Annotated in this window: 50 protein-coding genes (1 of these 50 running past the window's edge); 19 read left to right on the top strand and 31 right to left on the bottom strand. The window is 71.4% G+C overall.

All coding sequences use genetic code 11. The annotated features are described in order from the left end of the window. Positions 1-79 carry the beginning of a hypothetical protein gene (locus TR46_RS21935; RefSeq protein WP_042403922.1) on the bottom strand. Its footprint begins 563 nt before the window's first position, so the window shows 79 of its 642 coding nt (coding positions 1-79); it begins with the start codon at positions 77-79; its stop codon lies off the left edge, out of view. 223 nt (positions 80-302) lie between these two features. On the opposite strand from TR46_RS21935, the gene TR46_RS21930 reads away from it, so the two are divergent. Beyond that, positions 303-2,315 (top strand): O-antigen ligase family protein, encoded by a 2,013-nt coding sequence (locus TR46_RS21930; RefSeq protein ID WP_042403921.1) that lies wholly within the window; start codon positions 303-305, stop codon positions 2,313-2,315. Beyond that, positions 2,315-3,292 (top strand): glycosyltransferase family 2 protein, encoded by a 978-nt coding sequence (locus tag TR46_RS21925; protein ID WP_042403918.1) that lies wholly within the window; start codon positions 2,315-2,317, stop codon positions 3,290-3,292. The genes TR46_RS21930 and TR46_RS21925 overlap by 1 nt, the downstream gene beginning before the upstream one ends. 272 nt (positions 3,293-3,564) lie before the next feature. Here TR46_RS21925 and TR46_RS21920 read toward each other — a convergent pair whose 3' ends face one another. The 18 genes from TR46_RS21920 to TR46_RS21840 form a co-directional block, all read right to left on the bottom strand. Continuing rightward, on the bottom strand, positions 3,565-4,104 hold the full coding sequence (locus TR46_RS21920; RefSeq protein ID WP_042403916.1) for a hypothetical protein: 540 nt from the start codon (positions 4,102-4,104) through the stop codon (positions 3,565-3,567). Between the two features lie 65 nt (positions 4,105-4,169). Then, positions 4,170-5,060, bottom strand: coding sequence for an MBL fold metallo-hydrolase (locus TR46_RS21915; protein WP_042404001.1), 891 nt, complete (start codon positions 5,058-5,060; stop codon positions 4,170-4,172). 145 nt (positions 5,061-5,205) lie between these two features. After that, complete coding sequence (locus TR46_RS21910; protein ID WP_084718817.1) at positions 5,206-6,186, bottom strand: phosphotransferase family protein; 981 nt, start codon at positions 6,184-6,186, stop codon at positions 5,206-5,208. Positions 6,187-6,265: 79 nt separating this feature from the next. Next, positions 6,266-6,802, bottom strand: coding sequence for a GNAT family N-acetyltransferase (locus TR46_RS21905; RefSeq protein WP_042403995.1), 537 nt, complete (start codon positions 6,800-6,802; stop codon positions 6,266-6,268). A gap of 4 nt (positions 6,803-6,806) precedes the next feature. Beyond that, complete coding sequence (locus TR46_RS21900) at positions 6,807-7,628, bottom strand: glycosyltransferase family 2 protein (protein ID WP_042403914.1); 822 nt, start codon at positions 7,626-7,628, stop codon at positions 6,807-6,809. 31 nt (positions 7,629-7,659) lie between these two features. After that, complete coding sequence (locus TR46_RS21895; protein WP_236655429.1) at positions 7,660-8,631, bottom strand: hypothetical protein; 972 nt, start codon at positions 8,629-8,631, stop codon at positions 7,660-7,662. A 218-nt stretch (positions 8,632-8,849) separates the two neighbouring features. Continuing rightward, complete coding sequence (locus tag TR46_RS21890) at positions 8,850-10,349, bottom strand: oligosaccharide flippase family protein (protein ID WP_042403910.1); 1,500 nt, start codon at positions 10,347-10,349, stop codon at positions 8,850-8,852. A 32-nt stretch (positions 10,350-10,381) separates the two neighbouring features. Then, on the bottom strand, positions 10,382-11,383 hold the full coding sequence (locus TR46_RS21885; RefSeq protein WP_063770650.1) for a YveK family protein: 1,002 nt from the start codon (positions 11,381-11,383) through the stop codon (positions 10,382-10,384). 168 nt (positions 11,384-11,551) lie between these two features. After that, the gene (gene wecB, locus TR46_RS21880; RefSeq protein ID WP_236655428.1) at positions 11,552-12,667 is read right to left on the bottom strand and encodes a non-hydrolyzing UDP-N-acetylglucosamine 2-epimerase; all 1,116 of its coding nucleotides are present in this window, start codon (positions 12,665-12,667) and stop codon (positions 11,552-11,554) included. Beyond that, positions 12,667-13,938: a nucleotide sugar dehydrogenase gene (locus TR46_RS21875; protein ID WP_042403908.1), complete on the bottom strand. Its 1,272-nt coding sequence runs from the start codon at positions 13,936-13,938 to the stop codon at positions 12,667-12,669. The genes wecB and TR46_RS21875 overlap by 1 nt, the downstream gene beginning before the upstream one ends. Further along, on the bottom strand, positions 13,938-14,747 hold the full coding sequence (locus TR46_RS21870) for a WecB/TagA/CpsF family glycosyltransferase (RefSeq protein WP_042403907.1): 810 nt from the start codon (positions 14,745-14,747) through the stop codon (positions 13,938-13,940). The genes TR46_RS21875 and TR46_RS21870 overlap by 1 nt, the downstream gene beginning before the upstream one ends. After that, on the bottom strand, positions 14,744-15,907 hold the full coding sequence (locus TR46_RS21865) for a hypothetical protein (RefSeq protein ID WP_042403906.1): 1,164 nt from the start codon (positions 15,905-15,907) through the stop codon (positions 14,744-14,746). The genes TR46_RS21870 and TR46_RS21865 overlap by 4 nt, the downstream gene beginning before the upstream one ends. Positions 15,908-16,233: 326 nt before the next feature. Further along, complete coding sequence (locus tag TR46_RS21860) at positions 16,234-16,833, bottom strand: acyltransferase (protein WP_042403905.1); 600 nt, start codon at positions 16,831-16,833, stop codon at positions 16,234-16,236. Continuing rightward, positions 16,830-17,801, bottom strand: coding sequence for a class I SAM-dependent methyltransferase (locus TR46_RS38160; RefSeq protein WP_152626605.1), 972 nt, complete (start codon positions 17,799-17,801; stop codon positions 16,830-16,832). Before TR46_RS38160 ends, TR46_RS21860 begins: the two co-directional genes overlap by 4 nt. A gap of 163 nt (positions 17,802-17,964) precedes the next feature. Continuing rightward, positions 17,965-19,023, bottom strand: coding sequence for an alpha/beta hydrolase (locus tag TR46_RS21850; protein WP_161790178.1), 1,059 nt, complete (start codon positions 19,021-19,023; stop codon positions 17,965-17,967). 283 nt (positions 19,024-19,306) lie between these two features. Beyond that, entirely contained in the window at positions 19,307-19,459 is a 153-nt protein-coding gene (locus TR46_RS42485) for a hypothetical protein (RefSeq protein WP_161790177.1), read from the bottom strand. 211 nt (positions 19,460-19,670) lie between these two features. Beyond that, positions 19,671-22,724 carry a galactose-binding domain-containing protein gene (locus TR46_RS45570; RefSeq protein ID WP_042403902.1) on the bottom strand — a complete coding sequence of 1,018 codons (3,054 nt, stop codon included), beginning with the start codon at positions 22,722-22,724 and terminating at the stop codon, positions 19,671-19,673. 305 nt (positions 22,725-23,029) lie between these two features. Beyond that, positions 23,030-24,082: a LacI family DNA-binding transcriptional regulator gene (locus tag TR46_RS21840; protein ID WP_042403901.1), complete on the bottom strand. Its 1,053-nt coding sequence runs from the start codon at positions 24,080-24,082 to the stop codon at positions 23,030-23,032. 157 nt (positions 24,083-24,239) lie between these two features. Here TR46_RS21840 and TR46_RS21835 point away from each other — a divergent pair, with 157 nt between their 5' ends. From TR46_RS21835 to TR46_RS21820, 4 genes are all read left to right on the top strand, one after another. Continuing rightward, complete coding sequence (locus TR46_RS21835; protein WP_042403899.1) at positions 24,240-26,075, top strand: ABC transporter ATP-binding protein; 1,836 nt, start codon at positions 24,240-24,242, stop codon at positions 26,073-26,075. A gap of 72 nt (positions 26,076-26,147) precedes the next feature. After that, positions 26,148-27,464, top strand: a complete 1,317-nt coding sequence (locus TR46_RS21830) for a Gfo/Idh/MocA family protein (RefSeq protein WP_042403898.1) — start codon at positions 26,148-26,150, stop codon at positions 27,462-27,464. Between the two features lie 55 nt (positions 27,465-27,519). Then, the gene (locus tag TR46_RS21825; protein WP_042403896.1) at positions 27,520-28,713 is read left to right on the top strand and encodes a permease; all 1,194 of its coding nucleotides are present in this window, start codon (positions 27,520-27,522) and stop codon (positions 28,711-28,713) included. Between the two features lie 79 nt (positions 28,714-28,792). Then, positions 28,793-29,755 (top strand): CehA/McbA family metallohydrolase, encoded by a 963-nt coding sequence (locus TR46_RS21820; RefSeq protein ID WP_042403895.1) that lies wholly within the window; start codon positions 28,793-28,795, stop codon positions 29,753-29,755. Between the two features lie 7 nt (positions 29,756-29,762). Here the strand turns inward: TR46_RS21820 and TR46_RS43190 are convergent, their stop codons facing one another. Both TR46_RS43190 and TR46_RS21815 read right to left on the bottom strand, forming a co-directional pair. Beyond that, positions 29,763-29,909, bottom strand: coding sequence for a DUF6126 family protein (locus TR46_RS43190; protein ID WP_169790661.1), 147 nt, complete (start codon positions 29,907-29,909; stop codon positions 29,763-29,765). 34 nt (positions 29,910-29,943) lie between these two features. Continuing rightward, entirely contained in the window at positions 29,944-30,531 is a 588-nt protein-coding gene (locus tag TR46_RS21815) for a helix-turn-helix domain-containing protein (RefSeq protein WP_042403984.1), read from the bottom strand. Between the two features lie 201 nt (positions 30,532-30,732). Here TR46_RS21815 and TR46_RS21810 point away from each other — a divergent pair, with 201 nt between their 5' ends. The 3 genes from TR46_RS21810 (at position 30,733) to TR46_RS21800 (ending at position 34,418) form a co-directional block, all read left to right on the top strand. Continuing rightward, positions 30,733-31,335 (top strand): histidine phosphatase family protein, encoded by a 603-nt coding sequence (locus tag TR46_RS21810; RefSeq protein WP_042403982.1) that lies wholly within the window; start codon positions 30,733-30,735, stop codon positions 31,333-31,335. 35 nt (positions 31,336-31,370) lie between these two features. Further along, positions 31,371-33,509: an FUSC family protein gene (locus TR46_RS21805; RefSeq protein WP_042403893.1), complete on the top strand. Its 2,139-nt coding sequence runs from the start codon at positions 31,371-31,373 to the stop codon at positions 33,507-33,509. Positions 33,510-33,590: 81 nt separating this feature from the next. Beyond that, on the top strand, positions 33,591-34,418 hold the full coding sequence (locus TR46_RS21800; RefSeq protein WP_152626604.1) for an aldo/keto reductase: 828 nt from the start codon (positions 33,591-33,593) through the stop codon (positions 34,416-34,418). 13 nt (positions 34,419-34,431) lie between these two features. On the opposite strand, the gene TR46_RS21795 is transcribed toward TR46_RS21800, so the two are convergent. The 3 genes from TR46_RS21795 to TR46_RS21785 form a co-directional block, all read right to left on the bottom strand. After that, complete coding sequence (locus TR46_RS21795; protein ID WP_042403888.1) at positions 34,432-35,340, bottom strand: SDR family oxidoreductase; 909 nt, start codon at positions 35,338-35,340, stop codon at positions 34,432-34,434. A 39-nt stretch (positions 35,341-35,379) separates the two neighbouring features. Continuing rightward, positions 35,380-36,888 (bottom strand): flavin-containing monooxygenase, encoded by a 1,509-nt coding sequence (locus tag TR46_RS21790; protein WP_042403887.1) that lies wholly within the window; start codon positions 36,886-36,888, stop codon positions 35,380-35,382. Between the two features lie 76 nt (positions 36,889-36,964). Then, complete coding sequence (locus TR46_RS21785; RefSeq protein ID WP_052432991.1) at positions 36,965-37,624, bottom strand: TetR/AcrR family transcriptional regulator; 660 nt, start codon at positions 37,622-37,624, stop codon at positions 36,965-36,967. A 79-nt stretch (positions 37,625-37,703) separates the two neighbouring features. Between TR46_RS21785 and hpnH the strand changes: the two genes are divergently transcribed. Together hpnH and TR46_RS21775 are read left to right on the top strand one after the other, a co-directional pair. After that, positions 37,704-38,708, top strand: coding sequence for an adenosyl-hopene transferase HpnH (hpnH, locus tag TR46_RS21780; protein ID WP_042403886.1), 1,005 nt, complete (start codon positions 37,704-37,706; stop codon positions 38,706-38,708). A 147-nt stretch (positions 38,709-38,855) separates the two neighbouring features. Then, the gene (locus tag TR46_RS21775) at positions 38,856-39,629 is read left to right on the top strand and encodes a hypothetical protein (RefSeq protein ID WP_042403884.1); all 774 of its coding nucleotides are present in this window, start codon (positions 38,856-38,858) and stop codon (positions 39,627-39,629) included. A 153-nt stretch (positions 39,630-39,782) separates the two neighbouring features. On the opposite strand, the gene TR46_RS21770 is transcribed toward TR46_RS21775, so the two are convergent. Then, on the bottom strand, positions 39,783-41,381 hold the full coding sequence (locus TR46_RS21770; RefSeq protein WP_042403883.1) for an MDR family MFS transporter: 1,599 nt from the start codon (positions 41,379-41,381) through the stop codon (positions 39,783-39,785). A gap of 175 nt (positions 41,382-41,556) precedes the next feature. Continuing rightward, on the bottom strand, positions 41,557-43,554 hold the full coding sequence (locus TR46_RS21765; protein WP_042403978.1) for a putative Ig domain-containing protein: 1,998 nt from the start codon (positions 43,552-43,554) through the stop codon (positions 41,557-41,559). A gap of 305 nt (positions 43,555-43,859) precedes the next feature. Here TR46_RS21765 and TR46_RS21760 point away from each other — a divergent pair, with 305 nt between their 5' ends. Next, entirely contained in the window at positions 43,860-44,804 is a 945-nt protein-coding gene (locus TR46_RS21760; RefSeq protein ID WP_063770649.1) for a TrmB family transcriptional regulator, read from the top strand. A gap of 25 nt (positions 44,805-44,829) precedes the next feature. Here the strand turns inward: TR46_RS21760 and TR46_RS21755 are convergent, their stop codons facing one another. From TR46_RS21755 to TR46_RS21745, 3 genes are all read right to left on the bottom strand, one after another. Continuing rightward, the gene (locus tag TR46_RS21755) at positions 44,830-45,588 is read right to left on the bottom strand and encodes an aggregation-promoting factor C-terminal-like domain-containing protein (protein WP_052432990.1); all 759 of its coding nucleotides are present in this window, start codon (positions 45,586-45,588) and stop codon (positions 44,830-44,832) included. Positions 45,589-46,149: 561 nt separating this feature from the next. Then, a complete protein-coding gene (locus tag TR46_RS21750) occupies positions 46,150-46,398 on the bottom strand; it encodes a LapA family protein (RefSeq protein WP_042403882.1) in 249 nt (82 codons plus the stop codon). Between the two features lie 80 nt (positions 46,399-46,478). Beyond that, complete coding sequence (locus tag TR46_RS21745; protein WP_042403878.1) at positions 46,479-47,948, bottom strand: APC family permease; 1,470 nt, start codon at positions 47,946-47,948, stop codon at positions 46,479-46,481. A 133-nt stretch (positions 47,949-48,081) separates the two neighbouring features. Between TR46_RS21745 and TR46_RS21740 the strand changes: the two genes are divergently transcribed. After that, positions 48,082-49,311, top strand: coding sequence for an ROK family transcriptional regulator (locus TR46_RS21740; RefSeq protein WP_042403973.1), 1,230 nt, complete (start codon positions 48,082-48,084; stop codon positions 49,309-49,311). An 82-nt stretch (positions 49,312-49,393) separates the two neighbouring features. On the opposite strand, the gene TR46_RS39720 is transcribed toward TR46_RS21740, so the two are convergent. Both TR46_RS39720 and TR46_RS21725 read right to left on the bottom strand, forming a co-directional pair. Further along, the gene (locus TR46_RS39720; RefSeq protein WP_161790176.1) at positions 49,394-50,212 is read right to left on the bottom strand and encodes a MarR family winged helix-turn-helix transcriptional regulator; all 819 of its coding nucleotides are present in this window, start codon (positions 50,210-50,212) and stop codon (positions 49,394-49,396) included. 318 nt (positions 50,213-50,530) lie between these two features. After that, entirely contained in the window at positions 50,531-51,130 is a 600-nt protein-coding gene (locus tag TR46_RS21725; RefSeq protein WP_042403876.1) for a TetR/AcrR family transcriptional regulator, read from the bottom strand. A gap of 157 nt (positions 51,131-51,287) precedes the next feature. Between TR46_RS21725 and TR46_RS21720 the strand changes: the two genes are divergently transcribed. The 6 genes from TR46_RS21720 to TR46_RS21695 all read left to right on the top strand — a co-directional run bounded on the left by TR46_RS21720 (position 51,288) and on the right by TR46_RS21695 (position 57,651). Further along, on the top strand, positions 51,288-52,325 hold the full coding sequence (locus TR46_RS21720) for a phosphotransferase family protein (RefSeq protein ID WP_439654381.1): 1,038 nt from the start codon (positions 51,288-51,290) through the stop codon (positions 52,323-52,325). After that, positions 52,325-53,557, top strand: a complete 1,233-nt coding sequence (locus TR46_RS21715; protein ID WP_042403872.1) for an acyl-CoA dehydrogenase family protein — start codon at positions 52,325-52,327, stop codon at positions 53,555-53,557. The genes TR46_RS21720 and TR46_RS21715 overlap by 1 nt, the downstream gene beginning before the upstream one ends. A 65-nt stretch (positions 53,558-53,622) precedes the next feature. Then, entirely contained in the window at positions 53,623-54,384 is a 762-nt protein-coding gene (gene fabG, locus TR46_RS21710) for a 3-oxoacyl-ACP reductase FabG (protein WP_042403870.1), read from the top strand. 175 nt (positions 54,385-54,559) lie between these two features. Beyond that, positions 54,560-55,753, top strand: a complete 1,194-nt coding sequence (locus TR46_RS21705) for an acyl-CoA dehydrogenase family protein (RefSeq protein WP_042403866.1) — start codon at positions 54,560-54,562, stop codon at positions 55,751-55,753. Beyond that, entirely contained in the window at positions 55,750-56,859 is a 1,110-nt protein-coding gene (locus TR46_RS21700) for an acyl-CoA dehydrogenase family protein (RefSeq protein ID WP_042403864.1), read from the top strand. The genes TR46_RS21705 and TR46_RS21700 overlap by 4 nt, the downstream gene beginning before the upstream one ends. Before the next feature lie 24 nt (positions 56,860-56,883). After that, positions 56,884-57,651, top strand: coding sequence for an SDR family oxidoreductase (locus TR46_RS21695; RefSeq protein ID WP_042403861.1), 768 nt, complete (start codon positions 56,884-56,886; stop codon positions 57,649-57,651). Positions 57,652-57,671: the final 20 nt, after the last annotated feature.

The raw sequence follows: 57,671 nt of genomic DNA, 5'->3' as shown, positions 1-57,671 counted from the left end.
CGGCCGCGGTGAGCAGCGCCGCGAGCAGCAGCACGTACCAGCGCCGGCGCAGTGCGCGGACCAGCTCTCCAGGGGACACAGGGGGGTTCCTTCCGTCAGCACCCTCGCCTTCATGCTGTCAGCCCACCACCGGCCCTGTCCCCGATACTCCAACTATCCGGGGAGCGACCCCCCGTACCCCCACGCTCGACGGCGCCGGCGCTCGACGGCGCCGACCGGCCGCCGCCGCTCGGGGTCCGTGCCACCGACGACAGGAGGCATCGCCCAGTATGCTGCTGAGGACCAGGGGGGTCTGAGTCGACATGAGCATCAATGAGCTCTTCGCCGTGCTGCGCCGGCGCTGGTACATCATGCTGCCGATCACCCTGCTCAGCCTGCTGGCGGGCGGGTACGTGTACCGGACCGTCCCGGTGTCCTACCAGTCGACGAGTTCGGTGTCGCTGCTCGACTCCTCAGCCGTGGCCAAGCTCCCGCCGACCTTCGGCAACTCCATCTCCAATGCCGGCGGCACCCTGGTGGTCACCGCCGACGTGCTGATCAGGACGCTGCTGTCGAGCGACTCAGCCGCCACACTGCAGGGCCGCGGGGTGACCGACCGGTACACCGTCGGCTTCGCCGAGAACGCGACCGGGCCGCTGATCACCCTGGCGGTCACCGGCAACAATCAGAGCAAGGTGCTGGACGAGACCAGCACCCTCTCCGACTTCGCCGGGGACCAGCTGGAGGCGATGCAGACGGGGAGCGGGGTCGCCCCGGTCGACGTGGTGAAGAGCGCCACCATCGTGCAGCCGCAGATCCCGGTGCCCCAGCTGAAGAGCCGCTACCAGGACGTGGCCGGCGTGGTCATCGCCGGAACCTGCTCCGCGCTGCTGCTGTCGCTGGTGTTCGAGAGCGCCATGCTGGCCCGCCGCCGCAGGCCGTTCTTCGGTGCGCGGATCAACCCGTGGCCGCTGAAGGGCGCGGCGCAGGGCTTCTTCGGCCGACCGCAGGACGCCACCTCGATCCTCACCGGATATCTGGCGCTGGCCCTGTTCATCCCCTCGGACCTGGCCATCCCGTCGTTGGGCGGGATCGGCACCCCGGCCAATGTCTTCGCCCTGCTCGGCCTGCTCTGGTACGTCGCCTGCTGGTTCTGCGACCGCATGACCCCGGCACCGGGGACCCGGCTGCCACGGGTGGCGATGTGCGTGCTGGCCACCGCCGTGCTGCTGTCCTACCTGGCCGACGCGACCCGCAGCAGCTCCCACGAGGAGGTGCTGAGCGCGGACCGAGGGCTGATCGGGCTGCTGGTGTGGGTGTCGCTGGTGGTGCTGACCTCGGCCGGGATCCAGACCCGGGCCCGGCTGGACGTGCTGATGCGCCGTCTGGTGGTGATGGGGACGGTGGTGGCCGCGATCGGCTACTACGACTTCTTCACCGCGACCAATATCGCCGACTCCATCCACATCCCCGGGCTGCACGCCAGCGTCGCCGGGATCCAGGCCATGGGCCGCGGCTCGTTCACCCGGCCGCGTTCGACCACGGCCCAGCCGCTGGAGTTCGGCGGGATGCTGGCCATCCTGCTGCCGTTCGCGATCCAGCAGGCCTTCGACCCGGCACGGTCCCACGTGCACGTGCTGCGCCGCTGGGCGCCGGTGGTGATCATCGCGGGCGCGCTGCCGCTGACGGTGTCCCGCACTTCGATCATCGGGATCGCCCTGGTCGCCGTGGTGATGATCCCGCGCTGGAAGCCGGTCCGGCGCTGGTCCGCGCTGGGCCTGCTGCTGGGCGGCCTGGCGGCGTTCAAGGTGATCATCCCCGGGCTGATCGGCACCATCATCAACCTGTTCTCCACCTTCCTGTCGAACTCCGACAGCAGCACCCAGGCACGGACGGTGAAATACGCCGAGATCCTTCCCTATATCGCCGAACGCCCGTTCTTCGGCCGGGGGTTCGACACCTTCACGCCCGACCTCTACTTCTTCACCGACAACCAGTACATGCTGACCGCCGCCGACATGGGCGCGATGGGCCTGGTGGCCCTGCTGACCCTCTTCATCACCGGGATCCACCAGGGCGGCTCGATCCGCAGGCTGGCCCGGACCGACTCGGACCGGGAGCTGGGCCAGGCGTTCTTCGCCTCGGCGGTGGTGACCCTGATCGTCTCGGCCACCTTCGACTCGCTCAGCTTCGCCATGTTCAGCGGCATGTTCTTCCTCATCCTCGGCAGCGGCGGCAGCTACCTCGGCTTCATCCGCCGCGAGGCGGCAGCCGCCGCGGCCCCCACGGTGGCGGCCCGCCCCCGCCGCGAACCCCAGCTCGTGGAGTCCCCCTGATGCCCGATCAGCCCGCGGTGGCTCCCGGGGAGCCCTCGGTGTCCGCCGAGCCCTCGGTGGCCGTGCTCGTCGTCACCTGGAACAGCGCCGCCGTCCTCCCCGACTTCCTGGCCGCCCTCCCCGAGGCCATGGCCGGCCTCGACTGGCACCTGGTGGTCGCCGACAACGACTCCGCGGACGACACCGTCGACCTGCTGCACCGCCTGGCCCCGGACGCCACCGTCGTCCAGACCGGCCGGAACGCCGGCTACGCGGCCGGCGTCAACGCCGCGCTGGACGCAGCCCTCGCCCGCGACGGCGGCACCGCCGCGGCGCTGGTGTGCAACCCGGACATCCGCATGCGCCAGGGCTGCGGAGGGCAGCTCTTCGACGCACTGGGCGAGCCGCTGCCGGACGGCGCGACCGTCGGCATCGCCGTCCCGCTCATCCACGAGGAGGACGGCCGGACCCTGCTCCTCTCCCTGCACCGGGAGCCCTCGGTGACCCGCGCCCTGGGCGAGGCCGTCATCGGCAACCGCCGCGCGGGCCGCTTCCCCCGCTGGAGCGAGACGGTCTCCGACCCGGCTGCCTACACCGCCCCCACCCCCACCGACTGGGCCAGCGGCGCGCTGATGCTGCTCTCCCGCGCCTGCCTGGACGCCTGCGGGCACTGGGACGAGTCCTTCTTCCTCTACTCCGAGGAGACCGAGTACTGCCTGCGCGCCCGCGACCTGGGCTTCGCCACCCGCCTCCAGCCCCGGGCCACCGCCGTCCACCTGGGCGGCGACTCGCAGGTCTCCCCCAGACTGTGGACCCTCCTGGTCCTCAACCGGGTCCGGCTCCACCGCAAACGCCACGGCGCCGTCAGCACCGCCGCCTTCCGCGCCGCCGTCCTGTTCCGCGAATCCACCCGAGCCCTCCTCGGCCGCCCCACCAGCCGAGCCGCAGCCGCCGCCCTGCTCTCCCCCACTGCCCTGAGCCGACCCCCGGGCCCCTGACCGTCCGATGGCCGGGCCCGGCACCTGCGGCGGGGCTACCCCGCATCCCGCGGTACCTGATCATCGATCCACGTGACGGGAGCTGGCACCTCCTCCAGCTCGACTTCGGCGACGTCTCGCCCCGGTACGAAGTCACGCCAAGGGCGTCTTCGGCCGGCCCGCAGCCCTCGGCGTCAGCGACGCCGCCGGTGAGCTCGTCCTCGACACAACCGCCTGGCACCCGTACCCCGCGAAGTCCCTCGACTGAACCGGGGACGGGCCGCCCGGGCGGCTCACCGTGCTGTGGTCATCCGACGCCCCTTCGCCTTGACCGGCAGTGGCCAGGTCAGCGTGATGCTGCCGTCCACCGGGAGGGTGTGCCAGCGGCGGGCGAATGCGTCCAGGCGGGTCAGGATGCGTTCGATGAGCGAGGGATCCACCAAGTCGGGGGCCAACAGGGGGAACCAGTCCGGCAGTTCGGAGCAGTGGCCGGCCCGCAGCTCCCAGAGACGGGAGCAGGCGGAGGCCAGCCGCTCGGAGCGCTCCATGTCGTTGTGCTCGACCCTGCTCGGGGACCATTTGGCCTCGCGGCGGTTCTGGCGACGCCGGACGGCCGGATCTGCGGGCGTGAAGATGTTGTTGTGCCCAGCCGCGATCCTGCCGAAGGCGCCCCCGCGCAGTCGGGCCTCCGCCTCCACGAGGAAGTGCACGGCATCGTGCGGAAGATGGTCGTCGTACCCCGGCCCCTGACGGGGCTCCAGCATCGGCCCGATCTCGCGTACCACGGCCATCCGATAGCGCCGACCGGACATCTTGGTGAACGTCACGTCCATGCACGGCAAGCTACCCGGCGGCGGGGGTGATCGCCTTTGGTTTTCCGCCCGGCCGGCTGCCGCCGTCACCAGCGCAGCGCGGTGAAGTCCACTGGCCTGGGCGCGAGTTGGGCTGTGCTGGCGGCCAGGTTGTGCATGCGGTGGGCGAATTCGTCGGCTGGAAGCCGCTTGCGGTCGCCGTGGCCGGGCAGCACCCACTCGAAGCGCAGTCGGGGCGCCGTACGGGCCAGGGACGCGGCGAGTTCGGTGATGGAGTACCAGGTGACCGACTCGGCGACGGCGAGGTCGTTGAGGGTCCGGGACCAGTAGAAACTGTCGCCGCTGAAGCAGTAGGTGTCGTCGGCGAGATAGAGCACGCTGCCCTCGGTGTGCCCGGGCAGCGGTTGCGCGACCACGCCGTCGGCGATCTCGGTCGGCTCCGTGCCGCGAAGGACGGTGTCGGCATCCGGCGCGGCCGCCAGATCCCCCTCGTGGATCCAGAGCCGCGCGCCGAACCGGTCGGCGTACTGGCGACCGTGGGCGGCGTGGTCGCGATGGGTGAGCAGGACGTCGGTGACCGGGCCGAGGGCGGCGTACTTCGCGGCCAGGGCGGTGCTCCAGCGCGGGGTGTCGACCATCATCAGGTTTCCGGCCGGCCGGCGAAGGAGGTAGGAGTTCGCACCGGCGGTGTGCGGCGAGTTGTGTCCGCACAGGTGGACACGTTCGGCCAGCCGCAGCGGGAAGGGGTCGAGCGACGAGTCCGGTCCACGCGCGCCGTGCCGGATCGACCGGGGGTGGCACGCGAACGCCGCGGCGTGCAGCGCCCTCTCCTCCGCCTCCGTACCGGGCCGGCGAACCACCGCCGACCGACCGTCGACCTCGGCCACCAGCCCCGGCGCGAGCTGCCGGGCGACGTCGCAGTTGGTGCAGCGCTGGTCGACATGCCAGGTGGCGGTATCGGCCGAGTGCTGGTCCATGGTCAGGTCCCTTCGCGGACGGGTGATGAGGATCTGCACCTTCGTCCAAATTCCTATCACGTACGGCACGGAGAACCAATCCAGCAATCTCCTTGACTTTACCGGTAACCGCTGCTCTCACGGAGAAAGAAGGTCGGCGAACTGATCACAGATCAATTGCCATCTTCGCGAGGTCCTCCGCAATTCCGGGCAGCGCGGCGGTCTCTCCGGTCAAGGCGAACCAGTCCCACAGCTCCAGGGCCTGGTAGAGCCGATAGAGGCTGATCCGCTCGGTCGCATCAGCGGGAAGGGGGCCGTAGCCCCGATGCAGGGCGTCTTGCTTGTTCCGATTTCCGCGAATGGAGTAGTAGTCGGTTTTCGCCAGATCCATGAGCGGATCAGCGGCAATGGCATTCTCCACGTCAATGAATCCGGCGATCCGCCGGCGGCCGGCCACTTCGTGCAACAGGACATTGCCCTCGTGGAAATCGTTGTGGCACAGCACCGGCCGGGTGCAGTTGTCGAAGAGACCGGCGCCGTCGCGCACCCTGGCCTCCATCGCCTTCCGCAGGTTCGGATCTCCTCCGAGGTCGGCGAACTCCCGCATTTTCATCTCGAACTGGCGCTGCATGTACTGGGCATTGGTGGCACAGGGATCGAGAATGCCAGTGGTCAGGTACCCGTAGGCCTCCTGCGGAATCCGGTGCATGCGGGCGAGCAACGCGCCCATCTCCTCGTAGATCCCCGCGACGGCGGAGGCGCCGAGTTCCCCCACCACCTCAGAAAGCGGCTGACCGTCAAGCCGACTCATCACCAGGTGCCCCCGACCCAGCGCCCCCTCGGCCCCTTCACCACCACTACCCAGCACGACAGGCACACACCGCACCCCGCGTTCCCGGAGGAGCCGATAGACATGGACCTCCTTGTCCCGCTTCCAGCGCGAATCACCGTCGTAGAACTTGATGACGACTGGCTCGACCGGCGGGGCACAACGGACCTCGACGACGGGGCTCGACCGACCGCCGGTCCGAACGACGACTTCGGCGACCGAGGCCGCCGGGTGAATCCGACGCAGAATCGTCTCGGCCTCCCTATGACTCAAGGGAATTGACTCAACATCAGCATCAGCATCAGTGCCAGCAGACATGTGCGAACCCTAGGACCACCGCCACCTCCCAGGCGACCGGTTATCCGGCAACGGACCACCCCTCCGCACCACCCGTGGGCTACGAAGCATCCCGGTCCCCCGGTTCCCGTGTGAGCCACACCACTTCACCGCTGTCCTCCATGGAGAGGTGGTCCCGCTCGAAGCCGAGCTTCTCCAGGACGCGGAGCGACGGGGCGTTCCAGGTCCCGACCGTCGCCCAGACGCGCTTCCGGCCGGTCGCCGTCGCGGCGGCAAGCACTGCGGCGGCTGCCTCGGTGGCGTAACCGTGGCCGTGCACACGCGGGAACAGCTCGTAGGCGATCTCCGGCTCGTCCACCGTGGACCGACCGACGACCAGCCCGCAGTAGCCGATGAGGTCGCCTTCATCCCGACGGCGGATGGACAGCAGAGCCAGGCCGTTCTTCGCCGTGGCGAGGAGCTGGGCGGCGATGTTCGCCCGCGCCTCCGCCACCGTCGCCACCCCCGGTCGCACCCCCTCGGCGCGTTCGGCGTGCAGGGCCAGAAGCTGCTCGGCGTCGGACTCGACCCACGGGCGAAGCAGAAGCCGCTCTGTCTCCAGGGCGGATGGCATCGGTTCGTATGCAGATGTGGACATGGTCCTACTCTGCCGCATCTGCCGCATGCTGCGGCGACGCGGTCCAGGTGGTCCAGTAGCTGTCCGGGTTGACCAGGTAGCGGACCGTCGGTTCGGGGAGGTGCCGGACCGCGTGGTGGCGGCTGTAGCGGTGGATCAGCTCCCAGTCCTCGCGGGGGAGGACCCTCGGGGTTCGGCGCAGACGGCTGAAGTGGAGGGACGGAGTGCGGCGGGCGACGAAGGCGTTGGTGTCGAGGAAGGACTCGCGGGCGGCTCGGCGGCGGTCGAAGGGGACCGACAGGACGTCGTGGTCGGTCCCGTCCGGTCGGACCCGCCGCAGTGCGGTGTACACCGCGTCCGGGCCGCCGGGCCGCTCCAGGACGCCGAGCGCCAGTTCCAGGTGGTCCGGCGTCCAGAGGTTGTCGTCGTCCAGGAAGGCGACATAGCGGGAGCCGGTCAGGCGGATGCCGACGTTGCGGACCACCCCTGCGGTGCCGGTGTTGCGGGACAGGGAGACGGCGAACAGTCGTGGGTCGTCCGGTAGGTCAGGGAGTCCGGCGCCGTCGTCGACGACTATCACGACGTGGTCGGCCACGGTCTGGACCAGTGCCGAGCGCACTGCCCCGAGCAGGGGCTCCGGGCGGCGATGGGTGGCGATCACCGTGGTGACCAGGGCGGTCGGGACCGTCCCCAGCTGCTGCGCGAGACGGCGGACCTCGGCGGTCTCCAGGCGGCGCAGCCGCACGGCGGAGGGCGCCAGCAGCACCTTGTTCCTCGCCTCGAACAGCACCAGCCAGCCGAAGAGCCGCTTCAACAGCTCCCAGGGGGCCCTGGCGATTCGGCGCATGGCCGTCCGTCTCCTTGTCTCCGGTACGGTCTCAGGACGCCGGCTTCACCGGGGTGCCGTCGGACATCCGGTTGTTGCTCCAGATATTGCCGGCACCGCCGGCGTTCCAGGCGGCCACCGCACCGTACACACCGCAGTTCGGGTGGTACTGCTTGGAGAAGACATTGTTGGTGACCTTGATGCCGTTGGCCCCCGCGCCGCCCCCGTACAGCGCATAGGCCCCGCCGGCCAGCCAGTTGCCGTCGACGACACTGTTGGCGACCGAGCCGGTGTCGGCGTAGAGGCCGATGCTGGCCGAGGCGCCGTGGTTGATGTCCACCGGGTTCAGCAGCGTGTTGTGACGGATCGTCAGCATCCCGCTGTTGCCGCCGTCGCTGATCAGCGCGTCTGCGTGCTGCCATTCGCCGCTCTGGTTCACGAACGGGGCGATGTCGTGCACGTAGTTGTCGTGGATGTCGCCCTGCCCCATCGAGATGGCGTTGCCGAACACCGCTATGTTGTTCCAGCCGACCTCGACCGGGCTGCCGCCCATGTTGGAGACCGCGTAGTCCTCGCCCCCGTTGTCCGGGCCCTTCCCGGGCACCCCGGTGACGGTGGAGTGCAGCACCCGCAGACCGCTGTAGCCGGCACGGAGATTGACGCCCCACCAGTTGGAGGAGGTGATCCGGCTGTCGATGACGGTGACGTTGTTGGCGTAGATGTCCAGCGACCCGGTGAGGTCCCAGCCGCTGATCACCTGGCCGTCGGTGTGCAGCTCCAGGTTGCCGCTGTGCGTGCTCAGCGCGACCCGCGGCCCGGTGGACCCGGCGTCGGGGAAGCCGCAGGCGGCGGGCGACGGGCACGGGCCCTTCAGCGCCGACGGCGTCTGGGACGAGCCGGCCGCTCCGGACGACCCGGCCGCGGTCGACTGACCGGCCGACGCGGAGTGCCCGGGTGCGGGCGAGGGGGTCGAGGTCGCGCTGCCGATCTCCGGCGAGGCGCCGCTCGCCCCCGCCGAGGGCACCCCCGCGCCGCCGCTCCCGGATCCGCCGGCCGAGGAGGCCGCCGCACTGCTCCCCCGGCCCGCCGTCGTCCGGTTGTGGGCGCCGCCGCAGCCACTGGCAGTCAGTCCGACCAGTCCTACTAAGGCGCTGACCAGTACCGCGAGCAGAGCGGTGCGGCGGCGTTCTCTTCTCGATCTGTTACTGCGGGACATGTCCCTCGCCTTGTCGTCATGGGTTCTCACCGCCGGTGCCGTCCCTGCTGTCGCCCGCGCCGGGGCCTGGTCCCGAGCAGGAAGCGGCGGCTGGGCAGAACGCACACCACGTACACCGCCATCGCCGCGGTGCCCAGGACGAAGAGGGCGATCCTGCCGTCGCCCAGCTGCGGTTCCAGCAGCTCGATGAAGACCGCCATCACCGCGCCGCCGAAGAAGGGCCAGGAGCAGGCCCGGGCGATCGAGCCCACCGCGATGCCGCCGCCGTGCAGCGCGATCAGGAACACCGGGACCACCAGCCCCGCGGCCACCAGCACATGCCCCTGCGACACCCCGACGATGCCCCGCGTCCGCGCCGCCACGATCAGCACCGGGACGAGCGCGACCAGCCACAGCCCCTGGACCAGGATCAGCGAGCGCCGTCTGCCGATGGCGACCAGGCAGTCGTAGGCGAGCTCGCAGCCGATCCGGACCAGTCCGAGCACCATCAGCCAGGGCAGCGCCTTCGCCGCCGGCAGCCACTCGCCGCCGTAGACCAGCCCGACGATCGGCCCGGCGAGCACGGCCAGCAGCACGCACAGCGGGACGGTGCCGGTGATCAGCACCCCCAGGGCGCGGCTGAACCCCTCCGCCAGTGCCTGCGGCGAGGAGGCCAGCCGGGAGAAGCCCGCGAAGGACACCCGGCGGGCGGCCTCCGAGATGATCCGCACCGGCCAGCCGGAGATGTTGAAGGCCAGCACGTAGAAGCCCAGCGAGACCTTGCCCAGGGTCGAGCCGACCACCATGGTGTCGACATTGACCACGCCCAGGGCCAGCAGGCTCGCCCCGGCCAGCGGCATGCCGAAGCGCAGCAGCGCGCGGGCCTGTTCGGGGTCCCAGCCGAACCGCAGCGTCCCCGGCGCCGCCAGGCAGCAGGCGACCAGGGCCACCACATTGCCGGTCACCGCGCCCCAGGCGAAGCTCATCGCACCCCAGCCCGCGAAGGCCAGCACCAGGGTCACCGCCGTGCTCAGCACGAAGTTGAGGGCGTCGATGACCATGCGCCTGCCCTGCGCGAACTCCCGGGTGAGGAACCCGGCCGGGACCTGGGACAGTCCGTCCAGCACCACGCACACGCACATCACCCGCAGGACGCCGGTGGCGTCCGGCGAGCCCAGCAACCGGGCCACCGTCGGCGCGATGGCGAACAGCACCACGTAGAGCAGGCTGCTGGAGGCGGTGCACAGGGTCAGCACGGTCGGCGCGAACCGCTTGGGGTCGCCGTCCCAGCGGACGATGGCCAGGCCCACGCCGAGTTCGTTGGCGGACAGGAGCACCAGTAGCACGGTCTGCGCGATCCCGTAGACGCCCCAGGCGGCGGGGCCGAGGACGAATCGGGCCAGCACGATGCCGGTGGCGAAGTTGCCGAGCCGCATCACCACGGTGTTGATCAGGCTCCACCGAGCCGCGGAGCGGACCTTGCCGCCCAGGCCCGGTTCGGCCGGATCCGGGTCCGCTGCCGCCGCCGGGTCGGGAGGTTCGGCCATGGGGGCCGCCCAACCAGGCTCGGTGTCCGCGCTCACCTGCGCCAGGGCGCGCGGGTCTCGTCCATCGACAGGACCGACAGCTGGACGGTCGGGTTCTCCAGCGACTCCCCGTCGGACTCGGACGCAGCCCGTGCCCCTGCCTCGGCCCTGGCCCCGGCCGCGCTCCTGGGCTCCGCCGCAGCCCTGGACTCCGCCGCAGTCCTCGGTCCGCCCGCGGCCCTGGACTCCTTCCCGGCCTGGACCCCGGGCCTCGGGGCCTGGGCCCCGGCCCTCGGCTGCGGACCCGTCACCGCCCTGCCCTCCTCGCGACCGCCGCCACCACCGGCGAGCGCGGCCTCGCCGTCCTCACCACTGCCGTCGCCCTCGCCATTGCCGTCGGCCTCGCCGACGCCCGCGAGGCCGTCGGCTCCGTCCGCACCCGGTCCGGCGGGCCTGCGGTTCCGGGCCTCGGTCCAGAACACCAGCACCAGGCTGAGGGCGATCCCCAGCAGGGCGAGGATCACCGCGTACTCGATCTTGCTCTTGGTCTGCGCCACCGGCTGCGTCGGCGGCACGATGGCGATCATCGTGATCATCGCCGCCGGGGCGATGTTGCGCTCCGCCTGCAGGTCCTCGAGCCGCTGCTTCGCATACGCGCTGAGGATCTGCTCCGACGCCAGCACCGCGGCCTTGTCGGTGCCGGTGACGGTCAGGTCCATCAGCGGCGCCTGGGCGTTGTCCGCGATCTTGGCGACGACGGTGCCGGTCAGCCCCTTCGACTTGAGCACCGCCAGCGAGTTGTCGTCCATCAGGCTTCTGGCCAGGATGTCGACCGTGCCGGTGATGCTGGTCTGGGTGCTCAGGAAGGGGTTGCCGTCGTACGGCGCGGGGGCGGTCGCCTTCTCCGAGTTGAGCAGCATCACAGTGCTGCTGGACTGGTACTTGGTGGGTACCGCGAACAGCAGCCCGGCCACCATCACGACGGTGACCAGCAACCCTGGCAGCATGACGTACCAGCGCCTGCGAACGACGCGTGCGATCTCGGCGAGATCCATGGTGTTCCCCCTCGCGGCCCGTGGCCGGACCATCGCGTCCTGACCCTGCATCAGACACGAACGGCTGTACGGTGATCAAGCATATGGTGCACGTGAGTCAGTTGGGAGTGCCTCGATCGGAAGTTGCCGCAACGGGCGTCCAACGGACGTTCGACCGACGGCGACGCCTCACCCCAGATCGGTCGGCCGCAGCCTGCCCCCCGCCCTCCCCCCGGTCAGCAGCACCTCGGCGATGCGCTCGCTGGCCCGCCCGTCCCACAGCTCGGGGCGGCGCGGTGCGGGCGGGTCGTCCAGCACCCGGTTGGCGGTCTCGACGATGCGCTGCGGGTCGCGTCCCGCAAGGGTGTTGGTGCCCTGCAGTACGGTGATCGGCCGCTCGGTGTTGTCCCGCAGGGTCACGCAGGGCACCCCCAGCGCGGTGGTCTCCTCCTGCACCCCGCCCGAGTCGGTGAGCACCAACCGGGCCGAGTCCTGCAGTGCGATGAAGTCCAGGTAGCCGGCCGGCGGCACCAGCCTGATCCCGCCGGGGACGCCCAGCTCGGCCAGCCGCCCGGCCGCGCGCGGATGCACCGGCAGCAGCAGCGGGCAGCGCCCGGCGATCTCGCCCAGCGCCTTGAGCAGGGTGGCCAGCACCTCCGGGTCGTCCACATTGGCCGGCCGGTGCAGGGTGACCAGGCCGTAGCCGCCGCGCTCCAGCTCGTACCGCCGTAGCACGTCGGACTCCCTGGCCCGGTCCAGGTTGGCCAGCAGGGTGTCGATCATGACATTGCCGACCACATGGACCTGGTCGTCCCGGTAGCCCTCGGCGCGAAGGTTGTCGGCCGCGTCCGGTGAGGGGGCCAGCAGGTAGTCGCTGACCCGGTCGGTGGCGACCCGGTTGACCTCCTCGGGCATGCTCCAGTCGCGGCTGCGCAGCCCCGCCTCGACATGCGCCAGCAGCGGTCCGGCCTTGGCCGTGACCAGGGCGCAGGCCAGGGTGGAGTTGATGTCGCCGACGACGACCACGGCGTCCGGGGCCACCTCGTCCAGCAGCGGCTCGAAGGCCGTCATCACCCGCCCGGTCTGCTGCGCGTGGCTGCCCGAGCCGACCCCGAGGAAGCGGTCCGGCGGACGGATGCCCAGGTCGCGGAAGAAGACGTCGTTCATGGACTCGTCGTAGTGCTGCCCGGTGTGGACCAGCACCACCTCGGCGCCCCGGCGCTCCAGCGCGTCCATCACCGGTTTGATCTTCATGTAGTTGGGCCGCGCACCCGCGACCGCCACCACCCGCATCACCGCGGCCATCAGAGGACCTCCACCTTGTCGCCGTGGCTCCGGTCGCTGCTGACCTTGCGCCGGCAGTCCAGGACGAACCGCGCGTGCTGCAGCACCGACTCGTAGTCGAAGGAGTCGTGGTCGGTCAGCAGCACCACCGCGTCGGCCGCCGCCAGCTCCTCCGGGGTGGCCTCCACCCGGACCAGCCGGGCATCCACCTTGACGTTCTCCACCACATGCGGGTCGGCGGCCCGCACTTCGGCGCCCATGTTCAGCAGCAGCTGGGTGATCCGCAGCGCCGGCGACTCGCGCGCGTCGCCGGTGTTCTTCTTGTAGGCGAGCCCGAGCAGCAGCACCCGCGAGCCGTTCACGGACCGCCTGCGGTCGTTGAAGGCGTCGATCAGACGGCGCGTCACATACTCCGGCATATGGCTGTTGATGTCGTTGGCCAGCTCCACGAACCGGAAGTTCTGCCCCAGTTCGCGCTGCACCCGCCAGGACAGGTAGGACGGGTCGATCGGCAGGCAGTGCCCGCCCACGCCCGGCCCCGGGGTGAACTTCATGAAGCCGAAGGGTTTGCTGGAGGCCGCGTCGATGGCCTGCCAGACGTCGATGTCCAGATGCCGGGCGAACATCGCTATCTCGTTGACCAGCGCGATGTTGACGTGCCGGAAGGTGTTCTCCAGCAGCTTCGCCAGCTCGGCCTCCTTGGGCGAGCCCACCGGCACGGTGGTGTCCACGAGTTGACCGTAGAAGTCCTGGACCGCCGTGAGCGATGCGGCGTCCACGCCGGAGACCACCTTCGGCGTCTCCTTGAAGCCCCAGACCGGGTTGCCCGGGTCGATCCGCTCCGGGCTGTAGCCGAGGTGGAAGTCGGCGCCCGCGGTCAGCCCGGAGCCGTCCTCCAGGATCGGCGCGAACAGCTCCTGGGTGGTGCCCGGGTAGGTGGTGGACTCCAGGATCACCGTCGCCCCGGGCCGCAGGTAGCGGGCCAGCGTCCGTCCCGACTCCTCGATGTAGGTCAGGTCGGGCACCCCCTCGTGCAGCGGGGTGGGCACGGTCACCACCGCGACGTCGAAGCCGCCGCAGTCCCTGGCCTGGTCGCCGACCCGGTAGGCACCGCTCGCGAGCACCGCCTGCAGCCGCTCCGAGGACACGTCCTCCACATAGGACTCGCCCGCGGCAAGGCTCTTGACGCGCCGTGAGTCGACGTCGTAGCCGATCACCTCGTGTCCGACCTCGGCCGCGCGGACCGCGAGCGGCAGGCCCACATATCCCTGTCCCACCACGACAACACGCATCAGCTGCTCCCTCTGGCACTGCCGGTGGCGCCACCGGAACGACGGGCGGGCGGGGTTGGGCGCACGAGCTCTCGCGCGGTCATCAGGAAGAACAGGGTGTTGGTGGTGACATAGCGGCGCCCCAGCCGGCGCGGCTCCTGCAGCGCCCGGTACAGCCACTCGACGCCCAGCCGCTGCCAGGCGGCCGGAGCCCGGCGGGTGACACCGGCCAGGATGTCGAAGGAGCCGCCGACGCCGTGCACCACCCTTACTCCGGTGCGCTCGCCGTAGGCCGCGGTGAACAGCTCCTTCTTCGGCGAGGTCATCCCGAGGAAGAGCATCTGCGCGCCGCTGGCGGCGATGGACTCGGCGATCTCCTGCTGCTCGGAGTCGTCGAAGTAGCCGTTCCTGCTGCCAGCCACCACCAACTCGGGGAAGCGCAGCCTGATCTGATGCAGCATGAGTTCCAGTACCGGCTGCTTGGCGCCGAGCAGGTAGACGGATATCCCGGCCGTCTCGGCCTCCGCCAGCAGCCGCATGAACAGGTCGATGCCGGCCACCCGCTCCGGCAGCGGGGCCCGCAGCACCTTGCCGGCCCACACCACGGCCTGCCCGTCGGCCAGGACCAGGTCGCAGCCGTTGACCGCACCGGCCAGCCGCGGGTCGCGGCGCATATTGACCAGCTTGGCCGCGTTCACCACGCCGATCTCCAACTGCTCACCGTCCCGTACCGCGTCCAGGCAGCGCCGCACGGTCTGGTCCATGGTCAGCGGGTCCAGCTCGACCCCGAACATGCTCCGCCGCGGCGGGGCCGCTGTCGCCGCGCTCATCCGGGCAGCCTCCCCAGCCAGGCGAACAGCATCCAGCCGAACTCGTACGGACGGCACTCGCGGTCCAGCGAGGTCGGCCGGTACATCCGGTCCAGCGCGGAGAGCCGCAGTCCGGGCAGCATCCGGGTGCTCACCCCGCGGGCCGCGCGCACGGCCTTGCGCGGGTCGCCGCGGTGGACCTTGCGCCAGGTGACCCCGAGCTCGTCGTGGATCATCGACTGGGGGGCGGCCGCCAGTTCCGGCACCTCGGTCATCCAGCGCAGGCCCTTGCGGATCGCCGCGCCGAAGTCCGGGCCGCCGGCCTCGGTCACGTCGAACAGCGCCGTGGGCGCCATCGCGTGCTGGTGCACGCTGTAGACGGGGTAGCCCTCGACCACCGAGCCGCTGCGGGCGTCGTAGTGCCACCACCACTGGCCGCCGTCGCCCTGCAGTTCGCAGATGCGCGCGGCGCAGGCGACGGCCGCGGCCAGCGCCTCGCCGTCGCCGCCGGCCCCGGCCGCGTGGGCCCGGGCCAGCGCCTGCAGCGGATAGGTCTGGTCGGCGAAGCAGCCGATGTGCGAGCGGTACCAGGGCACCAGCCCCGGGCCGGTGGCGTGCGGGAACAGCGGACTGTCCCCGACCCTGGCCCGCAGCAGCCGCTCCCGCGCCGCGGCGAGTTCCGTCTCCACCTCGGCGGCACCGCGGGCCGCGGCCAGCGCGGACAGCACCCAGGCGGCCTCGACGGTGTGGCGCGGCCCGTCGTCGGCGTCCAGCGCGGCGACCCGCCCCAGCGCGTCGGACAGCTTGGGATGCCCGGTCTCGGCGGCGGCCCAGGCGATCAGCGCCGCGTCGCCGAGGTTGCCGACCTGCGGCAGCTGCTGCACCAGCAAACCGGTGAAGTCCTCGGCGCTGTGCCCGCCGAGGACCGCGCGCTGGCGCTCCTCGGGCAGGAACCGCGCTCCCAGCGCCGTGATGGCGGCATAGCGGGTACTGGTCCCGCGCAGTTCCATCCCGGTGGCGACCGCCGCCCTGGTGAAGGCGAAGGTGTCGTCCTTGGCACCGCTCCTGGACGACCGCAGCATGGCCGGCAGCCCGGCCTCGGCCAGCGAGAGCAGCCGCTCCGCGAGCCCGTGCAGTTCCGGGTCCTCGTCGGCGAGGGCCCGCAGACGTACGGCGGTCATCGAACCATCACTGCTGTGCGGTTCTGGTGGCACACCCAACCCCCCTGGGTCCATTCAACGTTCGGGAACTTCCAACGTTCGGGAACTTCGCCGCGCCGCTCGTCAGGGGGTGTGCGACGGCAGGCGGCAGCTGCCGAAGCGGTTGCCGCTCCGACGCTCCACTACCTTCGGTGACCCCCCACCGCGCGCTCCCCCGCAGCGTACAGAGACACCGTAGGGCCCCGGATGGTCGCAGCATGACGTTTCGGGAAAATAACACCCCTGTACGGATCCTGAACAAGTGTCAGGGAGATGTCGTAGAGATCTCCGCCCCTCGTCCGTCCTGGTCAGCGCCGCTCGACGAGTTCGCCGGCCTTCTCGTCGTGCAGCGCCCCGGTGCTGGGGCACTCCCACACCCCGGGCTCACCGGCCCGCTCCACCAGCCGCGCACCGGCCCGGCCGACCCAGCCCACCTGCCGCGCCGGGACCCCCACCACCAGCGCGAAGTCCGGTACGTCCCGGGTCACCACAGCCCCGGCCGCGACCAGGGCCCAGCGGCCCACCCGCACCGGCGCGACGCACACCGAGCGGGCGCCCAGCGAGGCACCCTCGGCGACCCGCACGCCGACCGCCTCCCAGTCGTCGCCGCGCTTGGGCCGGCCCTCGGGGGTCACCGCCCGCGGGAAGTAGTCATTGGTGAACACCGCGGCGGGACCGACGAACACGCCGTCCTCCAGCACCGCCGGCTCGTACACCAGGGCGTAGTTCTGCAGTTTGCAGTTGTCGCCGATACGCACCCCGGGGCCGACGTACGCGCCCCGGCCCACATTGCAGTCCCGGCCGAGCCTGGCATGCTCCCTGATCTGGGCCAGGTCCCAGATCGCGGTCCCCTCCCCCAGCTCGGCGTCCGGGTCGACCTGGGCGGTGGGCTGGATCCTGACGCTCATTCAACTGCTCCTCGGGGACGGCACACCAGGGCGACGAAGTCATGGCCGAGTTCGGGTAACGCCGCGTCCTCGGCCTGGAAGCACAACTCCAGCAGTTCCCCGGTCTCCGGGCTACCGTCCAGGAAGTTGTGCGCGATCCCGGAGAGGGCGATGTGCAGCACCGTGCCGCCGTAGGGGCACTCTTCGAGGACCTCGAAGTTCCGCCGCACGGAGGGCAGCAGCGCGGCCGAGTCCACCGCCTCCGACGGATCGTCAAGGATCATACCCATCCGGCTCGGCCGGACCACCCGCTGTTTGATCCGGCCGTCGGCGAGCCTGCGGCGCTCCACCGGCAGCCGGGCCAGTAACGCGTTGGCCGCCTCCAACTGCCCGTCGCTCCACTGGAACCGGGTAGGCCCGACGAACTCGTCGACCACCAGGAACCCGACCGGGTCGATCAGTCCGGCGATCCTCGGCAGGGTCCGGTCGAGATCGTCGAAGTGGTGCAGCGACTGCAGCCCCAGCACCACGTCGTAGCGCCGGTCGCCCCGGTCCAGCTCCCCCGCGTCGGCGACCCGGAACCGCAGCACCCCGTCCAACCCCTGCTCGGCGGCGGTCGCCGAGGCGAAGGCGATCCGCTCCGGCGACACGTCGATGCCCTCCAGCAGTCCGAACGCCCCGGTGCTCGCCCAGACCAGCTCGTTGCCGCCGGTCCCGCAGCCGAGCGAGAGCCCGCGCAGGTCCGTCCGCGGCGCGAAGTACTGCCGGGCCACGTAGGAGGGGAACGGCGTCGCCGTGTCGTGCGACATCAGCAGGTTCCACCGCCGGATCACCTCCGGCACCGCCCACCACTCCTGCAGCGACGGCTCCACCGACGCCCAGTGCGCGACCACCCGTTCCTTCCCCCGGACCCGGAGCTTGGCCAGCACCGGACTGACGTCGTAGCGCCGCACCTTGCGCATCACCTTGTATGCGTCATGCCTGTTCACCAGATTGTTGAGCACAAGACCCCCCTCGGCTCGACCCGATTCCTTCACAGAAATGCGCCGCCACGAGAATGGCAGCCCGTCTCCCGCCGCACAACGGGGCTGCGGTCCTGGAAACGGTCGGGGAACGGCCCCGGGAAGGGTCCGGGGAACTACCGGGGCACTGTCAGCGCAGGTGGCGGGAGATCCACTGGAAGGCGGTCGGCAGCATCTCCTGCCAGACGTCCATGTTGTGCCCGCCGCGCTGCACCGTGGCCACGTCACCGGTGGCCGGCGCCCGCAGCGCGCCCACCAGCGCCCGGGCGTCCTGCACCGTGGAGCCGTCCTGCAGACTGCCGGTGAGCAGCAGCGCGATGTCCGGCTGCCGGGCCGCCCGGCGCAGCACCAGCAGCGGGTTGTTGGCCTTGGTCAGCGCGGGGTGGGCCAGCACCACGGTGGCCTCGGGCATGTTGTAGCCGGAGATGCTGACCGCGGAGTGGAACACGTCGGGGTGGTGCACGGCCAGGTTCGCGGCGCAGTAGCCGCCGGCCGAGTAGCCCATCACCGACCAGTCGTAGGGGTCGTTGGAGACCCGGAACCGGCTCTTGACGATCGCCGGGACGTCCTCGGCGAGCCAGGTGTCGGTCTTGGGCCCCTTCGGCAGGTCCGTGCAGCCGGCGTCGTCGGTGCCCAGGGTGTTGGACTTGGCCGCGACCAGGATCATCGGCCGGGCCTGATGGGCCTCGACCAGCCGGGCCAGCTCGTCCTGCCCGTTCATGGCGTCGAACCAGGACATCGGGGTACCCGGCTGCCCGGGCAGCAGCACCACCACCGGGAAGCGCTCCCCGGCGTGCGCGGGTTCGTCGTACTCCGGCGGCAGCCAGACCAGCAGTTGGCCGCGGATGTGCGAGCGCGGCCCGACCGGCTCGGAGACCTGCAGGCCCTGCGACCCCGTGCGGAAGGTGGCCGGCGTCGCGGTGGCGGCGCTCAGCGAGCTCTGCCGGACCCCAACACCCACGGACTCGAAGGTCGCGGCCCCGGCCTGGGTCCCGACCAGGTCCGACCAGGAGTCGTAGAAGGCGTAGCTGTTGTTCACGAGCACCAGCACCACCAGCACCGCCGCGCCCTGGGTCGCCGCGAGCATCAGCAGCCGCGCGCCGACCCGAACCGGTTTCGGGCCCGGCAGTCGGTTCCAGGCCGTCAGGGCGAGCAGGGTCAGTACCAGCGCGAGCACGATGGTCGTCACGAGGAACGGAGAACCGTTCAGGGCCATGCGTCACCCTCCGGGTGCGTTCAACCGCCTTGGCAGTCGGATGCTGTCCGTCGTGGCGAAAACCCAACCTCAAGATCGGCTGCTCGGGTGGACGCCGTCAGCCAAACCTCTCGCGGCGAGGTTTCGGACGCAGGTCCGGATTCCCGCCCAGCAACCCCGGAGGATCGGAATAGTCGCAGGTCAGGCCGTTGATCAAGTCTCCTGGGAGACCCTGACCGGTACTGCTCCAAGCAGGTGGCGCGGACCGGACCCCCCGTCAGCCCTCCTTCCAGCAGATCAGCACTATGGTCGCGACGGTCCTGGCGGCCGAGGCCCGGGAGCGGGCCGGCTTTCCGAAACCGGCCGGCAGCGCGCTGACGTCCACGGTCAGCACGGTGGCGTCCGGCAGGTCCTTGACCGAGAGCAGCATGGAGCCGCCCGGGTAGACGTAGCGGCACGAGTACAGCCGGTCCGACCAGGTCGGCCGGACCGGCTGGGCGCTCCGCCGTGGCGGCGCACCCCGCGACCGTGCCGAGCTGCAGCAGCGCGGCCCCCACCGGGAGGCGGGTCCTTGCGTTCATGTCCGTTCCTCCCAGTGGGCGCGCGGGTGGGTGGGTTGGAGCAGAGTGGTTCCTCGGGACTCAGGCGTAGACGCCGAACTCGTACAGCGAGTAGCCGTAGGCGCTGCCGCGCTGAGTGAGGTTCAGCCGCACATAACGGCCCGATCCGGTGACGTCGAAGTCGTCGACGCCGCCGGTGCCCGTGGTGGTGGAGTAGACCGTGGTCCAGTTGGTGCCGTCGTTGGACACCTGGACCTGGTACGACTTGCCGTACGCGGCCTCCCAGCCGAGCTGGACGTGGTGGATCGCCGTGGTCTGGCCGAGGTCGACCTGCAGCCACTCGGCGTCGTCCCAGTTGCTGGCCCAACGGGTGCTCCAGTCACCGTCGGTGGCCTGGCCCGGGCTGAAGTTGCCGACCGTGGTCTGGAAGGACGAGGCCGTGGTGGTCTTGCCCTTGGCCACGTTCGTCCCGTTCACCGGCGGGGCGACCACCCGGAAGGAGCGGGTCTCCACACCGACGTTGCCGTGGCCGTCGTAGGCGTAGACGTAGACCTTCCAGACGCCCAGGGTCTTCGGCGCGGTGGCGGTGAACCGGCCGTCCCCGGTCTGGGTGAAGGTGACCTGCTGCAGCCCGGTGCCGCCGTCCACGTACTTGCTGGTGTACATCAGGTTGTAGCGGATCAGGTCGCCGTCGGGATCGGTGGTGTTGGTGGTGATGTCGAAGGTTCCCCCGGACGGCACGGTCGCGGTATTGCTCAGGGACATGCTGCTGATCACCGGCGGGGTGTTCTTCTGCGGGGTCCCGCCGTAGGCCTTGGCCACCGAGTAGTAGGCGAGCCGCTTCCAGGCCTCCGGGATCAGGTTGAACCAGATGCCGCCGAAGTCGTTCTCCTGGCCGTAGTTGAACAGGGTGCCGCCGAAGGAGACGCCGGTGTGGCCGGAGATGCAGTTCCAGGCGCTGGTGTAGCCGTCCCGCATCTGCACGTCGGTGGGCTGGGTGGGCACGCCGTTGGCGTCGTTGGGGACCTCCCACTCCCCGGAGTCGCCGGACTCGGTGACGATGTAGGGCTTGGTGTAACCGCCGTTGATCCAGTCGCTCTTGACGCTGCACACCGCCCCGTAGGAGTTGACCGCGTAGAGGTCCAGGTCCGGGGTGTACTGCTTGTAGTACGGCCAGGCGCCGGTGTAGGCGTCGGTCGAGGTCACCGGGTGGTTGGGGTCGGCCGCGTGGACGGCCTGGACGATCTGCTCCACGTACTGGGCGTAGGCGATCCGCTGCTGCTCCACCGCCGCGCCGGTGTAGTGGTCCTGGGTGGTCAGGATGACCTCGTTGCCGACGTCCCACATCAGCACCGCGGGGTCGTTCTTGTAGGCGTTGACCCAGGACACGATGGAGTTGAGGGTGCTGGTCCTGTACGCGGTGTCGTTGACGTAGTCGGCGCCCTGGTTCAGCCAGAAGCCGTTGATCACCTTCACGCCGTAGGCGGAGGCTGCGTCCAGCAGCGGCTGGGTGGTGCCGTCGGTGCCCCAGGTGCGCACGGTGTTGACGCCCATGGACTTCAGGTCCCTCATATGGGCCGCGGCGGTGTCCGTGGAGGGACCCCAGGTGACGCCCTTGACCTGGTACGGCGAGCCGTTGACGCTGAGCTGCCAGTTCCCCTGCGAGCCGGTGACACGCACATTACTGGCGCCGGTCGGCACCGCCGGGTCGGTCAGCGGGGAGGGCGGCGTGCCGGTGGTGGTGGACACCGTCACCGCGCCGATGGACAGCGTGCCGCCGGAGCCGGTGGCGCTGCTGGGCGAGGTGCAGCCGCAGACTGCGTTGGGGTAGGAGCCGCCGATGGCGAGGTCCGCCTGCAGATAGAAGCCGTGGTCCACGGCCGCCTGCCAGGTGGCGACGCCGACCTGGGACTCGTTGACCTGCCACACCTGCTGGTTGTCCAGGTAGTAGCGGATCTGCTCGTCCGACTGGGTGCGGTCGACGATCTCGGTGTAGGTGTGGTAGCCGGTCTGGCAGCCGGTGCAGCCGGCCAGTCCGCTGGTCATCCCGTTGTACTCGTTGCAGTTGCCGTTGGGCGCGGTCCCGCAGTGCAGGGTCGCCGAGAGCTGGCTGCGGCCGTTGACGTCCTCCAGGATGTCGCTCTCGCCCATCTTCGGCCAACTGGTCATGTCGGTGCGGTACTGGGCGCCGACGGCCTTGAAGGCGGGCCAGTAGCCGAGCCCGTTGGCCGGGTTCGGCTGCTTGATGGAGGCGGAGACCATCAACTGGCCGCCGGCCGGCGCGGCGAAGTCGCTGCGCTGGGTCTCCACCCGGCCCGAGGTCCAGTTGCCGCTGCCGTCCTTGACCGCGGTCAGGTTGAGGTGGCCGTTGCCGTCCACCGCGACATTGGCGGCGTTGGCGGTGTCGGTGTCGACCTCGCCGGTGCCCCAGTTGGCGGAGCCGTTCTGGTACTGGGTACCGGTGTCGGTGATCCAGTTGGCCGAGGAGGGCGCGCTGCCCGAGCCGCCGGCGAAGTCGTCGGTCCAGACGGTGGTCCAGTTGCCGGGCGGGGTGGACCCGGTGGCGGTCGGCGTCGGGGTCGGCGTGGGCGTCGGGGTGGCGGTCGGCGTCGGGGTGGCCGAGGAGGCCAGGCCGTACACCTGGAACTCCCAGAGCGAGTAGCCGTAGCCGTTCTCGCGCACCGTCCCGTACATCCGCACATAGCGGCCGGTGCCGCTGACGTTCAGGGTCTCGGTGCCGCCCGCACCGGTGGTGGTGGAGTAGACGCTGGTCCAGTCGGCCCCGTTGTCGGAGACCTGGATCTGGTACGACTTCGCGTAGTTCTCCCAGTTCAGCACGATCTTGTCGATGCTGTAGCTGCTGCCCAGGTCGACCTGCAGCCACTGCGGGTCGCTCCAGGCGCTGGCCCAGCGGGTGCCGGTGCTGCCGTCCACGGCGTTGGCCGGGCCCAGCCCGTCGCCGGCGGTCTCATTGGACGAGGAGGTCGCGGTCCTGCCCTGGGAGAGCAGGGTGTCGGCGGCACGGGCCGTGATCGGCCCGGCGACCAGAGCGTAGAAGAACAGCGAGAGCGCTACGACGGCGGGGGCCGTCGTTCTCAGCAGAACGCGCGCGGAACCAAGGGGTGGGGCTCCCATGGGGACTCCTGACAGAGGTGGCAGGGGGTGGGCCTGAGTTGGAGAGCGCTCACCCAGAGAGCGCTCTCCCGATGGTGGCGCTGTTGTTTCACGGTCGTCAAGAGTTTTGTCAGAAGACGCGGTTCCGGTACTCAACGGCAGCCATAACTGCCATCATTGATGGACATTCAGGGCAGCCTGACGGTGTCGCGTCCCTTGACTCCGCAGGCCCGGACGCGGACCCTGAACCGGAACGGAGAGCGCTCTCCGTTCCCCGGGAGCACGTTCCGGGCGGGGGTGCCTCCCCGCCCGGGGCGGAAGACCGCTCAGCCCGACTGCCGGACCACCAGCACCGGGTCGAACACCGCCGATCTCGGCCCCTCCACCCGCCCTTCGATCCGGTCCAGCAGCAGCCGCGCCATCTCCGCCGCCATCTCCTCCACCGGCTGCCGCACCGTGGTCAGGGCCGGACGGCTGTCGACCGCCGCGCTGCTGTCGTCGAATCCGACCACCTTGACGTCCGCCGGCACCCGCCGACCGTGCTCGCGCAGGATGTGCAGCGCCCCCCGCGCCATCAGGTCGTTGGCGGCGAACACCCCGTCCAGGTCCGGCCGTTCCAGCAGCAGCCGCTGCATCGCGGCCTCCCCGCTGGCCTGGGTGAAGTTCCCCTCCGCGGTGGGCACCAGCGGCTCGCCGTGCCGGGCCATCGCCTCCAGGAAGCCGTCCTGGCGCTCCCGCGCGGCGCGGATGTCCAGCGGTCCGGAGATCACCGCCACCCGCCGGCAGCCCTGCCCGACCAGCCGGTCCGCGGCCAGCCGCGCGCCCTCCTGGTGCGCGAGGTCGACGAAGCCGATCCGCACCGGCCGGGCCGGCCGGGCGAACAGCACCGCGGGCAGCCCGGCCGCCACCAGCAGCTCCGGCAGCGGGTCGTCGGCGTGGGTGGACACCACCAGCGCCCCGTCCGCGCTGCGCTGCCGCAGATAGGCGACGACCTCGTCCCTGGCCTCCTCGGACTCGGCCAGCATCAGCACGGGGTGCATCCCGCGCGGGCGCAGGAAGCCCATCACGCCGTTGACCACCCGGCTGAAGAAGGGGTCGGTGAAGAACCGGGTGCGGAACTCCTCCTCCTGCCCCTCCCCGGCGCCGGAGGCCACCAGCGCCACCGACCCACTGCGGCGGGTGATCAGCGAGCGGGCGGCGCCGTTGGGGACGTACCCCACCGCGGCGACGGCCCGGCGCACCGTCTCCTGGATCGCGGGGTCGACATTGCGGGTGCGATTCACCACCCTGGAGACCGTGGCCCGGGACACCCCGGCGACCCTGGCCACGTCCTCCAAGGTCGGAGCGGTTCCGGCGGCGGCGCTGTGGAGCTCGTCCATGCGCCGTTTATAACAGAACCGGAGAGCGCTCTCCACCCCTTTGACCAAGCCCTCCCCGCAGCACTGAGCCTTACTCACTATTAGCCGGAATAACGATGAGCTATGCTCCGTTGGACGGGAGGAAGCAAGCCCGTCCCCCGATCCCCCGGAGCCGCCCATGCGCACCCCAGGACCTGACTGGACTCCACCCGCCCGCAAGCCGGGCGCCCCCCAAGCGCCCGCGCAGCTGCGCCGCATCCTGCGCCTGTTCCGCCCCTACCGGGGCAAACTGATGGCCGTCGGCCTGTTCGTCGGCCTCTCCTCGCTGGTGTCGGTGGCCTCGCCGTTCCTGCTGCGCGCCGTCCTCGACACCGCCATCCCGCAGGGCCGCACCGGCCTGCTGAGCCTGCTGGCCCTCGGCATGATCGCGGTCGCGGTCGCCAACTCGGTCTTCAACGTGCTGCAGACCTACCTCAGCACCAGCGTCGGCCAGCGGGTCATGCACGACCTGCGCACCAGCGTCTACGCCCATCTGCAGCGGATGCCGCTGGCCTTCTTCACCCGGACCCGCACCGGCGAGGTGCAGTCCCGGATCGCCAACGACATCGGCGGCATGCAGTCCACCGTCACCAGCACCGCAACCGCCCTGGTCTCCAGCCTCACCACGGTGGTCGCCACCGTGGTCGCCATGGTCGCGCTGGACTGGAGGCTTACCATCGTCTCGCTGCTGCTGCTCCCGCTGTTCGTCTGGATCAGCCGCCGGGTCGGCAACGAGCGCCGCAAGATCGCCACCGAGCGGCAGAAGCAGCTCGCCGCGATCTCCTCGATCATGCAGGAGTCGCTGTCCGTCAGCGGCGTCCTGCTCGGCCGCACCATGGGCCGTTCCCGCGGCCTCAGCGACGAGTTCGCCCGCGAGTCCGACGCCCTGGCCGACCTGGAGGTCCGTGCCGACATGGCGGGCCGCTGGCGGCAGTCCACCATCCAGATCGTGATGGCGGCGATGCCCGCGGTGATCTACTGGGCGGCCGGCCTGACCGGCGGCAACGGCCACACCACCGCCGTCTCCATCGGCACCCTGGTCGCCTTCACCTCGCTGCAGCAGAGCCTGTTCCGGCCCACCGTGCAGCTGCTCCAGGTCGGCGTGTCGGTGCAGGTCTCACTGGCCCTGTTCCAGCGCATCTTCGAGTACCTGGACCTGGTCCCCGACATCACCGAGCGCCCGGACCCGGTCACCCTGGCACCGGCTCCCGGCTCCGGCGCACGCACCGGCTCGGTCCGCTTCGAGCACGTCGGCTTCAGCTACGACCCCGCCGCCGGCGCCCGCCCCACCCTCGCCGACATCGACCTCACCGTCCCGGCCGGCAGCAGCCTGGCCGTCGTCGGCGAGACCGGCTCCGGCAAGACCACGCTCAGCTATCTGGTCCCCCGCCTCTACGACGTGACCTCGGGCCGGGTGCTGATCGACGGCACCGACGTGCGCGAGCTCAGCTTCGAGTCGCTGGCCGACACCGTCGGCGTGGTCTCCCAGGAGACGTACCTCTTCCACGCCTCGGTCGCCGACAACCTGCGCTTCGCCAAGCCCGACGCCACCGACGAGGAGCTCTACGAGGCAGCCCGCGCCGCGCAGATCCACGACCACATCGCCGCCCTCCCGGACGGCTACGCCACCATGGTCGGCGAACGCGGCTACCGCTTCTCCGGCGGCGAGAAGCAGCGGCTGGCCATCGCCCGCACCATCCTGCGCGACCCGCCGGTGCTGGTCCTGGACGAGGCCACCAGCGCGCTGGACACCCAGACCGAGCAGGCGGTGCAGCAGGCCCTGGACACCCTCTCGGCCGGCCGCACCACCATCACCATCGCGCACCGGCTGTCCACGGTCCGCGACGCCGACCAGATCGTGGTCCTGGACCACGGCCGGATCGCCGAACACGGCACCCACGACGAGCTCCTCGCCCTGGGCGGCCACTACGCGGCCCTGGTCTCCCGCGACGGGACCCTGGAGCCGGCGGCCTGACCCGTCGGGACCGTGGCGGACGGACCGCGCGCCCCCTGCCCACCGCGGCGCGACGGCGCGATACTCCGGAGCATGACACCAGCTCAGGAGTGCTCGCCCGTCCGCCTGTTGATCGTCGGGGCGGGCTCGCGCGGCAGCGGCTACGCCCGCTATGCAACGGCCACCGGCCGCGCCGTGGTCACCGGCTTCGCGGACCCCGACCCGCGCCGCGCCGCCGACGCCGCCCGCGAGCACCCGGAAGCGACCGCCTTCGCCGACTGGCGCGACCTGGCCGCAGCGGGCGTCCCGGCAGACGCCGTCGTCATCGCCACCCAGGACGCCGACCACGTCGAGCCCGCCCTGGCCTTCGCCTCCGCCGGTCTGCACATCCTGCTGGAGAAGCCGATGGCGACCAATGAGCCGGATGCCCGCCGGATCGTCGAGGCGGTGCGGCGGTCCGGGGTGATCCTCGCGGTCTGCCATGTGCTGCGCTACACCTCGTACACCGCCGGGGTGAAGGCCCTCGTCGACGACGGCCTGCTGGGCGACGTGATCGCCGTCCAGCACCTGGAGCCGGTCGGCTGGTGGCACCAGGCGCACTCGTTCGTCCGCGGCAACTGGCGCCGCGAGGCCCGGGCCGTCCCGATGCTGCTGGCCAAGTCCGGCCACGACCTGGACTGGCTCTCGTACATCGTCGGACGTCCGGTCCGCAAGGTCTCCTCGTTCGGCGGCCTCCAGCACTTCCGCCCGGAGAACCGCCCCGCCGGCGCCGCCGACCACTGCCTGGACTGCCCGGTCGAACCCGACTGCCCGTACTCGGCCCCCCGGCTCTACCTGCGGGTCCTGGCCGAGAGCCTGGCCGACGACGGCGGGAGCGGCGGGGGCCGCGCGGACGGCGGGAGCGGCGGCCGCCTGCACTGGCCGCTGTCGGTGGTCACCGCCGAACGCACCCCGGCCGGCGTGCTGGACGCGCTCCGCGACAGTCCGTACGGGCGCTGCGTCTACACCTGCGACAACGACGTGGTCGACCACCAGGTCGTCAACCTGGAGTACGAGGGCGGCACGACCGCCTCCTTCACCATGACGGCGTTCACCGCGATGGGGCCGCGCCGCACCAGGATCTTCGGCAGCCACGGCCAACTGGACGGCGACGGGATGACCGCGACCGTCACCGACTTCCGCACCGGCACCAGCACCGTCCACGACTTCGGGATGGCCGCCGGAACCGACCTCGGCGGCCACGGCGACGGCGACGACCGCCTAGTCGACGCCTTCCTCGCGGCCGTGAGCAGCGGCGACCGCACCCTGGTCCGCTCCGATCCGGAGACCAGTCTGGAGGCCCATCTCACCGCCTGGGCCGCCGAGCGGGCGCGTCACAACAGCACCGTGGAATACCCCTGGGGGGTATAGTCGTTGCTCGGGAGCACGACCACCCAGACCGCCACACACCCCCGGACGGCGCGAGATGAACGACCTCTGGCACGCCCTCACCCATGCACTCTCCATCACCGGAGCCATGACCTGGGAGATCACCTGGGCCCTGATCCTGGGTTTCACCCTCTCGGCCGTGGTCCAGTCGGTGGTCCGCAAGTCCACCGTGGTCCGCCTGCTCGGCGACGACCGCCCCCGCACCCTGGCCCTGGCCTCGCTGCTCGGCGCCGCCTCGTCCTCCTGCTCCTACGCCGCCGTGGCGCTGGCCCGTTCACTGTTCCGCAAGGGCGCGGACTTCACCGCGGCCATGGCCTTCGAGATCGCCTCGACCAACCTGGTGGTGGAGTTGGGCGTGATCCTGGCCCTGCTGATGGGGTGGCAGTTCACCGCGGCCGAGTTCGTCGGCGGCCCCATCATGATCGTGGTCCTGGCCGTCCTGTTCCGCCTCTTCCTGCGCGACAAGCTGCTCCGGGAGGCCCGCGAACAAGCCGACCACGGCCGGGCCGGCTCGATGGAGGGCCACGCCGCGATGGACATGTCCGTCCAGAGCGAGGGCTCCTTCGCCAAGCGCCTGTTCTCCCGCGAGGGCTGGACCTCGGTGGCGCACGTCTTCGTCATGGAGTGGGCGGCGATCCTGCGTGACCTGGTCGTCGGCCTGCTCATCGCCGGCGCCATCGCCGCCTGGGTCCCCGACAGCTTCTGGCGCACCTTCTTCTTCGACGGCCACCCCCTTGCCGCGAAGCTCTGGGGCCCGCTCGTCGGCCCGCTGGTCGCGGTCTTCTCCTTCGTCTGCTCCATCGGCAACGTCCCCTTGGCGGTGGTGCTCTGGAAGGGCGGCATCAGCTTCGGCGGCGTGGTCTCCTTCATCTTCGCCGACCTGCTAATCCTCCCGATCCTGAACATCTACAGGAAGTACTACGGCTGGCGGATGACCGCCTTCCTGGCCGCGACCTTCTACGCCGCCATGGTCGTCGCCGGCTACGCGATCGAGTTCGCCTTCGGCGGCCTGGGCCTGATCCCCGACCAGGCCCGGGCGAAGATCCCGATGGACGGCGTCAGCTGGAACTACACCACCTGGCTCAACATCGCCTTCCTGCTCCTGGCCGCACTCCTGCTCTACCGCTTCGCCCGCACCGGCGGCCGCCGGATGCTCAGCATGATGGGCGGCTCCCCCGACTCCGACCACACCGGGCACGACCACGCGGCCATGGAGCACCACCAGCACTGACGGAACGTCAGCACCCGCCCGGGGGAACGCGGCACGCACCTCCGGCGTTCGGCCGACAGGACCGACACGGAGGTGCGGAATGCCCAGGAGCAGCTGGTACCGCGGGGACTGCCATGTCCATTCGGTGCTCTCCACCGCCGGCGAGCTCACCCCGCAGCAGCTGGCGGCGGCCGCCCGCGCGGCGGGGCTCGACTTCATCGCGACCACGGAGCACAACACGGCCGAGGGGCACGGTGCCTGGGCCGCTCACGCAGGCCCGGACCTGCTGGTGATCCTCGGTCAGGAGGCGACCACGCAGACCGGCCACTGGCTCGCCCTCGGCATCGGGCCCGGGCAGTCGGTCGACTGGGACTACGGCGTCCAGGACCACCTGGTCGACGAGCAGGTGGACCGGGTGCACGGGGTCGGCGGGCTGTGCGTGGCGGCGCACCCGCACGCGCCCTACCCCACCGGCGACTTCGCCTATCCGCTCCAGGGGTTCGACGTGGTCGAGGTGTGGAACGGCCAGTGGGCGTCGGACCGGCCGTGGAACGCCGACAACGAGAGGGCCCTGGCCGAGTGGGCCGCCGCCCTCACCGCCGCCGACCTCCGCGACGGGAGCTGGCGGCCGGCCATGGGCAACAGCGACACCCATCTGGCGGGCCAGCTCTCCCTCCCGCACACCGTCGTCCTGGCCGAGGAGTTGAGCACCCGGGCGATCCTGGCCGGCATCCGTGCGGGCCGGAGCTGGATCGCCGAATCGGCCGCGGTGGGGTTGTCGCTGACCGCGACCGCCGCCGGACACGGCGCGGGGATCGGCGAGCGCCTCAACAGCCTCGGCGAACCGGTGAATGTACGGGCGGACATACGCGGCGTCCCATGGGCGACCGTCAGCTTCCACACCGACCACGGAGGGGTCCACCGTGCACCGGAGCTTCCTGCTCACGGCGCCGGCGCCGCCCAATGGCACACCACGGCCCGGGAATCGGGCTTCGTCCGGGTCGAAGTACGACACCCGAACGGCCATATGGCGGCCCTCACCAACCCGGTCGTCCTGACCTGAACCGTCCTCAGTGACCGCGCTGGCCCAGGTAGCAGAGCAGCATCACGAAGCCCGCGAACACATGCAGGCCGATGACGTAGATGAAGACGCGGATGCCGACCCGGCGCCCGGTCCGGGCGCCACCGTCCTCGACGGGGTACTGCGTACTGGCCATGGTGACGGAATCCCTTCGGTTCGATCCGACCGGTTCAGTGGACGCACAGGTCGGCGGTGGGCGTCTGCAACAGGGTGTGGAGGAAGAGCAGCTCGACCCCCGGTTCCCTCTCCGCGACCAGCCGGTGCGGTCGCATGGAGTCGAAGTGCGCCGAGTCCCCGGGGTCGAGCAGGTGCTGCTCGCGGTCGAGGGTGAGCACCAGCCGGCCCTCCAGGACGTACAGCCACTCCTCGCCCGGGTGGACCCGCACCACCGCGTCCTGCACCCGCACCGGGATGTGCACCCGGAGCGCCTGCATCGCCCGCCCGGGCACCCCGGCCGGGCGGTAGGTCCAGCCCCCGGCCGACGTCGACTCGCCCTCCGCGGCCCGGAGCACCGGCGCCCTCACCACCGACGGCCCCTCGCCCTCCTCCCCGAGCAGGACCTCGACGGGGACCCCGTATGCTCGGGAGAGCCCGAGCAGCACCGGCAGCGAGGGCTGGCGCTTCGAGGTCTCCAGCCGGGACAGGTGGGCCGGTGACAACCCCGTCCGGGCAGCCGCCGCCTCCAGCGTCAGCCGACTGCGCAGCCGCCGTTCCCGCAACCGGGCCCCGAGCCCGAGCACCTCGCCGTTGATGTCCACGGCACCAGCCTCACACTGCGTGCCCTGCACAGGCAAACATCTTGCCTCTGAGGCAAACCCACGCGTCGGCCGCCGCCGCAGGGTGACCGCCGACGCGGCGGCGCCCCGGCTCCCCCGCCCCTGCCTGTGTCCCGGCCCGTGCGAAGATCGAGCAGGATGTGAGGCATCGGGCGACGCGGGGACGTGGGAGTGATGAGCGGCATGGGCGATGTGATCCTGGTCCGGCACGGCGCGACCGACTGGAGCGAGGCCGGGCGGCACACCAGCTACACCGACCGTCCGCTGACCGCCAACGGCGAGCGGCAGGCCCGGGCGCTGGCGGGGATGCTGGCCGAGCACCCCGTCGCGGTGACCCTGTGCAGCCCGATGCTGCGGGCGCGGACCACGGCCGGGCTGGCCGGGCTGGAGAACGCCCGGATCGTCGAGGACATGCACGAGTGGGACTACGGCGGCTACGAGGGGATCACCACCGCCGAGATCCACCGGACCCGCCCCGACTGGGACCTCTGGACGGACGGGGTCGTCCCCGGCCCGGACGGCCACGTGGGCGAGACCCCCGAGGAGATCGGCGCCCGCGCCGACCGGGTGCTCGCCGTCGTCGACAAGGAGCTCCGCGCCGCCGACGGCGGGGACGTCGCCCTGGTCGCGCACGCCCACTTCCTGCGGGTGCTGACGGCCCGCTACCTCGGGCTGCCGGCCGCCTCCGGCTCCCTCTTCATGCTCGCCACCGGGACCATCAGCCGGCTCGGCGTCGAACACGACAAGCACGCCATGGCCGCCTGGAACGAGCGCCCCAGGACCTAGCCGCAGTACCCGGACCAGGCCCTAGGCTCAGCCGCATGCCCTGGATCACGGCCCTCAAGAGCACCGCCCGCTCCGGCTTCACCCTGCAGCGCGCCTACAACGAGCCGCTGCGGGCGCTGCGCGGAGCGGTGGGGGCCGGGATCGCCGCGTTCGGCGCACTGCTGCTCGGCAATCCGCAGCTGGCGGCCTCCGCCGCGATCGGCGCGTTCATCGCCGGGGTGGCGACCTTCCAGCGCAGCTACCGCCCCCGTCCGCTGCTCGCCCTGGCCGCGGCCGCCGGGCTGTCGCTGAGCACCTTCGTCGGCTACCTCGCCTCGCCCTGGGCCCCGTTGTTCGTGCTGGTGGTCGGCCTCTGGGCGTTCATGGGCGGGCTGGCCTGGTCGCTCGGCCAGGCCGCCGGGGTGGTCGCGACCAACACCATCCCGGCGATGCTGGTCGTGGTCGCGCTGACCGAGAACATCCCGCAGGCACTCGCCCACGCCGGGGTGATCGCGGCCGGCGGGCTGGTCCAGGCGCTGCTGGTGGTGGTCTGGCCGATCCGGCGCTGGGGCGCGCAGCGCGACGCCCTCGCCGACGCCTACGCCTCGATGGCCGACTACGCCCGGCGGCTGCGGCACGACCCCTTCGCCGCTTTCGACCCGGATCCGCTGATGGTGGCCAGGAGCGCCGCCACGGTGACCCGCCGTCAGGCCCGGACCCGGCCGCCCGAGCTGGCCGGCCGCCGCGGCACCATGGAGCGGATGCGCCCCGCCATGGCCGCTCTGGCCGACCCCCGGGTCGGCGCGGACGAGGAGGGTCCGGAGCGGGACCGGGCCCGGGAGATCCTGGGCGCCGCCGCCCAGGTGCTGGACGCGGTGGCGCACTCCATCCGCACCGGCCGTCCGGTCGCCGTCCCCGAGCGCACCTACCGGGCACTGGCGCTGCGCTCGACCGGACCGGTGCTCACCGGCGCCGCCCGGCAGTCGGCGCTGCTGCTGATCGGACTGCTCGCGGACACCGCCGACTCGCTGGAGTCCCCCGGCGGCGACGGGGACGGCTCCAGCCTCGGCACCCTCTCCCGTCCCTCGGTGCACGAGCTGCTGCCGGTCGCCGTGCACGCGGTGCGGCGCAACTGGCACTGGTCCTCGCCGGTGCTGCGGCACGCGGTGCGGGTGGGGGTGGTGGCCGCGGTCGGCGAGACCATCGGCATGCTGCTCCCGTTCGGCCACGGCTACTGGGCGCCACTGACCGCGGTGATGGTGATGCGGCCCGACTTCTCGCAGACCTACTCCAGGGGTGTGGGCCGGATCGTCGGCACCGCCCTCGGCGTGGTCCTGGCCAGCCTGGTCATCTGGTCCGCCGCGCCGGGCGACCGGCTGCTCACCGGCCTGGCCGTGGTCGCCATCGGCGGCGCCTACCTCACCATCCTGACCGGTTACGCCGCGATGAGCGCCTGCGTCGCCGCCTATGTGGTGTTCCTGCTGGCCATGGACGGCAGCGGCCTGGTCAGCACGGCCGAGGAGCGGGTCGGCCAGACCCTGCTCGGCGGCGCGCTGGCGCTGATCGCCTACGCCCTGTTCCCCACCTGGCAGACGGTACGGCTGCCGGACCGCCTGGCCGCCTACGTCGAGGCCGGCGGCCACTACGCCGCGGCGGCGGTGGCCGCCTTCGGGGCGCCCTCGGCCGACTCCTACCGCGCCGTCAGGGAGGCGCTGCTGGACCACCGCCAGGCCCGTGCCGAACTGCTGACCGCCACCGGGCAGGCGGCGGACGAACCGGTGCGCCACCGCGGCCTGCGGAACTCGCAGATCAGCGGGGCGCGTTCGGCGATGGCGGCCCTGGGCCGCACCACGCTGCTGATGGAGGCGCACCTGCCCCCGCTGGACGCCGACCCGGGGTCGCCCCGGGCGCCCGTCCCCGTCCCCGGCGCCGAGCGCTTCGCCGCCGTGCTCCGGCAGGAGACCGCCCGCGCTGCCGGCTCGGTCCGGCTGGAGCAGCCGATCGACCTGACCCCGGTCCGGCTGGAGTACCAGGCCTGGGCGGCGGAGCTGCCCGACCCGGACGAGGAGAGCACCGATCCGCGCCATCTGGTGGTGCGGGACGCCGGCCTCCTGGTGGCGGCCCTGGAGGGGCTGCAGCAGGCGCTGGGGTTCCAGCCCTCCGGAGAGAGACCGCCCGGACCTCCGCGAAAATAGGTTGATTTTACAATAGCCAGCGCATGCAACTAGTTTGGACGACAGCTCGACACCATCTCATCCCCACCTGAAGGACTGCGCGTGAACCAGCCCGTCGTCACCCTCAACAACGGCGTCCAGATCCCCCAACTGGGCTTCGGTGTCTGGCAGGTGCCGGACGCCGAGACCGCCGCCGCCGTCGGCACCGCCCTGGAGGCCGGCTACCGCAGCATCGACACCGCCGCGATCTACGGCAACGAGAAGGGCACGGGCACCGCGGTCGCCGAGTCCGGGCTGCGCCGCGAGGAGCTGTTCGTCACCACCAAGCTGTGGAACGGCGACCAGGGCCACGACCGCACCCTGGCCGCGTTCGACGCCAGCCTGGACAAGCTCGGCCTGGACTACGTCGACCTCTACCTGATCCACTGGCCCACCCCGGAGCGGGACACCTACCTGGACACCTGGCGCGCCTTCGGCAAGCTGCTCGCCGACGGCCGCACCCGGGCCATCGGCGTGTCCAACTTCAAGCCCGAGCACCTGCGCCGGCTGATCGACGAGACCGGCGTGGTCCCCGCCGTGAACCAGGTCGAGCTGCACCCGCTGCTCCAGCAGCCGGAGCTGCGCGCCTTCCACGCCGAGCACGGCATCGCCACCGAGGCCTGGAGCCCGCTCGCCCAGGGCACCCTGCTGCAGCACCCGGTCCTCACCGGCATCGCCCAGCGCCTGGGCCGCACCCCGGCCCAGGTCATCCTGCGCTGGCACCTCCAGCTCGGCACGGTGGTCATCCCCAAGTCGGTCACCCCGGAGCGGATCCGCCAGAACGCCGACGTCTTCGGCTTCACCCTGGACGAGGCCGACCTGACCGCCATCGCCGGCCTGGACCAGGGCCCGGCCGGCCGCATCGGCCCCGACCCCGACTCGGTCAACTGACGCCGGTCGCCGGCTAGCGCGTGGCGTTCGGGGCGTCCCGCGCCGCGCGCGCCTGTTCGTCGGCTGCGCCGCCGCGGCCGACCAGGCCGCGGCGGTCGGCGGCGGTGGCGCGCAGGCGGGGCTCCAGGGAGCGGAGCTGCATCGGGGCCAGCCGGCCCAGCACCAGCGGGATCTGACCCCTGATCAACTGGTAGGAGCGCAGCCAGCCCTGGGCGTAGACGTGGACGGAGCGGCGGGCGATGCCGTCGGCCAGCCGCTGGACGGCCGGGGCCAGCGGGTAGGTGCGGTTGGTGGGCCAGGGCAGGTGGGAGCGCATCTCACGCATCACCTCGTCCTCGTCCGCGCCGCGCACCATGTCGGTGTCCGTCCAGCTGAGGTAGCCGACGCCGACGGCGACACCCTGGTTGGCGACCTCGCCGCGCAGGGCGTGGGCGAAGGCCTCGACGCCGGACTTGCTGGCGCAGTAGGCCGTCATCAGCGGCGCCGGGGTCATCGCCGCCAGCGAGGCGATCTGCAGCAGGTAGCCACGGGAGGCGATCAGCGCGGGCAGGAAGGCGCGGGCGGTGGTGGTGCTGCCGAGCAGGTTGACCTCGATCACCCGCTGGAAGGCGGCGGGATCGGAGTCCAGGAAGGTGCCGCCGATGGCGATGCCGGCGTTGGCGACCACGGTGTCGACCCGGCCGAAGCGCTCGACCACCTGCCCGGCGACGGCCTGAAGCGCCGTCAGGTCGGTGACGTCGGCCTCCCACCAGCCCGCCCCTGGGCCGCACTCGGCCGCCGCGCGCTCCAGTTCCTCGGGCTCCAGCCCGACCAGGGCCACGGTGGCGCCGCGGGCGGCCAGGGCGCGGGCCAGTTCGGCGCCGACGCCGCGGGCCGCGCCGGTGACCACGGCGACCTGTCCTGCCAGGGACTTCTTGGGCATGCCGGTGGGGTCCTTTCGGGTGTGCGGGTCTGCGGGTCTTCAGGCGTCCGCGCGGACCGGGGCCGGGACCCGCTTGCCGACGAGTTCGTACTCGGCCAGGTCCACGGTCCGGGTCTCGCGGCGGAAGTGGGCGGTGGTGCCGGGCCAGAGCACGGTGTTGTTGCCGTTGGCGTCCAGGTACCAGCTGCGGCAGCCGCCGGTGTTCCACACCGTGCCGGCCATCCGCCGCTGCACCGCCTCGTTCCAGCGCTGCTGGGCCGCCGGGGCGACGTCCAGCGCGGCGGCGCCGGTGCCCTCCAGCCGGCGCAGGTAGTCGGCGAGGTAGTTCAGCTGCGACTCGATCATCAGCACCATGGAGCTGGTGCCCAGCCCGGTGTTGGGGCCGATGACGAACAGCAGGTTGGGGAAGCCGCTGACGGTGGTGCCGCGCAGGGCGGCCATGCCGTCCTTCCACTCCTCGGCGAGGGTGCGTCCGGCGGCGCCGGTGATCCGGCTGCCGATCGGCATGTCGGTGACATGGAACCCGGTGCCCAGGATGATCGCGTCGACCTCGTGCTCGCTGCCGTCGGCGGCGACCACGCTGCTGCCGCGCACCTCCCTGAGCCCGGCGGCGACGTCCACATTGGGCTGCGCCAGCGCCGGGTAGTAGGTGTTGGACAGCAGCACCCGCTTGCAGCCGAAGCGGTAGTCGGGCGTGAGCCTGGCCCGCAGCGCCGGGTCCGCGATATGGCTGTCGAGGTTGCGCTTGGCCATCCGCTCGGCGGCCCGCAGCAGCACCGGGCGGTTGACGAACATCCGGGTCTGGCCCTCCCTGATCCCCCACAGCGCGGCGCGCAGGGCCCGCTGAGTGGCCGGGAGGCGCCGGTAGAGCCATCGCTCGGCGGCGGTGATGTCGCGGTCCATCCGCGGCATCACCCACGGCGGGGTGCGCTGCAGCAGCACCAGCCGTTCGACCTGCGGCTGGATCATCGGCACGATCTGGATGGCGGAGGCTCCGGTGCCGACCACGGCGACCCGCTTGCCGGCCAGGTCGTAGTCGTGGTTCCAGCGGGCCGAGTGGAACACCTCGCCGGGGAAGTCGGCCAGGCCGGGCAGGTCTGGCACCGAGGGGTCGGCCAGCGGCCCGCAGGCGGCGACCAGTACCTGGGCGCTGTAGCGGCCCTGGTTGGTCTCCAGCTCCCAACGGGCCTGCCCGGCGTCCCAGCGGGCGCTCAGCACTTCGTGGTGGAACCGCAGGTGCGGCCGCAGCCGGAACCGGTCCGCGATCCGCTCCAGATAGGCCCGGATCTCCGGCTGGCCGGAGAAGGTCCGCGGCCACTCCGGGTTGGGCGCGAAGGAGAAGGAGTACAGGTGCGAGGGGACGTCGCAGGCGCAGCCCGGGTAGCTGTTGTCGCGCCAGGTGCCGCCGACCGAGCCGGCCCGTTCCAGCACCACGAAGTCGTCGACGCCCTCCTGCCGCAGCCGCACGGCGGCCCCCAGCCCCCCGAAGCCGGAGCCGACGACGGCGACCCGGACGTGCTGCACCGGCTCTTCGGTACTGCTGCTCATCGCGATCCTCCCCGACCGTGCCAGTAATCAGTGGCGCAATCAGGAGGGTAGGGCACCGGGGCCTGCTCCGGAAGACTTATGACTGGCCGGTAACAAGTGCGGGCGACACGCCCGGGACGCGTCCCAGTCCGATGAGCAGCCGCTCCAGTACCAGGCCGGCCTCCTCGCGGGCCCGGACATGGTCCTCGGCCCTGGCGATGTACAGGCTGGCCTCGGAGATCAGCGCAGCCAGCATCCTGGTCAGCGGCCCCACCGGCAGGTCGTCCACGTTGCCCTCGCGGATCGCCTCGGTCAGCGCCTCGGCCAGCAGGACGTACCCGTGCTCCTCCACCAGAGCGTCCCAGGCGCTGTGTCCCAGCACGGCGGGGCCCTCAATGAGTACGATCCGCTGGAACTGCGCGTCGTTGCAGGCGTCCAGGAAGGACTGGAAGCCACTGCGCAGCAGCTGCCAGGCGTCGCCGGGGTTGGTCTCGGCACGGGCGGTCTCCTGGGCGACCAGGCGCTCCGCCATCTCCTGGGCGCACTCCGCCATCACCGCTCGGAACAGGTCCGCCTTGTCCTTGAAGTGGTGGTAGAGCGCGCCACGGGTCACCGCGGCGGCTGCCACGATGTCCTCGGTCCCGGTCGCGGCGTAGCCGCGCTCGGCGAAGAGCTCACGCGCCGCGCGCAACAGCGCACGCCGGGTGTCCGCGACATGCTCCGCGCTTCGACTTCGCCTGATCCTGGGCACTGACATACCTACATCCTGTTCCATACAGACTGTATGTTAGTGGAGGGCACCAACCCTGGGGCCCGGGGGAACGGAGACAGTGATCATGGGACTCCCACTTAATCTGACCGTCAAGATGGGCACGTACCTCCTCAAGCAGAAGATCCTTCGGCGGAAGAAGTTCCCGCTGATTGTGGAGGTCGAACCCCTTTTCGCCTGCAACCTCGCCTGCGCGGGCTGTGGCAAGATCCAGGAACCGGCCAGCATGCTGAAACAGCGCATGACGGTCGAGAAGGTCGTCGGCGCCGTCGAGGAGGCCGGCGCACCGATGGTGTCGCTGGCCGGCGGCGAGCCGTTGATGCACCCGCAGATCGCCGAGATGACGCAGGCGCTGCTGGACAAGAACAAGTTCGTGGTGCTCTGCACCAACGCCGTGCTGCTGCCCAAGCATCTGCACAAGTTCAAGCCGAACCGCAATTTCGCCTGGATGGTGCACATCGACGGGCTGCGTGAGCGGCACGACGAGTCGGTGAGCAAGGTCGGCGTGTTCGACCAGGCCATCGAGGCGATCAAGCAGGCCAAGGCGGCCGGCTTCACGGTGTTCACCAACTCGACCTTCTTCAACAACGACAGCCCGCAGGACGTCATCGAGGTGCTCCAGTACCTCAACGACGACCTGAAGGTCGACCGGATGCAGATCTCGCCCGGCTACGCCTACGAGAAGGCGCCCGACCAGGACCGGTTCCTGGGCGTGGAGCAGACCAGGGCGATGTTCAAGAAGGCCTTCGCCGACGGCCGCCGCAAGAGCTGGCGGCTCAACCACTCGGCGCTCTACCTCGACTTCCTCGAGGGCAAGACCGACTTCGAGTGCACCCCCTGGGCGATCCCCTCCTATTCGCTGAAGGGGTGGCAGAAGCCCTGCTACCTGATGTCCGACGGCTATGTGGACACCTACCAGGAGCTGCTGGACAGCACCGAGTGGGACAACTACGGCCGCGGCAAGGACCCCCGCTGCGACAACTGCATGGCCCACTGCGGCTACGAGCCGACGGCCGTGCTGGCGACGATGGGCTCGCTCAAGGAGAGCCTGCGCGCGATCACCGCGGGCTGAGGGCTCACCCGTGCGCGCCCTCCGGGGAGCACAGGTGACCCACAGCAAGCAGCCTCTGGCCGTTTCCGGGGTCGGCTCACTACCATGGGCCGACCTCCGGGGCCGTTGGGGCAGGAGGCATGCGCGCAGAGAGGCGGGGGCTCCCCCATGGCGGAGGTCGACGACGACGCGTTCTACGTGCTCAGCGCGGTGCTGCTGACGCCGGGGCAGTTCCCGAGCCTGCTCGGGGACGACTATCCGGCCGCCTGCGGCTCGCTCGGCCTGGAGGCCTGGGCCGACGGCTACGGACTGCTGTTCGGGCAGGACGCCGAAGGGGCGCGGTGGACCGTGGTCTCCGACGACGCCGCGCTGGTGGGCTGTGCCATCGCCGCCTGGGACTGCGGGATGTCCTACGACCTGACCCCGCCCGACCGCACCGTGGTGGACTCGCTGCCCGGCTGGCCCATGGAGCTGACCGTGCAGACCCCCGGGCTGCCGGACCCGCACGACCCGGAGCCCGGTGAGGACGACCACCCGCTGCTCACCCCGCCCGACCCCAAGCAGTGGGGGCCGGCCCAGCGCCGGATGGGCGCGGACGACATCGCCCACCAGTGGCAGATGTGGCGCGAGCAGATAGCCGATAGCGTCGAGTTCGACGAGCATCCGGACGAGGTGCCCGAGCCGATCGCCAAGGTGCTCGCGGAGGCGACCGAGTACACCAGGACGCCGCCGCCGGCCGGCCGCGTGCGCTCCTCGCCCGCCGGCGAGGACGGCCGGCTGGTACGGGCGGACGGCCCCGGCTGGAGCCTCACCGCCCGTACGGACGACATGGTCGTGCTGCTGTTCGACGACAAGCCGCACGAGGTACTGCCGGTGGGGTGCGGTCCCCGGTTCACGGTGCTGCTGAAGGCGCTGGACGAGATGGCCCGGGCTTCGGCGTAGTTCGTCCGAATGTCGGCTGCGGCGTGTGCCTGGTTTGTCGCGCAGTTCCCCGCGCCCCCAGCTGTCTGCAACTGAGGCGGTTGCAGACCCCTGGGGGCGCGGGAACTGCGCGACAAACCCACTACGGTCCGCAGCCGAAGACGGCCGGAACCCCTAGTGCGCGGGCGGAGCCGCCGAGGGGTCCATCGTGGCCAGCGGCTTCTCCTTCAGGAGCAGGGCGAAGACCAGGGCGATGGCGATGAAGGGGACGCCGGTCAGGAAGAGGTCGCCGATGGCGTGCGCGAACGCCGCCGTGACGTGCTCCTTCGCCGGGGCGGCCAGGTGCTGGATGGCCTGGACGTTGTTGGCGTCCAGCTTGCCGCCGCCGGAGCCGGCCGGGCTGCCTGCGAACTCCTGCTTCATGTAGTGGGCCAGACGGCTGGTCAGCACCGTGCCGAAGATCGCGGTGCCGATGGAGGCGCCGATCTGCCGGAAGAAGGTGGCCGAGGCCGTCGCCACGCCCATGTCGCGGAAGTCCACCGCGTTCTGGATGGCGGTGACCATGGTCTGCATGGTCAGCCCCAGGCCCGCGCCGAAGGCGAAGGCGTACAGCGCCACCTGCCAGTAGGCGGTGGTGTTGCTGAGGGTGCTGAGCAGCAGCAGCGAGCCTATGATCACCAGCGCGCCGACGATCGGGAAGATCTTGTACTTGCCGGTCTTGGCCATCAGCCGGCCCGAGGTGATCGCGGTGGCCATGATCCCGGCGACGGCCGGCAGCATCCCCAGCCCCGACTTGGTGGCCGACATGCCCTGCACCGCCTGCAGGTAGACCGGCAGGTAGATGATGCCGCCGAACATGGCGAACCCGGCGAAGAAGCCGAAGCCGTTGCCGGCCGAGAAGATCGGGTTGCGGAACAGCCGCATCGGCAGGATCGGCTCGGCCGCGCGCTGCTCGATCACCACGAAGCCCACGGTCAGCAGGATCGACCCGCCGAGCAGCAGCAGGCCCTGCCAGGAGACCCAGCCGTAGCTGGTGCCGGCCCAGTTCAGGTAGAGCAGCAGGCTGGTGACGCCGGTGACGATGGCGGCGGAGCCCAGGTAGTCGATGCTGTGCTCACGGCGGTTGACCGGCAGCTTCAGCGCGAAGGAGCAGACCACCAGGGCGCCCAGGCCGATCGGCAGGTTGATGTAGAAAATCCAGCGCCAGCCGATGGAGTCGGTGAACCAGCCGCCGAGCAGCGGCCCCGCCACGCTGGCCAGGCCGAAGACCGCGCCCATCAGACCCTGGTAGCGGCCGCGCTCCCGGGGCGGTATCACGTCGCCGATGATGGCGAAGGCGAGCGACATCAGACCGCCGCCGCCGATGCCCTGGATCGCCCGGAAGCCGATCAGCTCGCCCATGTTCTGGCTGAGGCCGGCCAGCGCCGAGCCGATCAGGAAGATCACGATCGCCGACTGGAAGATGATCCGGCGGCCGTAGAGGTCGGAGATCTTGCCCCAGAGCGGGGTGGCCGCGGTGGAGGTCAGCAGATAGGCGGTGACCACCCAGGACAGCTTGTCGATGCCGCCGAGCTGGCTGACGATCGTGGGCAGCGCGGTGCCGACGATGCTCTGGTCGAGGGCGGCGAGCAGCATGCCCGCCATCAGGCCGCCCATGACGACCATGATCTGCTTGTGGCTCAGGTAGTTGGGACCGTCGGCGGGCGCCTCGGGTGACGGTTCGGGCGGGTTCGCAGTGGGTTCGGTCGCTGTGTCGACCGGGGAGTCGGACATGGGTGGCAGGGCTCCTGGGTGGTTCACCGTTCGCTGCTCGGATGCGAGCAGGTGCGCACCGTATCGTGCACCACTGACACTGCGGAACACCAGCCTTGCCTTACGGCAGGTAAGCACGGCTGCCCCCGCCGCGGGAATCCCGCGACGAGGGCAGCCGTGCAAGCGTTGCTGCAGGTCAGGACACGTTGATCGCGGTGTCGTCGACCACGAAGCTGGTCTGCAGGCTGGAGTCCTCCGCCCCGGTGAACTTCAGGGTGACGGTCCTGCCGACGTAGGAGGAGAGGTTGAAGCTGCGCTGGGTGTAGCCGCTGCCCTTGTTGAGGTTGGAGTAGGTTGCCAGGGTCGTGGTGGTGCTGCCCGTGGCGGCCGTGACCTTGAGGGTGTCGAAGGCGGTGCTGGTCGTGGTCTCCGCGGTGTCGATGTGGAGCCAGAAGGTCAGCGTCGCGCTGGTGCAGCCGGCGGGCACGGTCACCGACTGGGACAGGGTGTCGGTGTGGGTCGTGCCGTAGCCGTCCAGCCAGGACTTCCAGCTGCCGCTGTGGGCCGGCTCGCTGCTGGAGTTGTCGATGACGCCGGCGGTGGCGCTCCAGGGCGAGGCGCTGCCGGTCTCGAAGCCGGGGTTGCCGAGCAGCTGGGCCGCGGTGCAGCCGCCGCCACCGCCTGAGCCGGCGATGGTCCAGGTGAAGGAGGCGCTGCCGGAGGCCCCGGTGGCGTCGGTGGCGGTCACCGTCACCGAGGAGCTGCCGGCCGTGGTCGGGGTGCCGGAGATCAGGCCGGTCGAGGAGTTGACGGACAGGCCGGCGGGCAGGCCGGAGGCCGAGTAGGTCAGGGTCTGGCCCGAGGCCGAGTCGGTGGCGTGGATCTGCAGCGAGGCGGCGGTGCCGACGGTGCCGCTCTGGTTGCCGGGTCCGGTGACGGTGACGGTGTTGCCGCCGGTGCTGCTCCCCGCCGTGAAGGCGGCCAGGCCGTTGGGGGTGCCCAGGCCGGTCGGACCGTCGTAGCCGGCGCCCGCGGTGCAGAGGTAGCTCGGGGAACAGGTCCCGTTGCTGCCGCTGGTCACGTCGTTCAGCGCGCTGGTGTGCTGGTAGGGGTACTGGGCCGGGACGGTGCCCGCGGCCGGGGTGCCCGCGTCGGCGTAGACGCCGGCGATGATCGGGGAGGAGGCGCTGGTGCCGCCGTAGACCTGCCAGCCCGAGGCGCCGTAGCTGTCGTAGACCGCCACGCCGGTGGCGGGGTCGGCCACGGCGGAGACGTCGGCGATGGTGCGCCTGGAGCAGCCGGTGTCGGTCTGCCAGGTGGGCTTGGCGTCGTAGGCGGAGCAGCCGGAGCCGGTGCCCTCGGTGCTGCTGGTGGACCATACGCTCTCGGTCCAGCCGCGGCTGTTGGAAGCGGTGCTGAGCGAGGTGCCGCCGACCGAGGTGACGTACTTGGAGGCGGCCGGGTACTCGGCGCCGTAGGCGCTGTCACCCGCGGAGACGGTGATGGCCACGCCCGGGTGGTTGAAGTAGCTGGCGTCCGAGCTGGTGTCGGTGGAGTCCTCGGACCCGCCGTAGCTGTTGGACACGTACTTGGCGCCCAGCGCGACCGCCTCGTTGACAGCGGTGCCCAGGTCGCTCATGTTCGCCGAAGTGGCCTCGACCAGGATGATGTGGGCGGCGGGGGCGACCGCGGAGACCATGTCGAGGTCCAGCGAGATCTCCCCGGCCCAGCCGGAGTCGGCGGTCGGGTAGTTGGTGCCGCCGTTCTGGTCGACCTTCTTGAAGCAGCCGTTGGCCGTGGTGCAGGCGGACAGCCCGTACTGGGTCCGGTAGGCGGCCAGGTCGGACTCCGCGTTGGGGTCGTCCTGGGCGTCCACGATGGCCACCGTGGCGCCGGCGCCGCCGTTGGCCGGCAGGGCGTAGGCGCTCTTCAGGTCGGTCGGACCGTAGCCGGACGGTGTGGCCAGCGGCGAGACCGCGTTGGCGGTCAGCGCGGCGGGCTGGGTGACGTCGGTGCGGGCCAGGGCCAGGCAGGCCATCTGGTGCACACCGGCCGGGCCGGCACAGAGGTGCTTGACGTGGACTGCGGCGGACGATCCGCTCTGGCCGGTGGCCGCGCCGGCAGGGGCTGCGGCCGCGAAGACCCCGCCGACGAGCGCGGCGGCGGAGAGTGAGGCGACTGCGACTCTGCGCAGTCTGCGGCGTGAGGTGCTGGGGGTGTGCAACAGACGGCCCTCCGGTGGGGTGAGGACGGCACCCGGGACGCCTTCGTGGAGCGGCCCGCCACCGCCCGGGGGAACGCCAGGCACATGACAAAACATGCTACCTGACACCCCGTTGAGTGGTGCTCAGCGCCGAGAAGATTAGCGAACACATGACAACCCCACAAGAAGTTCTGAGCGCCCAGCACATCTCCCTGGGGAAAAGCTGTGGCGGAACTTCCAGCCACGTCGTGGACACGGCTTGCCAAAGCGGGGACCATCGCCGCTACGGTGCCTCCATGCAAACGGACGACAGGCGCGCAGCGGACCTCGAAGAGCTCGGCCTCACCAACTACGAGGCGCGGGTGTACCTCGCGCTGATCCGACGCGACGTCTTCACCGCGGCCGAGGTCGCCCGCGAGGCGCAGGTGCCCAGGCAGCGGGTGTACGACGTGCTGGAGGGCCTGACCCGGCGTCAACTCGCGGTGCTGCACCCGGGACGGGTCGCCGGCTACTCCGCCGTCGCCCCCGAGATCGCCGTCGACCGGCTGATGGAGCAGCAGCGCCGCTCCCTGGGCCGGCTGGAGCGGCTCTCCGACGAGCTCGCCCGCGAGCTGCTGCCGACCTGGGACAGCGGCCGCACCCACACCGACCCGCTGGACTACGTCGAGGTGCTGCGGGACGCGGCGGACATCAGCGAGCGCTTCGCCCGGATCCAGTCCGAGGCCGAGCGCGAGCTGCTGAGCTTCTCCCGTCCGCCGTGGGTGACCCCGTCGGAGAACACCGCCGGCCTGGAGGCAACCGCCCGGATGCACGCGGCCGGGCGCACCAACCGCGCGCTCTACAGCCGCGACGTGCTGGACGACCCGGCCATGCTGGAGGTGATCCGCCGCTTCGCCGAGGTCGGCGAGGAGATCAGGATCGCCGACAGCCTGCCGCTGAAGCTGATCGTCACCGACGGGTCGACGGTGCTGTGCGACATGCCCGACCCGGTGGCCAGGACCGGCGCCACCACCGCACTGGTGATCCGCCACCCCTCGCTCGCGGAGACGCTGCGGCTGGCCTTCCACAGCATCTGGGAGCAGTCGCCCACGCTGGAGGAGGCGCTCAAGCTTCGTGACGCCGCGTCAGCCGCGGAAGCGGCGGAGGCGGAGGTGGCCGCGGAAGCGGCGGAGGCGGAGGTGGCCGCGGAAACGGCGGAGGCGGCCGAGGAGGGCGGACCGGCCGAGGAGGACCGGTCGTAGCGCCCCTCTCGGTACCGGCTGCGTGTCAGTACCAGTTGTTGGCCTGCCAGAACTGCCAGGCGGCGTTCGGGCTGCCGTAGCGGTCGTTCATGTAGCTGAGGGCCCAGCGGATCTGGGTCTCGGCGCTGTTCTGCCAGTCGGAGCCGGCCGAGGCCATCTTGGAGCCGGGCAGGGCCTGGCCCAGGCCGTACGCGCCGGACGAGGCGTTGGTGGCGTGGACGTCCCAGCCGCTCTCATGGGAGATGATCTCGTCGAACGAGTCCAGCTGGTCGGCCGGCACGATCTGCGCGGCTATCGACTGCGGGCTGCCGCTGAGCGTGGTCCGGGTCTGGGAGCGGGAGGCGGCCTGCTGGCTGGCAGCGGCGGCGGCCCGGGCGGAGGCGGCCTTCTCGGCGGCAAGCCTGTCGGCGGCGGCCTTGGCGGCGGCAGCCCGGTCGGCGGCAGCCCGCTCCGCAGCGGCCTTGGCAGCCGCGGCCTGAGCGGCAGCCTTCTGCGCGGCAGCCTTGGCGGCAGCGGCCTTTGCGGCGGCGGCCTTCTGGGCGGCGGCCTTGGCAGCGGCAGCCTGCTGCGCGGCGGCCTTCTCGGCGGCGGCCTTGGCGGAGGCGGACGCCGACGCGGAGGCGGAGGCGGCGGTCCGCAGGTCGGCGACCTTCTGCAGGCTGTCCGCCTGCGAGGAGACCGAGGAGCTCGGGGTCGCGGCGGAGGACTCGGCGACCACGACGCCGGCCGCGGCCATACCGCTGACGGAGACGGCGGCGACGATGGCAGCCGTGCGCTTTCGCACACGAAGAGCAGGCTTGCGGTGCATGGGAGAGGACCTCAATCGGCTGGCTCGGCGGCTGGCCGACGGATTCCTCAGAGCGGGACAGGTGCCCTGGGGAGCCGGATCAGCGCCTGGGGCACCCCGGTTTCGGTTGGTGCCGGACTGAAGGCAACCCCTCGACCGGCACTGCGATGAGCAGTGCGGTCAGCGGGGCTGCCGTGACGACTTCGCCATTGTTAGCGGGTCGTCGGCCCAGGACCAAAGGCCCTTACTACTATGCGACTCCGTAGTCGAACACCGTTCGCGATCCCGATCCGAAATCGCCGGGTACCCGCTCCCGGACAACCGAAACCCCGGGTTCCACTTGTTTCGGGATTTCTTCGGCCGGGCCTGAGCAGGGACGGAACACCTGCAGCGACCCCGCCCCGGCAGAACGGCGGACAGCCCGGCCCCAGGTGGACGACAGGCTGCGCCCAGGTAAGGAATGGATCAACTATCGGGCTTCGTGGATGCCTGCGGCCGTGTGGCGGGGGTCACCCGGCGAGGGCGCAACCGGAACCCCGCACGCCTCTTCCGGTGCCGTCAGGTGCGGTCGCGGTACCGCTTCACGAACCACCCCAGCAGCATCCCGACCGCCGCCATCACCAGCAGCACCAGCCACAACGGGGAGCTGACCGTGGAGAGCCCCCAGAGGTGGATCTTCACCGAGGAGGTGTTCATCAGGATGAACCAGACCGCGAGGATCGCGACCACTGCGAAGACCACCATGCGCGCGCTGACGGTCACTCCCCCGACCTTGCGGCCCGCCGCGGTGTCACTCTTCTTGGCCATGGACCCATTCTGGGCAGGCACCGGGACGCCCCGCGCGACGGAATCCGCCGCACGGGGCACCCGGCGCCCGCCCGGCGGGTCTAGGCCGACACGGCGGCGTCCTCGCGCTGCCGCTCCAGGTACTCCTCGCGGACCTCCTTGGGCCCGAACGGCCAGACCTTCTCGAAGCGCGACCACAGCACGAAGGCGATGCAGCCGGCCGCCAGCCAGGCCAGTGACCACTCGATGGGGTGGATCCCCGGCGCCGCCTTGTCGGCGAAGCCGTACACCACGAGCCAGCCGATGCCCGCCAGCACGCCGGGCAGCGGGTAGAGCCACATCTTGTAGGGGCGGCTCAGCCCGGGCTGCCGCTTGCGCAGCACCACCAGCGCCAGCACCTGGGCCAGCGACTGGACGATCACCATCACCGTGGTCAGCAGGCTGATCAGGGTCTGCAGGTTGGTGTGCCGGCCGAACAGGAAGCCGGCCGCGGTGATCACGCCCATGCTGAGCAGTCCCAGCACCGGGAAGCGGTGCTTGGGGTGCAGCCTGCCGTACTGCTTGAAGAAGACCCGGTCCCGGGCCGCGTCGTAGGGCACCCGGGAGCCGCCGAGCAGCCCGGCGAAGACCGAGGCGAAGGCGGTGATCAGGATCAGCACGGTCACCACCTGGGCCGCGGTGTGGCCCCAGGCCCGCTCCAGCACCACCGAGGCCACCGAGGTGTAGGCCGCCGAGTGGGTGTCCAGCATGTCGTGCCAGTTCACCACGCCCAGCACGCCGATCTGCATCAGCAGGTAGATGCACATGATGGCGATGACCGAGTAGACGATGGCCCGGGGCATGACCCGGCCCGGCTCCCTGATCTCGGCGCCGGTGTACGAGGCGGTGTTGTAGCCGAGGTAGTCGTAGATGCCGATGGTCAGCCCGGAGGCGAAGGCTGTCCAGAAGCTGCCGTGGGTGAGCTGGATGGCATGGGCCGGCCAGTCGAACGCCTGCCCGGCGTGGAAGTGGCTGTAGGAGGCGATGATCAGCGCCAGCACGGCGAGGATCATCACCGCCCACATCGCCACGGTGATCCGTCCGATGCTCTCGACCCGCCGCCAGAGCAGCACGACCACCAGGGCCACCACCCCGAGCCCCACCAGGTCTCCCTGCAGCGAGGTCATCCCCGGCCAGAGGTAGCCCAGGTAGGAGACCAGGCCGACCACGCCGGTGGACATGATCAGCGGGATGAACAGCATCGCGGTCCAGACGAAGAGGAAGGGCATCAGCCTCCCCGAGCGGTACTGGAACGCCTCGCGCAGATAGACATAGGTGCCGCCGGAGCCGGGCAGCGAGGCCCCGAGCTCGGCCCAGACCAGGCCGTCGACCAGGGCGAGGACCGCACCGGCGATCCAGCCGATGATCGCCTGTGGACCGCCGAAGGCGGCCACCATCAGCGGAATGGTGATGAAGGGGCCGACGCCGCACATCTGACTCATGTTGATGGCGGTCGCCTGGAACAGGCCGATCCGCCGGACCAGGCCTGTTGGCTCCGTCGTCGGTGGGGCGGGTGTAGGGGCAGTGGGCACCGCGGGCCTCCGGTGGGTTGGGGGTGGGATTAAGTTAGGTATCTTTACTTAAGGCGTCAAGAGTTTGCTCACTACAGTGATCACCGCAGCAGTCGAGGACTGGTCGTTCGACCGGAGAGGCAGCCGGAGCAGCATGATCGAGTACCCCGCCGATCCACCGGTCGACCAGCGCTGGAACCGGCGGCGGCTGCGCAGCAACAACGAATGGCTGCTGCTGGAGCGGCTGCGCACGGCCGGGCCCGCCTCGCGGGCGCAGCTGGCCCGCGACTCCGGCCTCTCCAAGCCCACCGTCTCCGCCGCGCTGGCCGCCCTGGAGCAGGCCGGCCTGGCCCGCGAGGCCGGCACCGTCGTCCCGGACCGGGGCCGCACGGCGGTGCTCTACGAGGTGGACCCCACCGCCGGGTACGTGCTCGGCGTCGACATCGGCCGGGCCTGGCTGCGGCTGGCCGTGGCCGACCTCGCAGGCACCGTGGTGGCCCGCGAGGACGTCCCCAACCGGGGCCGCAGCGGCAGCGCGGTCGCGGAGGCGGTCCTGGCCGCGGCCGAGCGGGTGACCGCGGCGGCGGGCCTGGGCCGGGGCGACATCGTCGAGGCCGTGGTCGGCGCACCCGGCGTCTTCGACGAGCAGACCGGACGGGTCCGCTACGCGGTCAACCTCCCCGGCTGGGGCCGCAGCGGTCTGGTGGCCGGCATGCGGGAGGGTCTGGCGACCTCGCTGACCCTGCACAACGACGCCAACCTCGCCGCGATCGGTGAGTACGCCTGCGGCGCGGGGGCCGGCAGCCGGCTCTTCGTCTACATCCTGATCGGTACCGGCCTCGGCATGGGCGTGGTGGCCGACGGCGAGCTGTTCCGCGGGGCGCACGGGGCCGCCGGCGAGATCGGCTTCCTGCCGCTGCTGACCAATCCGATGCCGCCGTCCGCGCCCTCCCCGGTGGAGGGGGCGCCCCGGCGGGGGTCGCTGGAGGACGCGGTGTCCGGCGAGGCCGTCGTCCGGGGCGCCCGGATGCTGGGGATGAGCGGGCCGCTCAGCGCCAAGCAGGTGTTCGAGGCGGCGCGCGAGGGGGTGCCCGCGGCGGTGGCCGCGGTGCGGCAGGAGGGGGAGCGGCTGGCGCATGTGGTCGCCGCGGTGTCCTCGGTCCTGGACCCGGATCTGGTGGTGCTGGGCGGCGGCGTCGGCCACAGTGCGGACCTGCTCCAGCAGACCGTGGAGGACACCCTGCACCGGCTCACCCCGCTGCGGCCCCGGGTGACCCCCAGCAGTCTCGGCGACGACGCGGTCCTGCTCGGCGCGATCACCACAGCCCTGCGCTCAGCCCGCCCCAAGGTCTTCGACACTCTGACCGCACCGCCGCAGACCTGATGGGCGCGGGGAACCGCGCTGCCAACCCTCCACGGAGGTGCATGGTCGGCAGTTCAGTTCCCCGCGCCCATCAGGCAGGTGCCTACTCCGCGATGCGGGCGACTACCGCGAGGAGTTCGACGCAGCGGACCCGCTCCGCGGGTTCCAGCGGGGCGAGCATGCGGTTCTGGACCTCGGTGACGCCCGGGTTGACCTGCTCCAGCAGCTGCGCCCCCGCCGGGGCCAGCGCCAGCAGATTGCGGCGGCCGTCCGAGGGGTCCCGCCGACGCAGCACCAGGCCCCGCCGCACCAGTCGGCTGATCAGTTCGGCCATCGTCGCCTTGTCCAGCGACGCCCGCTCGCCGACCGTGCGCTGGTCGATGCCGGGCTCCTCGGCCAACGCGGCGAGCACCGCGTGCTGGGGCGCGGTGAGCTCATTGGAGGCGAGCTCGGTCCACAGCCGGGTGTGCACCTGCTGGGCCACCCGGATCAGGTAGCCGACGACCCTGGGCGCGTCCAGGATGGGCCTGGCCTCCACCATGGTCTCCAGCGCCATGTCCTCCATCCGCGCCATCCGGGCCAGCGCCGACATCAGCTCGCAGCGCTGGGCCTCGGTGAGCGGCTCCAGCAGCCCCTGCTGCACCCGGGCCACGCCCGGGGACACCTCGTCGACGATCCGGACGCCGAGCGGCGAGAGCGTGAGCAGCTTGCGCCGCCCGTCCGCCGGGTCGCGGCGGCGCAGCACCAGACCGCGGCGGACCAGCCGGCCCACCATCTCGGCCATCGTCGCCTTGTCCAGCGACGCCCGCTCCCCCACCGTGCGCTGGTCCGCGCCGGGCTCGACGGCCAGCGCGATCAGCGCGGCGTACTGCGGAGCGGTCAGGTCCTGCCCGACGTGCTCCGCCCAGAGCCTGGTATGCACCTGTTGGGCTATCCGAATCAGCTGTCCCGGTGACTGGGAGAGGCGGAGCGGAGCACCCGTCATATCGATCTCCCCCAGCACCATAGAGAACCGTCCCTCGTAAAACGCCTTCGCACACCCCCCGTGGGAGGGGGACACGCGGCATGGCAGCGGCGTACCCGCTTCCCGCGTACCGGCCGGGGCCGTGTGCGGGGAGGTTTCACCGAGCAACCGACGGCTGCTGGCGCACACTATACAAACCAACCGAACCCAGACGACACGCCGATCGGACCTGCGGCCTAATCGTGATCCGGGATGGTCCCTTCCGGTCATTCACGATCACCCGGATGGGTCCAGTCCCCTGAGCAACAGGTCGGCGAAGGTCTCACCGATCGAGGCGGGGGTCAGTTCGCCGTCGGCGTGGTACCAACTGCCGAGATGGTGTACCCCGCCGAAGAACTGATGGGTCGCCAGGTCCGCGGAGACGTCGGTCCTGAGCACGCCCTCGGCCTGGCCCCGCTCGATCAGGGCCCGGAACCGCTCGTGGTAGCGCCGCCGCTCCAGCCGCACCTCGGCCAGCCGCTCCTGCGGGAGCATGTGCATGGAACGCCAGGAGACCATCGCGTCGTCCAGGTTCTCCAGGGTGCTGACCACCACGTCGGCGGCGGCCGAGCGGAGCCGTTCGCGCACCGGCAGGTCGGCGACGGCTATCGCCTCCAGCCTGGCCGACTGCACGTCCAGCAGCCGGGTGTAGATCTGCTGGAGCAGGTCGTCCTTGGAGGCGTAGTAGTGGTACATCGCCCCCTTGGTCACCCCGGCGCGCTCGACGATCTCCTGCACGGAGGTCAGGGCGAAGCCGCGCTCGGCGAACAGTCTGCTGGCGGCGGCGAGCAGGCGCTCCTGCACCGGCGGGGCCGCACCGCGCGTTGCTGTGTCCATGGCGTTCCTTTCCGACGTCCGCCGAAGCACTCCCGGCGTGTGTCCGGGGCCACTCTAGCCGACATACCTACCAGTCGGTATGGTGGCGGCAGCGGCACCGGTGCTCCCACCCTCCGCACCACTCTGCCGCATAACGTGCCAGGAGGTATGCATGCCCGTGCAATCGCTCGATCTCCCAGGCCTCGACCTGGGCCGCCTCCGCGACCACCTCGACCGGGTCCGTCCCGCGCTGGTGGAAGGGTCGCTCGCGGCGGAGCTGATCGGCGGCGGCAAGTCCAATCTGACCTATCGGCTGCACGACGACCGGCACCGCTGGGTGCTGCGCCGTCCCCCGCTGGGCCATGTGCTGGCGACCGCGCACGACATGTCCCGCGAGTACCAGGTGATCGCGGCCCTCGCCGGCAGCAGCGTCCCGGTGCCCGGGGTGCACCTGCTGTGCACCGACGCCGAGGTGCTCGGCGCGCCGTTCTATCTGATGGACGAGGTCCCCGGACGGGTCTACCGGTTCGCCGAGGACTCGGCGGACCTCGGTCCCGAGCGGGCCAGGGCGCTCTCCTACCGGCTGGTCGACGTACTGGCCGAACTGCATGCCGTGGACCCGTCGGCGGTGGGGCTCGCGGAGTTCGGCCGTCCCGAGGGCTATCTGGAACGTCAGGTGTCCCGCTGGTTCCGGCAGTTCGAGGCCTCCCGGAGCCGTGAGATCCCCGGGGCGGACGAGCTGCAGCGGCGGCTGGGCCGGCGGGTCCCGGCGAGCCAGCGGCCCGCGATCGTGCACGGCGACTACCGTCTGGACAACACCGTGATCGCCGACGACGACAGCGTCGCCGCGGTGCTCGACTGGGAGATGGCGACCCTGGGCGACCCCCTCGCAGACGTCGGCCTGATGAAGGTCTACTGGGACGTCTCCCGCGACCTGCCCGGCAATCCGGTCGCCGGCGCGGTCAGCGCCGAGGCCGGCTTCCCACCCATGGACGACCTGCTCGACCGCTACGCCGGACGCACCGGCCTGGACCTCGCCCCGCTCCCCTGGTACACGGCCTTCGCCGGTTACAAGCTGGCGGTCATCGCCGAGGGCATCCACTTCCGCTACACCCAGGGCAAGACCGTCGGCGAGGGCTTCTCGCACGTGGGCGACATGGTCGCGCCGCTGGTCAGCTCCGCCCTGGAGACCCTTCTCAAGCTGGAGGCAGACTGATGGACTTCCGGTACGACGACCGCACCCGCGAACTGCAGGAACGACTGCTCGCCTTCATGGACGAGCTGGTCTACCCGGCCGAGGCGGTGGCCGCCCGGCAGCTCGCCGACGCCGGGAACGAGTGGAGCCGCCCGCCGGTGATGGCGGAGCTCAAGGCCGAGGCGCGCCGTCGCGGCCTGTGGAATCTCTTCCTGCCAGGAACGGAGCACGGCGGCGCCGGGCTGACCAACCTCCAGTACGCTCCGCTGGCCGAGATCACCGGCCGAGTGCCGCACCTGGCCCCGGAGGCACTGAACTGCGCCGCGCCCGACACCGGGAACATGGAGCTGCTGGCCCAGTTCGGCTCCCCGGAGCAGCGCAAGCGCTGGCTGGAGCCGCTGCTGGAGGGCGAGATCCGCAGCGCCTTCTGCATGACCGAGCCCGAGGTCGCCTCCTCCGACGCCGCCAACATCGCCACCCGCATCGAGCGGCAGGGCGGGGAGTACGTGATCAACGGGCGCAAATGGTGGTCCTCCGGCGCCATGGACCCGGCCTGCGAGATCCTGGTGGTCATGGGCCGGACCGACCCCGACGCGCCGAAGCACCAGCAGCAGAGCATGGTGCTGGTGCCGCGCGACACGCCCGGGGTGGAGATCCGCCGGGGCATGCATGTCTTCGGCTACACCGACGGCGCCCACGGCGGCCACGCCGAGATCGACTTCCACGACGTCCGGGTCCCGGTCGAGAACCTGATCGCGGGTGAGGGGATGGGCTTCGCCATCGCCCAGGCCCGGCTCGGCCCCGGCCGGATCCACCACTGCATGCGGCTGATCGGCATGGCCGAGCGCGGCCTGGAACTGATGTGCCGTCGGGCCGTCTCCCGTACCGCGTTCGGCCAGCCGCTGGCCGAGCAGGGCGTGGTGCAGGAGTGGATCGCCGAGTCCAGGGTCCGGATCGAGCAGCTGCGGCTGCTGGTGCTGAAGACCGCCTGGCTGATGGACACCGTCGGCAACAAGGGCGCCCACACCGAGATCCAGGCCATCAAGATCGCCACGCCGTCCACCGTGGAGTGGATCCTCGACAAGGCGATCCAGGCGCACGGCGGCGGCGGGATCTCCCAGGACTTCCCGCTGGCGAACCTGTGGGCGCAGACCCGCACCCTGCGCTTCGCTGACGGCCCGGACGAGGTGCACCGGCGCTCGCTGGCGCACCGCGAGCTGAAGCCCTACCGCGCCGAAGCCGCCTCCCACTGACCCGACCCCCACTCAACGCACTCCCCCTCAGCGGACTCCCCCTCAACGAAGGAATGACAACTGCCATGACCGAACAGACCCCCCGCGTCGCCGTCGTCACCGGCGGTGCCCGCGGCATCGGCGCCGCCACCGCGATCCGCCTCGCCGCCGACGGCTTCGCCGTGGCCGTGGTGGACCTGGAGGAGGCGGCCGGCAAGGACACCGTCGAGAAGATCACCGCCGCGGGCGGCCGGGCCATCGCCGTCGGCGCGGACGTCAGCAACGCCGAGCAGGTCGCCGCCGCGATCGAGCGGATCGTCGCCGAGCTGGGCGCGCCGACCGTGCTGGTCAACAACGCCGGCGTGCTGCGCGACAACCTGCTCTTCAAGATGAGCGAGAACGACTGGGACACCGTCATGAACGTGCACCTCAAGGGCGCGTTCCTGATGTCCAAGGCGGTCCAGAAGCACATGGTGGACGCCAACTACGGACGCATCGTCAACCTCTCCTCCTCGTCGGCACTGGGGAACCGCGGCCAGGCCAACTACTCCGCCGCCAAGGCCGGGTTGCAGGGCTTCACCAAGACCCTGGCCAAGGAGCTCGGCAAGTTCGGCATCACCGCCAACGCGGTCGCCCCGGGGTTCATCGCCACCGACATGACCGCGGCCACCGCTGCGCGGGTGGGCATGGGCTTCGAGGACTTCAAGGCGGCAGCGGCCACACAGATCCCGGTGGCGCGGGTCGGCGTCCCGGACGACATCGCGCACACCGTCTCGTTCCTCGTCAGCGAGGGGGCCGGGTTCGTGTCCGGCCAGGTGGTGTATGTGGCCGGCGGACCGCTGGACTAGTTGTCGGCTGCGGACCGTGGACAGCTGGTCGCGCAGTTCCCGGGCCCCTGGGGGGCTGCAACTGAACCGCTGTGGGCCGGTTGCACCTCCCTGGGGGCGCGGGGAACTGCACGACCAGCCAGGCACGCCCCGCAGTCAAAGATCCCCCGCTCACCGTCGAGAGGGTCCCACCCCCATGAGCACACCTGAGATCAGCGAACCAGCCCTCCGCGCCGCCGTACGGGAGCTGCTGGCCGCGCACGACCCCACCACCACGCCCGTCGCAGACTTCCTCGGCGCCCGCTACGACGCCGGCCTCGCCTGGATCCATTTCCCGGTCGGCCTCGGTGGCCGCAACGCCCCGCGTTCACTGCAGCAGGCGGTGAACGAGGAGTTCGCCGTCGCCGGAGCCCCCGTGCTGGACCCCGGGCGGCACGGCATCGGCCTGGGCATGGCCGCGCCCACCCTCCTGGCCTTCGGCGACACCGAGATCCACCGGCGCTTCCTGCGCCCGCTGTGGACCGGCGAGGAGGTCTGGTGCCAGCTGTTCAGCGAGCCCGGCGCCGGCTCCGACCTCGCCGCGCTCGGCACCCGCGCCGTCCGTGACGGCGACTCCTGGGTGGTGGACGGGCAGAAGGTGTGGACCTCGCTGGCGCACGAGGCGCAGTGGGCGATCCTGGTCACCCGCAGCGACCCGTCGGTGCCCAAGCACCGCGGCATGACCTACTTCCTCTGCGACATGACCGCGCCCGGCGTCGAGGTCCGCCCGCTGCGGCAGGCCACCGGCGAGGCCGAGTTCAACGAGGTCTTCCTGACCGGCGTCCGGATCCCCGACAGCCGGCGGCTCGGCGAGGTGGGCGACGGCTGGCGGGTCGCCCAGACCACGCTGATGAACGAGCGGGTCGCCATCGGCGGCAGCGCGCTCCCCCGTGAGGGAGGGCTGATCGGCACCGTCGCCGCTACCTGGCGCGAGCGGCCGGAGCTGCGCACCCCCGGTCTGCAGGACGGCTTGCTGCGGCTGTGGGTGGAGGCCGAGGCGGCCAGGCTCACCGGCGAGCGGCTGCGCCAGCAGCTGGCCGCGGGGCAGCCGGGCCCGGAGGGCTCCGCCGCCAAGCTCGCCTTCGCACGGCTGAACCAGCAGATCTCCGGTCTGGAGCTGGAACTGCTCGGCGACGAGGGCCTGGTCTACGACGACTGGACCTTCCGCAGGCCCTCGCACCCCTCGATGGAGGGCGGCACACCCGGCTACCGCTATCTGCGGGCCAAGGGCAACTCGATCGAGGGCGGGACCTCGGAGATCCTGCGGAACATCATCGCCGAGCGGGTCCTGGGACTGCCCCAGGAGATCCGCGTCGACAAGGACGTCGCCTGGAAGGACCTGCCGCGATGAGCGAATCGACCGAATCGACCGATCTCCAGTACTCCGAGGTGGAGCAGGAGCTCCGCGGCAACGTCAGGGCGCTGCTGGCGGCCCGCGCGCCGCAGGCGGCGACCCTCGCCAGGACCGAGAGCGAGCAGCCCGTCGACACCGCGCTCTGGCGGGCGCTGGCGGACGAACTGGGCGTCACCGGCCTCGCCGTGCCGGAGAAGTGGGGCGGCGCCGGGGCGGGCTGGCGGGAGACCGCCGTGGTGCTGGAGGAGCTGGGCCGCGCCGCGGCGCCGGTCCCCTACCTCGGCAGCGCGGTGCTGGCCACGGCGGCGCTGCTGGCCGCCGAGGAGACCGAGCTGCTGCCCCGGGTGGCCTCCGGCGAGCTGGTGGCCGCCCTGGCCGTGCCCTTCGGCACGGCACCGTCGGCCCCCTTCCCCTCCGCCGTCCGGACCGGCTCCGACGGGCGGCTGCACGGGAGGGCGCGCCTGGTCGCGGACGCCCGTACGGCCGGAGTGCTGCTGGTCCCGGCCCTGGACCGGGACGGGTCGGCCGGGCTGTACGCGGTGGAGGACTTCACCGTCGTGCCGGTGGTGAGTCTGGACATGACCAGGCCGCTCGCCGACCTGGTCCTGGACGCTGCGGCCGGCCGCCGGATCGCTTCCGGGGACGCCGCAGTCGCCGTCCTGGGGACCGCGCTGGCCACCGGCGCCGCGCTGCTGGCCTCCGAGCAGCTGGGCGTCGCCGAGTGGGCGCTGGAGACCACCACCGCCTATGTGAAGGAGCGTCACCAGTTCGGCCGCCCGGTCGGCTCCTTCCAGGCCGTCAAGCACCGGCTGGCCGACCTGTGGGTGTCGGTGGCGCAGCTGCGCGCCGTCGCCCGGAGCGCCGCCGCCGCTGCCGCGACCGGGACCGACCTGGCCGTCTCGTCGGCGCTGGCGCAGGCCTTCGCCTCGCCCGTCGCGGTCGTCGCGGCCGAGGAGGCGGTGCAGCTGCACGGCGGAATCGGCTTCACCTGGGAGCACCCGGCCCATCTCTACCTCAAGCGGGCCAAGAGCGCTTCGATCGCCCTGGGCACCGCCGACCGGCACCGGGCCGCGCTCGCGCAGCTGGTCGACCTCACGCTCTAGCAGAAATCCGGAAGGGTGCACGCAATGACTGGTAACGACACGACGCCGAGCAACAAGGTCGCGCTGGTGACCGGGGCCAGCCGAGGCATCGGCTTCGCCGTCGCCGGGGCGCTGGTGGCCCGGGGCGAGCGGGTGGTGATCACCGGCCGGGACACCGAGAGCCTGGCCGCGGCGGTGGAGCGGCTCGGCGGCCCGGAGCTGGTCCTCGGCATCGCCGGCAAGAGCCATGACGAGGCGCACCGCGTCGAGGTGGTGGACCGGGCCATGGAGCGCTTCGGCCAGATCGACCACCTGGTCAACAATGTCGGCACCAACCCGGCCTACGGCCCGATGGTCGACCTGGACCTGTCCGTGGCCCGCAAGATCCTGGACATCAACCTGGTGTCCACGCTGGGCTGGGTGCAGCTGGTCCACAAGGCGTCGCTGCGCGAGCGCGGCGGCGCGATCGTCAATGTCTCCTCGGTCAGCGCACTGGGTCCGGCCCCGGGCATCGGCATGTACGGGGCCAGCAAGGCCGCGCTGATCCAGCTCACCCAGCAGCTCGCCCATGAGCTGGCCCCCAGCGTGCGGGTGAACGCGGTGGCGCCCGCCGTGGTGCGCACCAAGTTCGCGGAGGCCCTGTTCATGGGCCAGGAGGAGGCGGTGACGGCGACCTACCCGCTGAAGCGGCTGGGTGCGCCCGAGGACGTGGGCGGCGCGGTGGCGTTCCTGCTGTCGGAGCAGGCGTCCTGGATCACCGGGCAGACCCTGGTGCTCGACGGCGGGCTGACGCTGGGCGGCGGCACGGTCTGACCCCGCCCCGGCCCCGCGGG

The organism is Streptacidiphilus carbonis, assembly GCF_000787775.1.
Classification (GTDB): domain Bacteria; phylum Actinomycetota; class Actinomycetes; order Streptomycetales; family Streptomycetaceae; genus Streptacidiphilus; species Streptacidiphilus carbonis.
The sequence above is the reverse complement of the archived record's forward strand: the minus strand, read 5'-3'. Positions and strand labels throughout refer to the sequence as shown.

Coding starts and splice junctions, on each gene's coding strand:
- TR46_RS21865 (WP_042403906.1), bottom strand. CDS start 15,907: ATGACCGCCGTACGTCTGCGGGCCCTCGCCGACGAGGACCCGGAACTG.
- TR46_RS21920 (WP_042403916.1), bottom strand. CDS start 4,104: ATGGACGTGACGTTCACCAAGATGTCCGGTCGGCGCTATCGGATGGCC.
- TR46_RS21860 (WP_042403905.1), bottom strand. CDS start 16,833: ATGAGCGTCAGGATCCAGCCCACCGCCCAGGTCGACCCGGACGCCGAG.
- TR46_RS21835 (WP_042403899.1), top strand. CDS start 24,240: ATGCGCACCCCAGGACCTGACTGGACTCCACCCGCCCGCAAGCCGGGC.
- TR46_RS21715 (WP_042403872.1), top strand. CDS start 52,325: ATGGACTTCCGGTACGACGACCGCACCCGCGAACTGCAGGAACGACTG.
- TR46_RS21790 (WP_042403887.1), bottom strand. CDS start 36,888: ATGAGCAGCAGTACCGAAGAGCCGGTGCAGCACGTCCGGGTCGCCGTC.
- TR46_RS21705 (WP_042403866.1), top strand. CDS start 54,560: ATGAGCACACCTGAGATCAGCGAACCAGCCCTCCGCGCCGCCGTACGG.
- TR46_RS43190 (WP_169790661.1), bottom strand. CDS start 29,909: ATGGCCAGTACGCAGTACCCCGTCGAGGACGGTGGCGCCCGGACCGGG.
- TR46_RS21825 (WP_042403896.1), top strand. CDS start 27,520: ATGAACGACCTCTGGCACGCCCTCACCCATGCACTCTCCATCACCGGA.
- TR46_RS45570 (WP_042403902.1), bottom strand. CDS start 22,724: ATGGGAGCCCCACCCCTTGGTTCCGCGCGCGTTCTGCTGAGAACGACG.
- TR46_RS42485 (WP_161790177.1), bottom strand. CDS start 19,459: ATGCTGCTCTCGGTCAAGGACCTGCCGGACGCCACCGTGCTGACCGTG.
- TR46_RS21840 (WP_042403901.1), bottom strand. CDS start 24,082: ATGGACGAGCTCCACAGCGCCGCCGCCGGAACCGCTCCGACCTTGGAG.
- TR46_RS21910 (WP_084718817.1), bottom strand. CDS start 6,186: ATGTCTGCTGGCACTGATGCTGATGCTGATGTTGAGTCAATTCCCTTG.
- TR46_RS21725 (WP_042403876.1), bottom strand. CDS start 51,130: ATGGACACAGCAACGCGCGGTGCGGCCCCGCCGGTGCAGGAGCGCCTG.
- TR46_RS21700 (WP_042403864.1), top strand. CDS start 55,750: ATGAGCGAATCGACCGAATCGACCGATCTCCAGTACTCCGAGGTGGAG.
- TR46_RS21900 (WP_042403914.1), bottom strand. CDS start 7,628: ATGCGCCGAATCGCCAGGGCCCCCTGGGAGCTGTTGAAGCGGCTCTTC.
- TR46_RS21785 (WP_052432991.1), bottom strand. CDS start 37,624: ATGTCAGTGCCCAGGATCAGGCGAAGTCGAAGCGCGGAGCATGTCGCG.
- TR46_RS21695 (WP_042403861.1), top strand. CDS start 56,884: ATGACTGGTAACGACACGACGCCGAGCAACAAGGTCGCGCTGGTGACC.
- TR46_RS21870 (WP_042403907.1), bottom strand. CDS start 14,747: ATGAGCGCGGCGACAGCGGCCCCGCCGCGGCGGAGCATGTTCGGGGTC.
- TR46_RS21805 (WP_042403893.1), top strand. CDS start 31,371: ATGCCCTGGATCACGGCCCTCAAGAGCACCGCCCGCTCCGGCTTCACC.
- TR46_RS21875 (WP_042403908.1), bottom strand. CDS start 13,938: ATGCGTGTTGTCGTGGTGGGACAGGGATATGTGGGCCTGCCGCTCGCG.
- TR46_RS21925 (WP_042403918.1), top strand. CDS start 2,315: ATGCCCGATCAGCCCGCGGTGGCTCCCGGGGAGCCCTCGGTGTCCGCC.
- TR46_RS21830 (WP_042403898.1), top strand. CDS start 26,148: ATGACACCAGCTCAGGAGTGCTCGCCCGTCCGCCTGTTGATCGTCGGG.
- hpnH (WP_042403886.1), top strand. CDS start 37,704: ATGGGACTCCCACTTAATCTGACCGTCAAGATGGGCACGTACCTCCTC.
- TR46_RS21795 (WP_042403888.1), bottom strand. CDS start 35,340: ATGCCCAAGAAGTCCCTGGCAGGACAGGTCGCCGTGGTCACCGGCGCG.
- TR46_RS21890 (WP_042403910.1), bottom strand. CDS start 10,349: ATGGCCGAACCTCCCGACCCGGCGGCGGCAGCGGACCCGGATCCGGCC.
- TR46_RS21770 (WP_042403883.1), bottom strand. CDS start 41,381: ATGTCCGACTCCCCGGTCGACACAGCGACCGAACCCACTGCGAACCCG.
- TR46_RS21750 (WP_042403882.1), bottom strand. CDS start 46,398: ATGGCCAAGAAGAGTGACACCGCGGCGGGCCGCAAGGTCGGGGGAGTG.
- TR46_RS21885 (WP_063770650.1), bottom strand. CDS start 11,383: ATGGATCTCGCCGAGATCGCACGCGTCGTTCGCAGGCGCTGGTACGTC.
- TR46_RS21930 (WP_042403921.1), top strand. CDS start 303: ATGAGCATCAATGAGCTCTTCGCCGTGCTGCGCCGGCGCTGGTACATC.
- wecB (WP_236655428.1), bottom strand. CDS start 12,667: ATGGCCGCGGTGATGCGGGTGGTGGCGGTCGCGGGTGCGCGGCCCAAC.
- TR46_RS21760 (WP_063770649.1), top strand. CDS start 43,860: ATGCAAACGGACGACAGGCGCGCAGCGGACCTCGAAGAGCTCGGCCTC.
- fabG (WP_042403870.1), top strand. CDS start 53,623: ATGACCGAACAGACCCCCCGCGTCGCCGTCGTCACCGGCGGTGCCCGC.
- TR46_RS21820 (WP_042403895.1), top strand. CDS start 28,793: ATGCCCAGGAGCAGCTGGTACCGCGGGGACTGCCATGTCCATTCGGTG.
- TR46_RS21775 (WP_042403884.1), top strand. CDS start 38,856: ATGGCGGAGGTCGACGACGACGCGTTCTACGTGCTCAGCGCGGTGCTG.
- TR46_RS21905 (WP_042403995.1), bottom strand. CDS start 6,802: ATGTCCACATCTGCATACGAACCGATGCCATCCGCCCTGGAGACAGAG.
- TR46_RS21740 (WP_042403973.1), top strand. CDS start 48,082: ATGATCGAGTACCCCGCCGATCCACCGGTCGACCAGCGCTGGAACCGG.
- TR46_RS21810 (WP_042403982.1), top strand. CDS start 30,733: ATGGGCGATGTGATCCTGGTCCGGCACGGCGCGACCGACTGGAGCGAG.
- TR46_RS21915 (WP_042404001.1), bottom strand. CDS start 5,060: ATGGACCAGCACTCGGCCGATACCGCCACCTGGCATGTCGACCAGCGC.